We start from the raw sequence: 55,463 nt of genomic DNA on the forward strand, positions 1-55,463 counted from the left end.
CCCGTCCACCATCCTTCGCAAATGCTGCCCTAACTGCTCCAACTCAGGTGCTGTAAGGTCCACGAGCGCATGCGTGGGAGCGGGCTTGCCCCACGTTGATAGGGGTTGTCGAGGACTGAACCGTCTACCATCCTTCGCAAATGCTGCCCGAACTGCTCCAACTCAGGTGCTGTAAGCTCTACGAGCGCTTGCGTGGGAGCGGGCTTGCCCCGCGATAACGGTGGTGGCTACAACGCATTGGTCGATCTGTCCGCACGCTGGTCGACCCACCGCTGAGCTTTCCGATACAATGCGTCACCGTGCCGACCATCGAGTCGGAAAGTTCAGACGAGGTGTTCCATGGATATCATCGAAACAATCAAAGAGCAGATTGCCAACAACACCATTCTGCTTTACATGAAAGGCTCGCCGAACGCCCCGCAGTGCGGCTTCTCGTCCCGTGCCTCGCAGGCCGTCATGCAGTGCGGCGAGAAGTTCGCCTACGTCGACATCCTGCAGAACCCAGAAATTCGCGCCAACCTGCCCAAGTACGCCAACTGGCCAACCTTCCCGCAACTGTGGGTAGCCGGTGAGCTGGTCGGCGGCAGCGACATCGTGCTCGAGATGTTCGAGAAAGGTGAGCTGCAAACGCTGATCAAGGAAGCAGCCGCCAAGGCCAAGGCTTCCGAAGCCTGATACACATTGATGCCGGAGCGGTCACGCCGCTCTGGCAGATACGAAAAAGCCCCGCACTGGCGGGGCTTTTTCGTATCTGGGAGAAGATTATTCTTCGCCCATCTGCGATTGCAGGTAGTTCTCGATGCCGATCTTATCGATCAGGCTCAGCTGGGTTTCCAGCCAATCGATGTGTTCTTCCTCGGATTCGAGGATGTCTTCGAGCATTTCACGCGAGCCGAAGTCGCCGACCGTTTCGCAATGGGCGATGGCGGCTTTGAGGTCGGTCAGGCCTTTTTGCTCGATCTTCAGGTCACACTCAAGCATTTCCTTGGTGTGCTCGCCGATCAGCAATTTGCCCAGGTCTTGAACGTTTGGGATGCCTTCGAGGAAGAGAATACGCTTGATCAATTTGTCAGCGTGCTTCATCTCATCGATCGATTCCTTGTACTCGTGCTTGCCGAGCTTGTTCAGGCCCCAATCTTCGTACATGCGTGCGTGCAGGAAATACTGGTTGATCGCGACCAGCTCGTTTCCGAGGATCTTGTTGAGATGCTGGATGACGCTTACGTCGCCTTTCATGTCCGGGTTCCTGCCCTGTGAGGTATGCCAATACAGAGAAGTTTGAGCCCGACAACTACTGCTGTCAAACCTAAGTTATTGAATAATAAATGAAATTTAATCGGAATAAGAATGTTTGTGAACCGCGTTAGAACGCTAACTTATTGAATTACAGGCATAAAAAAACCGGACACGAGGTCCGGTTCTTCAAATTCGCTGGTATTTCACGCCGCATTAAATTCAACGGGGTAGGGCAGGGCGGCTTGCTGGCTGACCTGAAGGTCGGTCAGGGTCTCGCGGACCACCTGCTTGGCGAGGCAGGCACACTTGCCACATTGGCTGGCCACATTGGTGGCGGCTCGAACTTCCTTGTAGCTGCAGCATCCTTCGTAGATCGCATCGCGGATCTGTCCGTCGGTCACGCCGACACAAAGACACACATACATAGGGCTGACCATCGCGGGTTGAGTCGATGGATTGGAGCTTAATGGTAATGAGAATGCTTGTCAAAGTGCTTTCTGAAAGCACCCAGCTTGAGCGACCGGCGGTTGGATTCGGACTGTCACTCGAACCTGTGTATGATGGGCGGCCTTTGTTGGATGCCTGGCGCTGTCAGCGTGCGGGCAACGATTTTTCACCATCATCAGGAGTTAACGAATGAGCGTACTCGTTGGTAAACAAGCCCCCGACTTCACCGTTCCAGCTGTACTGGGCAACGGCGAAATCGTCGACAGCTTCAACCTGGCCTCGGCCATCAAGGGCAAGTACGGCCTGGTGTTCTTCTACCCGCTGGACTTCACCTTCGTCTGCCCGTCCGAGCTGATCGCTCTGGACAACCGCATCCCAGACTTCGCTGCCCGCGGCGTGGAAGTGATCGGCGTGTCGATCGACTCGCACTTCACTCACAACGCCTGGCGTAACACCCCGGTCAACAACGGCGGCATCGGCCAGGTCAAGTACACCCTGGCAGCTGACATCACCCACGAAATCTGCAAAGCCTACGACGTCGAGTCCGAAGGCGGCGTAGCTTTCCGTGGCGCCTTCCTGATCGACAAGAACGGCGTTGTTCGTTCGCAGATCGTCAACGACCTGCCGCTGGGCCGTAACATGGACGAGCTGCTGCGTCTGGTTGACGCCCTGCAATTCCACGAAGAGCACGGTGAAGTTTGCCCTGCCAACTGGAAAAAAGGCGACAAAGGCATGAACGCTTCGCCAGAAGGCGTTGCTGCCTACCTGAGCGAGAATGCTGGCAAGCTGTAAGCGCCACGCATAAAAAAACCGGCCTAAGTGGCCGGTTTTTTTATGCGTGCTCAAAGCCCTATCGCGCAGCACGGCTACTGCCACTCTCGTAATGAATATGTGGCAGCGGCCTGGCCCCGCGGTGCGGCCTTGGGATCAATCGTTGAAGTCGCGCCAGCCGCCCATCTCTTTCCAGCGGTTGACGATGCCGCAGAACAGCTCGGCGGTCTTCTCGGTGTCGTAACGGGCCGAATGCGCCTCACGACCATCGAAGTCGATGTCCGCGCTCTGGCAGGCCCGCGCCAGTACGGTCTGGCCATAGGCAAGGCCGGCCAGGGTGGCGGTGTCGAAGCTGGAGAACGGATGGAACGGGTTGCGCTTGAGGTCGTTGCGCGCCACTGCGGCGTTGAGAAAACCCAGGTCGAAGCTGCTGTTGTGACCAACCAGGATCGCCCGCTTGCAGCCGTTGGCCTTGAGCGCCTTGCGCACGCCACGGAAGATATCGGTCAGCGCGCTTTCCTCACTCACGGCCATGCGCAGTGGGTGATCGAGCTTGATTCCGGTGAACTCCAGGGCGGCCGCTTCGATGTTGGCGCCTTCGAACGGCTCGACGCGGAAGAAATAGGTGTGCTCCGGGAACAGGAAGCCCTTCTCATCCATGCCGATGGTAACTGCGGCGATCTCCAGCAGCGCGTCGGTGGCGCTGTTGAAGCCGCCAGTCTCGACATCCACCACTACTGGCAGGTAACCCCGGAAGCGCTCGGCCATCGGGTGGCGAGGACCGCCGGTTTGACCTTCCTGGTCGTCTTCGTACAGATCTTCGCTCACGCGTTTTCCTCCAGCAGGCGCCAGCGCAGTTTTTCACCGGCGCGCAGCGGAATCACAGTGTTGTCGCCAAACGGCAGGCTGCTTGGCGCAGTCCACTCTTCGCGGACCAGGGTAATGGTGTCGGTGTTCGCCGGCAGGCCGTAGAAGGCGGGGCCGTGCAGGCTGGCAAAGCCTTCGAGCTTGTCCAGCGCGTTGCGCTGCTCAAACGCCTCGGCGTACATCTCGATTGCCGCATAGGCGGTGTAGCAACCGGCGCAGCCACAGGCGGCTTCCTTGGCATGCTGGGCGTGCGGCGCCGAGTCGGTGCCGAGGAAGAACTTGGGATTGCCACTGGTAGCGGCGTCCAGCAGCGCCACCTGATGGGTGTTGCGCTTGAGGATCGGCAGGCAGTAGAAATGCGGACGAATACCGCCGACCAGCATGTGGTTGCGGTTGTACAACAAGTGCTGGGCGGTAATGGTCGCGCCAACGTTGGCTGGGGCCTCAGTGACGAACTGCGCAGCATCGGCCGTGGTGATGTGCTCGAACACCACCTTGAGCGTCGGGAAGCGCTCGACCAGACGACGCATGTGCTCGTCGATGAAGCGTTTCTCGCGGTCGAACACGTCGATCTCGGCACGGGTCACTTCGCCGTGTACCAGCAATGGCATGCCGGTTTCGGCCAAGGCTTCGATAGCCGGGAAGATGTTATCGATGCTGGTCACGCCGGAATCGGAGTTGGTCGTGGCGCCAGCCGGGTAGAGCTTGGCGGCGTACACGAAGCCACTGGCCTTGGCCGCGCGGATGTCGTCAGGGCTGGTGCGGTCGGTGAGGTACAGCACCATCAGCGGCTCGAAGCGGCTGCCTGCCGGACGAGCGGCAAGGATGCGCTGGCGGTAGGCGTCAGCCTCGGCGGCGTCGCGCACCGGCGGGACCAGGTTGGGCATGATGATGGCACGGGCGAAGGTGCGCGCCACGTCACCAACGGTGTGAGGCAAGACGGCACCATCGCGCAGATGGATGTGCCAGTCGTCGGGACGCAGGAGGGTCAGGCGGTCGGACATTGGGAATTCCAGGCGGGTCGAACTCAAGGGTGAATGCTACCGGAAAACCCTTGGACGAGCACGGCTATCAAGTTTTCCGCCAGCCGACCGATAGCCTGCAGGTAAGCCGTCAGAATTTGTGGAGCCGCCCGTGCGCCAGCGTTACCTAGCCCTGTTCACTCTGTTTGCCAGCCTGCCGGCCGGTGCACTGACCTTCCAGACTCGGATGGAGAACATCGCCTGGACGGTCGAGGGTGACCAGTTCGAGTGCCGATTGGTCCAGCCGATCGAAGGCTTTGGCAGCGGCGAGTTCGTGCGGCGCGCCGGCGAGCAGCCGACCTTCCGGCTGCGTTCCAACAGCAACGTGTTGGGAGCGGGTTCGGCCACTTTGCTCGCTGCAGCGGCGCCTTGGCAGCCTGGGCGTGGCGATATCAACCTGGGCGCCGTGCGTATGGCGCGTACCGGCGTGCTGTTCACCTCGTCCCAGGGCCAGGCCAGTCGTCTGATCAATGGCCTGCTCGATGGGCGCAGCACGGTGGTGCGCAACTACACCGGCGAAGGCGGCCGGGCCATGGAAGTGCGAGTACTGCCGGTAAGCTTCGCCAAGGCCTACAGCGATTATCAGGCGTGTGCCGGTAAGTTGCTGCCAATGAACTACGACCAGATTCGCCAGACCCAAGTCGGTTTCCCGGCCGGGGTCGATCTGGACAGCAATGCTCGGGCGCGACTGGATGTGATCCTCGATTACCTCAAGGCAGACCCGTCGGTAAATCACATCGAGCTCAACGGCCACTCCGACAACAGCGGCAATCGCCTGACCAATCGGGAAAATTCGCGGCGCCGAGCCCTGGCGGTAGCTGACTACCTGAAGGCGCATGGCGTGCCCGAAGAGCAGATCACCGTGCGATTCCATGGCGAGCGGTATCCGCTGGCCAAGAACAACAGCGCCGCCAATCGTGCGCGTAACCGTCGGGTGAACATTGAGCTGGATCGGGTTGCACCGATTGAGAAACCGGTCGAGAAGCCTGTTGAGCAGGCACCTGCTGCGCCGGCTCCGACTTCAGCGCCCGCTGCTGCGCCTGCCGCCAAACAACTCTGATCGACATCCCAAGGGTCGCGACCAGACCATTGCTCAGCTTCAGCGCTGAACCTGAGCGCGCCGCAACGCCTGTAGGAGCGGGCTCGCCCGCGAAAGGGTCGCAAAGCGGCCCCCGCGCCAGTCACCGCTAAAACCGCCACCTGTTCACTAGTCGCGCCGTCGACAGTTCCTGTCGCTTTGTCGTCAGAAGCTGTCGCCCCACTGTAAATTTGTCACTGACGCCGGTAGAATCAATCGCTTTCCGTACAACCCCGTGGAGTGATGGCATGGCGGACGTAAATAAGGTCGTACTGGCGTATTCCGGCGGCCTTGATACTTCGGTGATTCTCAAGTGGCTGCAGGATACCTACAACTGCGAAGTGGTGACCTTCACCGCTGACCTGGGGCAGGGCGAGGAGGTCGAACCGGCCCGCGCCAAGGCTCAGGCGATGGGCGTGAAAGAAATCTACATCGACGACCTGCGCGAAGAATTCGTGCGTGACTTCGTATTCCCGATGTTCCGCGCCAACACCGTCTACGAAGGCGAGTACCTGCTGGGTACTTCCATCGCTCGTCCGCTGATTGCCAAGCGCTTGATCGAAATCGCCAACGAAACCGGCGCCGACGCTATCTCCCACGGCGCTACCGGTAAAGGCAACGACCAGGTGCGCTTCGAGCTGGGTGCCTATGCGCTCAAGCCTGGTGTCAAGGTCATCGCCCCATGGCGTGAGTGGGACTTGCTGTCCCGCGAAAAACTGATGGACTACGCCGAGAAGCACGGCATCCCGATCGAGCGCCACGGCAAGAAAAAATCGCCGTACTCGATGGACGCCAACCTGCTGCACATCTCCTACGAAGGCGGTGTCCTGGAAGATACCTGGACCGAGCACGAAGAAGACATGTGGCGTTGGAGCGTCTCGCCAGAGAACGCACCAGACCAGGCAACCTACATCGAGCTGACCTACCGCAATGGCGACATCGTTGCCATCGACGGCGTCGAGAAGTCCCCGGCTACCGTGTTGGCTGACCTGAACCGCATCGGCGGCGCCAACGGCATCGGTCGCCTGGACATCGTCGAAAACCGTTATGTCGGCATGAAGTCGCGTGGCTGCTACGAGACCCCAGGCGGCACCATCATGCTGCGCGCTCACCGCGCCATCGAGTCGATCACCCTCGACCGTGAAGTCGCTCACCTCAAAGATGAGCTGATGCCAAAATACGCCAGCCTGATCTACACCGGTTACTGGTGGAGCCCAGAGCGGGTCATGCTGCAGCAGATGATCGATGCGTCCCAGGTCAACGTCAATGGCGTGGTTCGCCTGAAGCTGTACAAGGGCAACGTCACTGTTGTTGGTCGCAAGTCGGACGATTCACTGTTCGATGCCAACATTGCGACCTTCGAAGAAGACGGTGGCGCCTACAACCAGGCCGATGCTGCTGGCTTCATCAAGCTTAACGCCCTGCGCATGCGGATTGCCGCTAACAAGGGCCGCTCGCTGCTGTAATAGCGCGCTGTTTTGAAAAACCCGGCCTTGCGCCGGGTTTTTTTGTCTCTGTCAAAAGCCAGACAGTTCCTCGTCATCGGCAACCGGGTGAACCATCAACCTGATGCGCATTCGTGTGTCCAAATTGCACAGAGTCCAACTACGGGACTGCGCGTGATGGTGGCTGAGCGTCCGCAAAATGTGAGTTTCGATGAATTTCTGCGCTTCAGGGCCAGACAAGGCAATAATTTGATTGTATTGGTCTGGTTCGTGTAATGGAGGCTGCGCAGTATTGTTCGCAGTGGGCTCAGAGTGTCTGTCGGCCGTGGATTGTGACGAGGGCTGATATAGAGAGTGGTGATTGAAATTCAGCGTCAGAAAAAACAGCACCGTCAAGAAGAAGGGGAAGCCGACTAAAAACCAGGTGTAGATTGTCTGACTGCTTTCAGAGAGAAACGGCAGCGAAGCCAAGGCCGAGGCTTCAACGATGCCGGCAAAGATGGCAATAAGCGTCAATGGACCCAGGCCCTTTTCAATGTTCATGACTGCAGCCTTACCTTGGATTTTTTTATATGTACCTGTAATGACGTTTAAAAACAAAAGGAAGTCATTCCCATGGGTAGGTGGGCGTGGCGGGTGTCAATTGATTTCTGTCTTCTGCTGCTTCCTTTGAGTGAGTAATACTAGGTGAATGCATCGAGGTGTCTAGCCTAAGTCTCAACGATTAAATAATCACCCGCACCTTGTTTGTAGGACTATTCCTTATTTTATGTAGTCCGCATCTTTGCATGCGTTTATGGACCAATTCATAGGCCCATTGAAGGTTCTCCTCGGTTATTGTTACGCCTGCAAAAAATAACGAATCAATGGATATCGCATGAATAAAGTGCTTATCGTGGATGATCATCCTGTTATCCGCCTGGCCGTGCGCATGCTGATGGAACGGCATGGCTATGAGGTGGTGGCGGAAACTGACAATGGTGTGGATGCCTTGCAACTGACGCGGGAGCATCTGCCCGACATCGTCGTGCTGGATATCGGCATCCCCAAACTGGATGGGCTCGAGGTGATTGCGCGGATGACCTTGGCCAGTCCTGGTAGTAAAGTGCTGGTACTCACCTCGCAGGCACCTGGGCATTTTTCCATGCGTTGCATGCAGGCTGGCGCCGCCGGATATGTGTGCAAACAACAAGAGCTGACTGAACTGCTCAGTGCCATAAAGGCGGTGTTATCCGGTTACAGCTACTTTCCCAATCAGGCGTTGCACAAAACCCGTGGAAGTCTGAATAACGGCAGTGAGGTGGAAATGGTCGAGCGTCTATCGGCCAGGGAAATGATGGTGCTGCAGCAATTGGCGCGGGGTAAAAGCAACAAGGACATTGCCGATAGCATGTTTCTGAGTAACAAGACCGTCAGCACCTACAAAACACGTTTGCTACTCAAGCTCAACGCCCGCTCGTTGGTCGATCTGATCGAACTGGCACAGCGTCATGGCCTGGCCTGACCGAACAAACAAAGCCTAAGGCCAAGGATCCGCTGCGCGGCCCAATCGCAGGCTGCGCCGGCTCCCACAGGGTTGGCCGTATGCCCCGGTTCTTCTGCTCGACCACAGCCTTGTGGGAGCTGGGGCAGCCTGCGATTGGGCTGCAACGCAGCCCCACCTGCAGGCTTGCGTAAAGTAAAAATTCGATGCGCTACAAGTCGTAGTCGTAGTCGGACAGCTGGCGTTGCAGGCGGCGCTCCTCGAGCATGTTATCAATGGTGCGGCGTTTACTCAGGTTGGTCTTTGCGGTTTCCACTTGAGGCTCTGCTTCGTCATCAGCGGAAGCGGTGAAATCATCGTCGATCGACAGCTCGTCTTTATCGGTGCTCATGAGTTACTCCAAGCCAAAGGGCCATTGGGCGTCCTTATAACGAGAAACTCGATCGCGGTAAAAAAGATTTTTTCAATCGTACGACGGTGTTTTCACCTATAGGCTCAATCATCGGAGGTCTTGTGCTTGTACTCGCACAGGTCCTCGATCCGACAGCTACCACAGCGCGGCTTGCGCGCCTGGCAGACATAGCGGCCGTGCAGGATCAGCCAGTGATGGGCATCGAGCAGGTAATCTTTGGGAACGAATTTCATCAGTTTCTTTTCCACTTCCAGCACGGTCTTGCCCGGTGCGATACCCGTTCGATTGCTGACCCGAAAGATATGCGTGTCGACAGCCATCGCCGGTTGGCGGAAAGCGGTATTAAGCACCACATTGGCGGTCTTGCGGCCAACTCCGGGGAGTGCTTCGAGCGCTTCACGAGTTTGCGGCACCTCGCTGCCATGCAGCTCAATCAACAAACGACAGGTCTCGATAACGTTCTTGGCTTTGCTGTTGAACAGGCCGATGGTGCGGATGTACTCGCTCAAGCCTTCGACCCCCAGCGCATAGATCGCCTCAGGTGTATTGGCAACTGGATACAGGCGAGCAGTGGCCTTGTTGACCCCGACATCAGTGGCTTGGGCAGACAGGATCACTGCGATGAGCAGCTCGAAGGGCGTGGTGTAGGCCAGTTCAGTCTTCGGATCAGGATTGTCTTCGTGCAGCCTGCGAAAAATCTCCAGGCGTTTGGCAGCATTCATGGGGTCAACGAATTCCTTGACGACGTGAAGGGGCAGGCCCCGGACGCAGGCGATTGTACAAGGCAAGCAGTAGGCCGAGCAGTATCAATGCACCTGGAGCCAGATTGGCCAGGTACAGATCAGTGCTGCTTGTCAGCCACTGGCGCAGCGCACCGAGCAATAGGCCGGCTGTGACGAAGCCAGCTAGGTGCAGGGCCAATGAGCGCCATCGTGCTTGCTGGGGTAACAGATGATCGGCTGCCAGGCATTGCACGCTGAGCAATAGCGGGTAGTGACCGAGCGCCAAGGCCAGCGGTAGTGCCCAGGCATGCAGGCTCATATGTAGGCAGCTGGTCAGTGCTGCGATCAGCAGTACGCTCGCCAGCAGGTAGGGGTAACCGCTGAGCTGCCGGCTCAAGGGCGTCAACAAGGCTTGATGAGAAACCATCAGCAGAACCGCACAGCCGCAGATTGCCGCCGCCTGGAGCAGTGTGCGGGTCGCGCCTAGCAGGGGCAGCAAACTGACGCTGAAAAACCACAACCTATTCATCAGGATTGCCCTCGATCAGGGAAGCGCGGTGTTCGTCGAAGTAGCGCAGGGCATCTTGCAAGGCATCAATCACCGCGCGAGAAGTAACCGTAGCCCCTGCCAGCTGATCGAAATCCCCCTGATCACGTTTGATCGCCCAGGCATCCGAGTGCGTGCGGCCGATAAATTGATCCAGCCAGCGCAATGCTGGGTCGACCAGGCGATCACCTAGGCCAGGGCTTTCCTGCTGGTGCAAAACCTCAATGCCGAGCAGGCGCCCATTTGCAGCAATGGCAATAGCCAGCTCTATCGGCCCGGCATAGCCTTGAGTGCGGCTGCGTAACACCACTGCTACCGGTTTTGCCGACAGGGTGGCGCGAAAGCCTGCAAGTAGCTGGCTGTGGGCAAGCTGCGTATCTTCCAGGTGCAGTGGGGCCTGCAAAGGATCGTTGTCGTAGCTATCAGCCGGCAATACCGCCAGCCACTGACGGCTCTGCAACTCGCGCTGTGCGTGCTCGATGGGTTCTTCTGTGAGCTGCCACCAGGCCACGGCCACCGCCAGTGACAAACCGCCGACCAGTGTCAGCATCAAGGCCTGGCGTGCCACGCTGTTCATGAAGCGGCCTGCTGCCGGCGCATCGCCAGACGTTCGAGGGACGGCACTGCAAGGTTCATTAGCAAAATGGCGAAGGCGCTGCCGTCAGGGTAGTTGCCCCAAGTCCTGATCAGATAGATCAACAACCCTGCACCTATGCCGAACAATAGCCGCGCCAGCGCAGGCTTGGGGCCGGACACGGGCTCGGTAGCGATAAAGAAGGCGGCCAGCATGGTCGAGCCGCTGAACAGGTGCAGCAGCGGTGAGCCATTGGAGTCGGAGCCCGAACCGTTCCAGCCTAGCAGGCTGAACACCAACAGCCCACCCAGTAGGCCCACTGGCGCGTGCCAGCTGAAGACCTTGCGCTGCAGCAAAAACAACCCACCGAGCAGAAACGCCAGGTTGACCCATTCGCCAGGGCGGGCGCCAATGCTGCCAAACCCAGGATGCCTGGCAAACAGCTCTTCGACGGTCAAGCTGCGGTTGTGGCGCAGGCCATCGAGTGCGGTGGGCTGGGCCCAGGCATCGATGCTGGCGTTGCCAAACACCAGTTGCAGGCTTTCTGGTAATCCCGGTATTGGACCTGGCCAGTGGTTCATCTGCAGCGGGAAGCTCAAGAGCACGAAGGCGTAACCGACCATTGCCGGGTTGAACAGGTTGCGTCCAACTCCGCCAAAGGCTTGCTTGCCAATGCCGATGGCGACACTTGCGCCAAGCACTGGAAGCCACCACGGCGCATAGGGCGGTAAGGCTGCTGCCAGTAGCACTGCCGTGACCAAGGCGCTGCCATCGACTAGCGAAGGCAACAGCTGTTGCCCGCGCAGCTTGAGTAGCAAGGCTTCGCTGGCGCTGGCAGCGCAGGCGCACAAGATCAGATTGAACAGTACGCCCCAACCCTGTAGCCAGAGCAGTGCCAGCAGGCCCGGTACGCAGGCCAGCAGCACCAGCCCCATGGCCGTGCGCAGTCGTGGGTCAGGCGCCTGGGTCATGTTGTGAACAATCCATTGAGGCCAGAAAACGCCATGGCCATGACCCCGGCGGCCAACAGCTCGATGGGCAGGCCGCGCAAGGTGACGGGCACGTCTTCATGCTGGCAGCGCTGGCGCAGGTCGTCGAACAAAGCCAGCGCCAGCCAAAATCCTAGCCCACCGGTCAGCCCCCAGCCTAGGGTCGTCACCCAGTCACTGCGCTCGGCGCTAAGCTGCAAGGCCAAGCCAAGGGGCGTTACATTCACCAGCAATGCCGGGCGCATCTCTGCGATGGGCCATGCGGGCCTTAGGCGGGCAAGCAGGGTTGGCCAGCCCCAGGCAATACTTGCCAGCAGCGGCAGCAGCGCCAACAGTTCCAGGTTCTGTATCTGCAATGGTGTGAAGATGAGGCTTTCGAGCAGCTTCGCGCCGAGCAGCCCAAGTAGTATCAGCACTGCGCTGGAGAGGCCGAACGCATGCACTTGCAGGCGCGAGGCAGCGCCCTTGTGCAGGAACAGGTGATTGATCAGCGCAGCGCTGACCAGAACCAGGACGTAGTCGCTCATGAGAATGCCGAAAAACCGTGGGCTGCACTGAGTATATCCGGCACTAGGGTGGGGAATGAAAAAGCCCCGGCGCAAAGACCGGGGCTGGAGACTTACTTGATGCGTTGACCCGGCTTGGCGCCGCTGTCTGGGCTGAGCAGGTAGATTTCTTCACCGCCAGGGCCGGCAGCCATGACCATCCCTTCGGACATGCCAAAGCGCATTTTACGCGGCTTGAGGTTGGCGACCATCATGGTCAGGCGGCCTTCCAGCTTGGACGGGTCAGGGTAGGCCGACTTGATGCCGGAGAACACGTTACGACGCTCGTCACCGATGTCCAGGGTCAGTTGCAGCAGCTTGTCAGCGCCTGGTACAGCCTCGGCCTTGACGATCAACGCTACGCGCAGGTCGACGGCGGCGAAGGTATCGAACTCGATTTCTGCCGACAGTGGCTCTTTGCTCAGCTCGCCGTTACCGGCAGGTGCGCTGGAAGTCTGCGAGGCGAGCAGGTCTTCCTTGCTGGCGGCGACCATGGCTTCGACCTTGGCTGGCTCGATCCGGCTCATCAGCGGTTTGAAGGCGTTCAACTGATGGTTTTCCAGGCGCGACAGGTGATCGTTCCAGGTCAGCGGTGCGACATTCAGGAACGCCTCGGCGTCGGCTGCCAATACCGGCAGTACTGGCTTGAGGAAGATCACCAGCTGACGGAACAGGTTGACGCCCTGGGCGCAGATCGCCTGCACTTCGTCCTGTTTACCTTCTTGCTTGGCCAGCGACCATGGTGCTTTGTCGGCGATCCAGGCGTTGGCACGGTCGGCCAGGCCCATGATCTCGCGCATGGCGCGGGCAAAATCGCGCGCTTCATAGGCTTCGGCGATCGACGGCGCCGCGGCGAGGAACGCCTCGCTCAGCTCCGGCGCGGCGTCGCCCGCTACCAGTACACCTTCGTTGCCCTTGTGGATGAAGCCTGCGCAGCGGCTGGCGATGTTCACCACTTTGCCGACCAGGTCAGAGTTGACCTTCTGCACGAAGTCTTCCAGGTTCAGGTCCAGGTCATCGACGCCACGGCCCAGCTTGGATGCGTAGTAGTAGCGCAGGTATTCCGGGGCCAGGTGATCGAGGTAGGTGCGCGCCTTGATGAAGGTGCCGCGCGACTTGGACATCTTCGCGCCGTTGACGGTCAGGTATCCGTGCACGTTGATCGCGGTAGGCTTGCGGAAGCCTGCGCCTTCAAGCATGGCTGGCCAGAACAGGGCGTGGAAGTTGACGATGTCCTTGCCGATGAAGTGGTACAGCTCGGCGCTGGAGTCTTCTTTCCAGAACGCATCGAAGTCCAGTTCCGGACGGCGTGCGCAGAGGTTCTTGAAGCTGGCCATGTAGCCGATCGGTGCGTCCAGCCAGACATAGAAGTACTTGCCAGGCTCGCCGGGGATCTCGAAGCCGAAGTACGGCGCATCGCGGGAGATATCCCACTCTTGCAGGCCCGAGTCCAACCATTCGGCGAGTTTGTTGGCGACCGCATCCTGCAAGGTGCCGCTACGGGTCCATTGCTGCAGCATGGCCTGGAAGTCTGGCAGCTTGAAGAAGAAGTGCTGGGAGTCGTTAAGGACCGGAGTGGCACCAGAGATGGCCGACTTGGGGTTCTTCAGCTCGGTTGGCGCGTAGGTGGCGCCGCACTTTTCGCAGTTGTCGCCGTACTGGTCTTCGGCCGCGCATTTAGGGCAGGTGCCCTTGATGAAGCGGTCGGCCAAGAACATGCCCTTCTCAGGGTCGAAATACTGGGTGACCGAGCGATTGGCGATGTGGCCGGCTTCGCGCAGACGGGTGTAGATCAGGCTCGACAGCTCGCGGTTTTCTTCGCTGTGGGTCGAGTGGAAGTTGTCGAAGTCGACCAAGAACTCAGCGAAGTCGCCGCTGTGCTCGGCCTGGACGTTGGCAATCAACTGCTCAGGGGTGATGCCTTCTTTTTCGGCACGCAGCATGATCGCCGAGCCATGGGCATCGTCAGCGCAGACATAGATGCACTGGTTGCCACGTAGCTTCTGGAAGCGAACCCACATATCCGTCTGGATGTACTCCAGCATATGGCCAAGGTGGATAGAACCATTGGCATAGGGCAGGGCGCTGGTGACGAGAATCTGACGTGGCTCGGACATGGTGGCTCGGCTACTTATCTGGCTACGGAAAAAAATGGATGATCGGCCACTATAAAGGGCTGGCGAATATATTTCACCCCAAGCACGCATCTCTAGACGATTGACGGGTTAGCATAAGCGTCTGTTCCACATTCAGTTTGCCAATGGGAGTCTCCATGAGTGCCGTCACACGTGCCGCCGTCGAAGGCGTGCTCCGCCAGTACACCGACCCATACCTGAACCAAGACCCGGTCAGTGCCGGTTGCGTGCGCGCCATCGATATCCAGGGCGGGCAGGTCAAGGTCCAGCTGCAGCTGGGCTATGCCGCAGGCCTGTTCAAGAACGGCTGGGCCCAGGTATTGGAAACGGCCATTGGCAATCTTGACGGGGTGGAGGCTGCGCACGTGGCCATCGACTGCGTGATCGCTGCGCACAAGGCCCAGGCACAAGTCCCAGGCATGGCCAACGTCAAGAACATCATTGCCGTGGCATCGGGCAAGGGAGGGGTGGGTAAATCGACCACCGCCGCCAACCTCGCCTTGGCCCTGGCCCGCGAAGGTGCTCGGGTAGGTATCCTGGACGCCGACATCTATGGCCCGAGCCAAGGGGTGATGTTCGGCATCGCCGAAGGTACCCGTCCGCAGATCCGTGACCAGAAGTGGTTCGTGCCGCTCAAGGCCCATGGTGTTGAAGTGATGTCCATGGCGTTTCTGACCGACGACAACACGCCGATGGTCTGGCGCGGTCCGATGGTGTCCGGGGCGCTGCTGCAACTGGTGACCCAGACCGCCTGGGATGATCTCGATTACCTGGTGATCGACATGCCACCCGGCACCGGGGACATCCAGCTGACCCTGGCGCAGAAAGTGCCGGTGGCAGGTTCGGTGATCGTCACCACCCCGCAAGACCTGGCGCTGCTCGATGCCAGGAAGGGCGTGGAAATGTTCCGCAAGGTCAACATTCCGGTGCTGGGCGTGGTCGAGAACATGGCCGTGCATATCTGCTCGAACTGCGGGCATGCCGAGCATCTGTTCGGTGAAGGCGGTGGCGCCAAGCTGGCCGCCCAATACGGGGTCGAAGTGCTGGCCTCGCTGCCGCTGTCGATGCTGATCCGTGAGCAGGCCGATAGCGGCAAGCCAACTGCGATCGCTGAACCGGAAAGCCAGATCGCCATGGTCTATCAAGAGCTGGCGCGGCACGTCGGTGCGCGGATCGTGCAGCAGGAAGCCGCAGCACCGGCAATGCCCAACATCACCATCAGCGAAGACTGACCGTGGGAGCGGGCTTGCCCCGCGATAGCGTCGCACGTGCTGACGCTGTCGTAGGCCAGCCCGCTCCTACTTGCCCAGCAGCTGGATGTTTTTGCAGGCACAAAAAAACCCGCCAAAAGGCGGGTTTTTCTTGAAGCTAAACTGGATTAGGCCAGTTGAACTTCTTCAGCCTGCATGCCTTTCTGGCCGCGGGTAGCGACGAAAGTAACAGCTTGGCCTTCTTTCAGGGTCTTGAAGCCGTCAGCTTGGATGGCTTTGAAGTGCACGAACAGGTCGTCACCCGACTGAGGGGTGATGAAGCCGTAGCCTTTCTCATCGTTGAACCACTTGACGGTACCGGATTGACGGTTGGACATGTGTCTGTCTCCTTGGACAAAGTAAATTTCGGCACAGGAAACGCCCTGGCCGGACTGAGTGCAAAGAGTAGGAAAATTCAGCGATGGGCCGATGGAAATCGTGCATCAAACTAGAGATTCTCGGTGTCACGTGCAGCACAGTGGCGTCACCTTAACCCACTTTCCGCGACCTGCCAATGGTCAAAAGCCGGTTTGATGAAATTCGGATCGACGGCGGCCGCAAGCCCCGTCCGGCGCGGGATACGGCATGGAACTTTAACCCAGACGCCGGGACCGGTAAGATGCGCATCTTGTTTTTTACCTCGCACTCTCAGGACACCCCCCGCCATGAGCATCAAATCGGATAAGTGGATTCGCCGCATGGCGCAGGAACACGGCATGATCGAACCGTTCGTCGAGCGCCAGATGCGCGGCGAGGCAGACAGCCGGGTGATCTCCTTCGGCGTCTCCAGCTATGGCTACGACGTACGCTGCGCTGACGAATTCAAAGTCTTCACCAACATCAATTCGGCCACCGTCGATCCGAAGAACTTCGATGCCGGCAGCTTTGTCGACGTCAAGAGCGACGTCTGCATCATCCCGCCGAACTCCTTTGCCTTGGCCCGCACCGTCGAATACTTCCGCATTCCACGCAATGTGCTGACCATCTGCCTGGGCAAGAGCACCTATGCCCGCTGCGGCATCATCGTCAACGTCACCCCGCTCGAGCCCGAGTGGGAAGGCCATGTAACCCTCGAGTTCTCCAACACCACCACGCTGCCGGCGAAGATCTACGCCAATGAAGGCGTGGCGCAGATGCTGTTCCTGGAGTCCGACGAAGAGTGTGAAGTGTCCTACAAGGACCGCGGTGGCAAGTACCAGGGCCAGCGTGGCGTCACCCTGCCGCGCACCTGAGCCGACGAGCGCGGGGAATTCCTGCCCCGCCTGGCACTCCAACGAGTGAACAGTTCCAGCGCGCATGACGTGCGCTGGCTCTCGTCAGGAGCTGTCTATGAAACTCAATCCCGCAATCAGTGCGAAGCTGGCCGTCCTGCAGCCCAATCAGATCGGGTTGCTTGCATGGTCACTGCTGGCCCATCCGCCGCTGCAAGCCGGTGGCGTGCCGCACCAGCCTGATCCCGACACCCCGCAGCCGCCCGAACCTGGTGAGCATCCACCGATGGAACCGGGCGAGCCAACCCTGCCCGATGAGCCGCCTCCAGCCCCTGTAGCCTGATCAGCGCTGCAGCGCCCAGACCTGCTCAGCCCCCGCGAGAAACACGCGGGTGGCGGCATGCGGCTCGACCGTCCAGCCGCCGGTGAATTCACCAAAGGCGGGCAATAAGCTGACCTGTTCGTCAATCAGAAAACACGGCAGGCGCAAGCGCTGACGGGCTTTGCCGCGCAGAATGAAGACCGGATGGATGTGCCCCGCCAACACGGGGTGGGTCGGGTTCGCGGTCGGTTCGTGCTGCAAGGCAAAGGGCGGCAGAAGCCAGGGTTCATCCTTGATCGCGATGCCCAGCTCTGCTGGTGGATCCCCAGCGTGGCGGTCGTGATTGCCGCGTACCAACACCATGCGCAGGTGGCGATGACGCTGGCGCCAAGCCGTGAGCTTGGCGACGATGGTCGGTGCGCGCGCCGGGCGCGCATGGAGAAAGTCGCCCAGCACGATCAACTGCTCGCAATCGTAGGTATTGAGCAATACATCCAGTCGGGCAAGCGTGGCGTCGGTGGTGCCGCGAGGCACCGGTTGATGCAGCGCGCGAAAGCTTGCGGCTTTGCCGATGTGCACGTCGGCCACCAGCAAGGCGCGTCGGGCAGGCCAATACAGGGCCTTGTCCGGTAGCAGCCAGAGGGTTTCGCCACAGTGTTCGATTACCAGGTGCTGGCCCATGACACTCCTTCAGGATCGTTGACGATGTCCAACGCTTGGTAGCTCATCGATGTGGCGCCTCCTCAGCCTCTATCTGCCATTTTTTCCAAATCAGCGACCATCCGCGCAATGCGATCGGCCAGTTTCTCGGTGCTCAACGTCTCGCGCATGCCTTCGACCAATAGTGCAAACGCCAGCGGCCCGGGCCGGCGCAGCGCGCGTAAATCCAAGCGCAACCTGCTCATCTTCAGCAGTTGCCGGTGCAGCCGTTCGATCTCCAACTCCTCGCGCAACACTTCATCGCGCGCCTGACCCAGCAGTAGATTGCCCGCGTCATGCTTGCGAAACACTTCATAGAATAGGCCACTGGATGCCTGAATCTGCCGAGTACTTTTTTGCGCGGCCGGATAGCCGCCAAACACCAAACCGGCGATCTGGGCGATTTCGCGAAAGCGCCGCAAGGCCATCTCGCCGGCGTTCAGACTGGCCAACACATCCTCCAGCAGGTTATCGGTGGACAGCGCCGGTGGCAGGTAGCTGGCCCAATCGACAGCGCTCGGGCTAAGCAGCTCAAAGCCATAGTCGCTAACGGCGATCGACACTGACAGTGGCTGCGCCCGGCTGACCCGCCAGGCCAGCAGATTGGCCAGGCCCAGGTTGGCCATGCGTCCGGCGAAGGGGTAGAGGAACAGGTGCGATCCCTGGCGCGAGGTAAGCGTCTCGGCCAACAGTGTCTGCTCGGTGGGCAGCGCTGACCACGTGTGTTGCAAGGCTAGCAAGGGACGTACGGCGCGCATCTCCGGGCCGTTGAAGTGGCCGTGGGCGGCGGCGTCCAGCTGGGCGACCAGGGCATCGGCCAGTTCGCTGGAAAGCGGCATGCGCCCGCCATTCCAGCGCGCTACCGCTGCCTTGCGCGAGGTGCTGCGACGCACGTAGGCGGTCATGTTCTCGACGCGCACCAGCTCCAGCACGCGGCCGGCGAACACCAGGGTGTCGCCGGGGCGCAGGCGGGCGATGAAGGCCTCTTCGACACTGCCCAGGCTTTTGCCACCGCCCCCCTTGCTCCAGTACTTGAGGTTGATACTGGCCTCGCTGACGATGGTGCCGATGCCCATACGGTGGCGGCGGGCCAAGCGCTCGCTGGCCACTCGCCAGACACCATCGGGGTGGGCGACTACGCGCTGGTAGTCAGGGTACGCGCTGAGTGAGTCGCCACCGTGGCGGACAAAGTCCAGCGCCCATTGCCACTGGTTATCGCGCAAATCGCGAAACGCCCAGGTGCTGCGCACTTCCTGGAGCAATTGCTCCGGTCGAAAGCCACTGCCCAAAGCCATGCTGACTACATGCTGGACCAGCACATCCATGCTTAAGCGCGGCGACTGGCGAGCCTCGATCTGGCCGGCTGCCAGGGCGTGGCGGGCAGCTGCGGCTTCCACCAGTTCCAGGCTGTGGGTAGGTACCAGGGTGATCCGCGAGGCGCGCCCCGGCGCATGCCCGGAACGCCCTGCGCGCTGCAGTAGCCGGGCGATGCCCTTGGCCGAGCCAATCTGCAGCACACGCTCCACCGGTAGGAAGTCAACGCCCAGATCGAGGCTGGAGGTGCAGATGACCGCCTTGAGCGTGCCTTGCTTGAGGCTGCGCTCGACCCAGTCGCGGGTCTGCCGTGCCAGCGAGGCGTGGTGTAGGGCAATCAATCCAGCCCAGTCGGGGCGCTGCTCGAGCAGGGCCTGATACCAGAGTTCGGCTTGCGCGCGGGTATTGGTGAACACCAGGCAACTGGCGCTGGCGTCGATTTGCGCGCTGACCTGGGCGAGCATTTTCAGGCCCATATGGCCCGCCCAGGGGAAGCGTTCGATGGCCTCCGGCAGCAGGGTGTCGACCTCAAAACGCTTGTCTTGCCTGCCCTTTATCAGTACGCCGGCGCCAGGCAGCAAGACTTCGCGGGCGTGCTCCAGATTGCCGAGGGTGGCCGACAGCCCCCAGACCACCAGCTCAGGCCGCCAGCGGCGCAAGCGCGCCAAGGCCAGTTGCAACTGCACGCCACGCTTGTTGCCGAGCAGTTCGTGCCATTCGTCCACGACTACCATGCGCAGCGTAGAAAAGTCCTCAACTGCATGTTCGCGGGTCAGCAGCAGGGTAAGGCTTTCGGGTGTGGTGATCAGCGTGCTGGGCAAGCGTCGAGCTTGGCGCGCTCGCTCCGAAGCGCTGGTATCGCCACTGCGCACGCCCACGCTCCAGTTCAGCTCCAGCTCGTCCAATGGCGTCTGCAAGGCGCGCGCGGTGTCGGCTGCCAGGGCGCGCATAGGGGTGACCCACAGCACCTGTAGCGGCGCTGGGTGGCGTGCAGTGCCTGCTTGGGCAAAAGCGCGCAGTGCCGCCAGCCACACGGCATAGGTCTTGCCAGCGCCTGTGCTGGCATGCACCAGGCCTGACTCACCTCGCTCGACCGCCGCCCATACCTGGCGCTGGAAAGCGAACGGTTTCCAGCCGCGGGCGGTAAACCAGGCGTTGGCAAGGTCGGTCGAGGCGCTCATGCGGCGGATCCGTCGAAGGCTGTGCTTCTACAGACCGTTGAGCGCGGCGATTGGTTTTACTCGATCAATTACCCAGCAGGTAGCCGCTACGGCAGATCTCTTGGCCGGCAACATGAGCGATGACCATTCCGCTGGTAGCCATGCGCCGCACGCTACGTGCGTACAACAACCCTGCCTGGCTGTTGCGTAAAGCGCTCACGCGATCGCTGAGCGGATCAATCACCTCGGCGATCAGTTGCCCGGCTTCCAGGTATTGGCCAGGTTTGGCGTGGAACACCAGCAAACCGCCCAGCGGCGCGGTGACCGGCTCCACCGCAGCCAGCGGCGAGGCTGGGTAGGGCAGGGCAGGCAGCGGCGCGGGCTGGCCATCGATGACGCCGGCATGGGTCAGGAAGTCGATGATTGCCTGGCTGTCCTTGCTCGCCAGTTCATGGCTGACATCGGCCTGGCCGCGCAGCTCGACAGTCACCGAGAAGCTGCCCTGCGGGATCGGGAAGCGTTTACCGAAACGTTGCTGCAACTGCCACCAGACCAGGCTGAAGCATTCATCGAACGACTGGCCACCAGAGTCGGTGGCCAGCAGGCTGGCCTGGGCGCCGAGGTAGCGCGCCAGCGGCTCGACCTTGGGCCAGGCCTCTGGGGTGGTGTAGAGGTGCTCGACCGCTTCGAAATCGCAGTGCAAGTCGAGCACCATGTCGGCATCGCAGGCCAGCCGTTGCAGGCACAGGCGCTGCGACTGCAACGGGGTGCGCGCCGGGTGGGCATCCAGGCCTCGGCGCAGGTACTCGCGGATCAAGGCCAGGTTGTGCGCTGGGTCATCGGTCAAGTGGCCTTCGATCTGGTCACCGATGCTGTCTGACAGATCAACGAAATTGCGGTTGAAATTCTCCCCGCTCTGGAGCTCGAAGCGCCCCAGCGGGGCGTCCAGCAGCACCTGCTCCAGCCCCACCGGATTGGCCACCGGGACCAAGGCAATCTCCTGGCGCAGTCGGCCTTGCTGCTCAAGCTCCAGCAGGCGCTGCTTCAAATGCCAGGCGACCAGCATGCCGGGCAGCTCGTCGGCGTGCAGCGAGGCCTGGATGTAGACCTTGCCACCCCCGCGTGGGCCGAAGTGGAAACTGTGCAACTGGCGGGTGATACCCGGAACGGGAGACAGCAGGTCGTGGGTCGAGTGGTGCATGGTGGTCCTGGTATGCGTTGGGTTGAACGGTCTGCGATTGAAGATAGAAGCATAAACTTGGCGATTGCGCATGTTGCCAGTGGCTTTGCGCTGTCAATCAGGCCAGCAATGCTTGCAGGGTGCCCAGGTCATCCGCCTCATCCACTGGCTTATCCAATCGCCAGCGCAGCATTCGCGGAAAGCGCACGGCAATGCCGCTCTTGTGCCGCTTGGACAGGGCGATGCCTTCGAAGCCCAGTTCGAACACCAGGGTAGGGGTCACACTGCGCACCGGACCGAAGGTTTCCACCGTGGTCTTGCGAATGATCGCGTCAACCTTGCGCATCTCTTCGTCACTGAGCCCCGAATAGGCCTTGGCGAAGGGCACCAAGCTGCGCTGGGCAGTGCCAGCAGGCGCATCCCAGACGGCAAAGGTGTAGTCGCTGTAGAGGCTGGCGCGCCGGCCATGGCCGCGTTGGGCGTAGATCAGTACCGCATCGACGCTGAACGGCTCGATCTTCCACTTCCACCACACGCCCATGTCCTTGGTTCGCCCGACCCCGTAGAGCGCCTCGCGCTGCTTGAGCATCAAGCCTTCCACCCCAAGGCTGCGTGACTGCTCACGCTGGCGGGCGAGATCCGCCCAGTCATCACCTTGCAGCAAGGGCGAGAGCAGGACAGGTGCCAGCGGGTATTGCTCCACCAGCCGTTCCAGTTGCGCGCGCCGCTCGTGCTGGGGCCGGTTGCGCCAGTCCTGGTCCTGCCATTCGAGCAGGTCGTACGCCTGCAGTACCACCGGCGCATCGGCCAGCAGCTTCTTGCCCAGGGTTTTGCGGCCAAGGCGCTGCTGCAGCAAAGCGAACGGTTGCACTGCCACTTCTGCGGCCGTGGCGCCAGGTTTCCAGACCAGGATCTCGCCGTCGAGCACGCAGCCATCGGGCAAGGTCGAGGCCAGGCTGTGCAGTTCGGGGAAGCGCTCGGTCACCAATTCCTCGCCCCGCGACCAGATCCACAACTGACCATCACGCTTGACCACCTGGGCGCGGATGCCATCCCATTTCCACTCCACTTGCCAGTCGCTGGGCGGGCCGAGCAGGCCGTCGAACTGCTCGGTAGGTGCCTGCAATGCGTGGGCGAGAAAGAACGGGTAGGGCTGCCCGCCACGCTGGCTGTGTTCATCGGCAGACTCGGCGGCGATCAGTTTCAGGTAACTGTCGGCGCTGGGTTTATGGCTTAGGTCGGTGTAGCCGACCATGCGCTGCGCTACGCGCTTGGCATCGAGCTCGGCCAGATGGGCCAGGGCGCGGGTGACCAGCAGCTTGGAGACGCCAACCCGAAAGCTGCCGGTGATCAGCTTAAGACACAGCATCAGGCTCTGCCGGTCGAGCTGCGCCCACAGCTGCGGCAGACGCTCGCGCACCGCCTCCGGGGGCTGCCCACGCAGCGGCAGCAAGTGCTGCTCGACCCATTCAGCCAGGCCTTGCTCGCTGCCGTGGGGGTTGTCCGGCAGCAGCAGGGAAATGGTCTCGGCCAGATCGCCCACCGCTTGGTAGCTTTCTTCGAATAGCCAGTCCGGCAGGCGCGACAGCTCAATGGCAAGTTCACGCAGCAGCCGCGTCGGCACCAACTGCCGGGGGCGGCCGCCGGCGAGAAAATACACCGCCCACGCCGCATCCTTGGCCGGAGCCTGGCTGAAGTAGTCGCGCAGGGCTTGCAGCTTGGCATTGCTGGAAGTGGTCGCATCCAGGCGCAGGTAGAGCTCGGCGAAGGCCTTCATGGCGAAGCCTGCTCGGCGCTGGCATCGTCTTCATCGCCGTATTCGGTGACGAATCCACGGGCATCGAGCCCGCGTTCACTCAGGTAGCGCACCAGCACATTGACCGAGCCATGGGTCACCATCACCCGCTCGGCCCCGGTTTGCTCGATGGCCCAGAGCAATCCAGGCCAGTCGGCGTGGTCAGACAAGACGAAACCACGATCCACCCCGCGTCGCCGACGGGTGCCGCGCAAGCGCATCCAGCCGCTAGCGAAGGCGTCGCTGTAGTCGCCAAACCGTTTCATCCAGCTGCTGCCGCCAGCAGACGGTGGCGCCAGTACGATGGCTTGGCGCAGCAGCGGATCGCTACGGATAAAGTCACCGGCATAGTGGGTTTCAGGCAGGGCCACCCCGGCGTCGCGGTAGACCCGGTTCAGCGGCTCGACCGCGCCATGCACAAGAATCGGCCCGATGCCCGCATCCAGCCCATGCAGGATGCGCTGCGCTTTGCCGAAGGCATAGCAGAACAGCACGCTGGCCTTGCCCTGATCGCGATTGGCCCGCCACCAGCTGTTGATCTGCTCGAATATCACCGCCTGTGGCGGCCAGCGGTAGATCGGCAGGCCGAAGGTCGATTCGGTGATGAAGGTGTGGCAACGGACCGGCTCGAAGGGCGCGCAGGTGGCGTCGGGCTCGACCTTGTAGTCGCCGGAGGCCACCCACACCTCGCCCTGGTATTCCAGGCGCACCTGGGCCGAGCCGAGCACGTGCCCGGCAGGATGCAAGCTCAAGGTAACGCCGTGGTGATCGAGGCGCTCGCCGTAGGCCAGGGTCTGCAGGTTGATGTCCGCGCCCAGGCGGCTGCGCAGAACCCCCGCGCCGGGTTCGGCAGTCAGGTAGCGCGCATTGCCGGTGCGCGCGTGGTCGCCATGACCATGGGTGATCACCGCGCGCTCGACCGGACGCCACGGGTCGATGTAGAAATCACCGGGCGGGCAGTACAGGCCTTCGGGGCGGGCGATCACAAGATCCATGGCAGGCGCGCTGGCTAGGGGTTACCAAGTAGGAGCGTGTGCTGACAGGGGAAGTTCGCTTGGGTTGGCAGATTTTGGGGCGCAAAGCGGCCCCAAAGCAGGCGACAAGGGCCTTAAGTGAACAGCATTACGCCCATTTCGTTGTCTGCTTACTTGCCCGGTACCAAGGTCAGGCGCTGGCTGCCATAGGCCCGAGCAAAGTTCTGCGGCTGGGTGGGCAGGCTCATGAACCGCCCCTTGAACCAGGCATCCAGGCCATCAGCGTAATGCCGGCTGGCCGGATTACCGGACTGGCCACTGCTGGTCAGCAGCTGCAAGGGCTCTGCCTGGCCGAAGTCGACGATCATCCGCGCCGAGGCCGGCAGTTGCGTGTCGAAGTTGCGCCCCCAGGCATACGGCGTCATCGCCAATGTGCTGAAATCACCACCGGCGGCGATTGGCGCACGGCTGATGGCATCGCCCAGGCCATGGTAGTTGGCCGCTGGCCAGCGGTACTGGTGCAACTTGCCCCATTGCCAGGCGCGACGGTCAGCGCCCAGTTGCGCAGTGCCGGCATCCACTGCGCCGGCCAGGCTGCGAGCGAGGATGGTGGGTTTGTCTTCTTTCCCTGACGTGCTGCGGTCATCCCAGAACGGGCTGTCTTCACGGCCCAGCAGATGGTCGGCCTGGGCCGAATAGGACAACTGGGCATTGCTGACGAATGCCTGCCAAGCGGGGCTGGACTCAGGGCCAAGCTCGTCGAGGAAGGTTTGCCGGGCTACTTCCTGCAAGAACAGCGCATACAGCGCGGCATCCGCCGACACCGGGCTCAGGCGGCCATCGAAGGCCTTGAGCCGGGCCAGGGCGTCGCGCGCCTTGTCGCGTTGTGCTCCGGGCAGGGCATCAATGGCCTGCTTGAGCGGTTGGGCCATGCCTGGAGCGTCGAACATCTGCTTGAGTTTGTCCGCCAACAAGGTGACCTGGTCGTTCTGCAGCGCCATCAGGCTACGGCTGTCGTGACGGCCGTTACCTGCCAACTGCGCCAGGCGCTCGGCGCGCTCCGGGTAGTACCAGGTGTTGGACAGCTGCATGCCGTAGCCCTTGGGCAGGCTGCGCTGGTTGGCATGGCCAATCCAGCCTGCTGGTGGGTCCTGATCGTAGGGGTGCAGCATCGGGTCGGCGTAGCCGTCCCAGTCATACCGCCCGTCCCAGCCTGGCGAGGGCAGCAGGCCCTGGCCTTCACGGCGATTGGGGTAGCGGCCGCTGACCTGCCAGCCAATGTGCTGGGGCTCGGCGAAGACAAAGTTCAGGGCGGCTGCACCGACCTCGCGGGTGCTGTCGAAGGCGCGCTCGACGTTGGCCGCACGGGTCAGGTCGAACAGCGCATCGAGGCTGCGATCACCCTTGAGCTGCGGCAGGCTCAGGGCCAGGCCCAGGCCGTTAGTGCCCGGTTGGCCGAGCAGGGTGCCGTGGCGGGTGTCGTACATGACTTCGCGCAGTGGGCGCTGGCCGCGGGCGAAGAAGGTTTCGCTGCGGGCGCGGGCTTGCAGCCATTTGCCATCGGCCAGGTAGGTCAGTTGAGTGCCCTGGCGGCGTACCTGTTCCAGGTACAGGTCCTGATTATCGGCCATGACCGCACTGCTGCTCCAGGCCAGCTTGCCGTTGTAGCCGCCGAGCAGAATCGGCAAGCCCGGCAGCGACAGGCCGGCGACCTGGTACTTGCCGGTATGGATCTGGACCGGGCTCAGTGCCCAGGCGGCGCGGCTATCACTGGCCAACAGGCTCTTGCCACTGCGGCTGCGCTGCGGGCCCAGGGCGAGGTTGGCCGAGCCTGGGCTGCCGAGCAGGCCAAGGTCGGCGAGCTTTTGGCTGGCGCTGGTCAGGGCCGCCAGGCCTGGCAATTGGCTGGCCAGGTTGAGCCCCTTGAGCTTGTCGACTTCGGATTCGGCCAGCGGCTCGTCCGGCGCACCAGGCAGTAGCCAAGCCAGCTTGTCGCTGCCAACTTTTTGCGCAAGGGTCAGGGCCGCCAGCTCTTCCTGCACATTCACCGATTGGCTGAAGGCATACAGGCTGAACACCAGTGCCGAATCCTCAGGCTTCCAGTATTCCGGGCGATAGCCACTGCGGGCGAGCTCGGCCGGCAGTTTGTCGCGGTAGCGGAACAGGTAGGCGTTGACCCCGCGCGCATAGACTTCGAAGAAGCGCTTGAGCCGCGGCGACGCATCGGCGTACAGCTGGGCTGCGTTCTGCTTGAGATTGGCGGCGCGCATCAAGCGGTCGATATCCAGCGCCTCGGGGCCTGCGAGTTCGGCCAAACGGCCCTGGGCCAGCAAGCGCATGCTGATCATCTGCTCGATGCGATCACCGGCATGCACGTAGCCCAGGCTGAACAGCGCATCGTGGAAGTTGCTGCTCTCGATCAGCGGCGCGCCCATGGCGTTGCGGCGTACCGAAACGTTCTGCGCCAGGCCTTTGAGTGGCTGCACGCCAGTGGTCGGTGGCACGCTGTCCTGATAGCCGCCCATCTGGCAGCCGGCGAGACCGAACAGGCTGAGCAGCGCCATGGCGGCGAAGCGGGGACGGATGGGAGGAAAGGCGGGCGCGGCCATGACAAGGCTCCTGCAAGGCGTGGCGGAGTTCGAAAGGCGCTAAGGTAGTGAGCGAGGGGGCGCCATGCAAGGTGCTGCAAAGCTTTATTTTCGTGGGGCTGCCCAGTGGTCGCCGGGCGGGAGATCGAGCTGCGCTCGTTCGCGGGTAAACCCGCGAAGAGGCCAGTACCGGGCGTGGATCAGGCGCCGTGGCACTTCTTGAATTTTTTCTCGCTACCGCACGGGCATGGGTCGTTGCGGCCAACGTCCTTCAGGGCGTTGCGCACCGGCTCCTGGTGGCCGTGGTTGCAGTGCGGGCCGTGCACATGGCCATGGTCGTGATCGTGGTGGTGATCATGATCGTGGTTGCAGTCAGGGCCATGGACATGGGGTTGTTGAGTCATTGCGGGTCACTCCGGGTTGAAATCGCCGGGCATTATCTCACCACTGCGCGACAAGTGCAGGCTTCGCCAGATGATCAGCCCGGTATTGAGCTCAGCCTGCAGTTGATAGCGCAGCGGCTGGCGGCTCTTGAGGAGCTTGGCCAGGGGCTTGAGGTGCTGCCAGAGGTTGGTTCGGGCGGTGATCTTGAAGGTCCGCCGGGCGTGCCCGCCGACACTGCGCCAGACGCTGGTTTCATCCTCCACCAGCGTCAGTTGATTGAGCCGCAGCGAATACCCCAGGTTGCGAATGAACAGGCGACTGTCGTTAGGGTTGTCGACCCGCAGGTGCAGCACGAACTCTTGCTGGTGCAAACGCGCCTTGACGGTCTCGACCTTGACCAGATGCACCTCAGGTTCGCGCCAGTCGTCGCCCCCCCAGCTGGCACAACCGGCTACCAGCAGCACCAGGCTGAGCAGCAGCAGGCGGGCCAGGGCGCTCATGCTCAGCTACCGACGTAACTGGAACAGCATTTCTTGAATTTCTGCCCACTGGCGCAGGGGCAGGGGTCGTTGCGCGTGGCCTTCAGGCCTACGGTCGGGTCGATGAAGTACCAGCGCCCATCCCGTTGGACGAAGGCCGAGCGTTCGCGATGGGCATGCTCGCCTTGTGCATCGTGCCAGCGCGCGGTGAAGGTGACGAAGGCATGCTCGGGTTGGCCGCCGAGCACCTCGGCGCTCTCCACTTCCAGGCCCAGCCAGGTACTTTGCGCGCTCCACGCCGCGATTGCGTTGCGATCCAGGCCCGCTTGCTGGGCAGGCAGGGTGGTCGCCACCAGGTAGTCGATCAGGCCCAGCACGTAGGCGCTGTAGCGCGAACGCATCAAGGCCTGCGCGTCCGGGGCCGGGGTACCGGAATGATAAGGCCCGCAGCAGGCGTCGAGCAGGTTGCCGCTGCCACAGGGGCAGACCGAGACACTCATCAAATCACCACCAATACTTGCCAAAATTTTCAGGGTTGGCCCAGAACCTGGCGTTGAGCCAGTCCGGGACTTGCTTGTAGTCATGTAGATCATAGGTGAACAGGCTCAATACCTGCTGGTCACGGCGGAATTTCTCGCTGGCTGACATTGCCAGGGAGAAGAAATCGGTGTCGTGCCAGCCACAGGCGGCCAGGTCGGCCAATACCGCGACCCGGCTGGCATTGAGGTTGCGGATGCCGCCGAGCAGTTGCAAGCCGTTGCGCTTGGGCAGGTGCTCCAGGCAATCGACCAGCACGGCCAGATCGTAACGTTGCGCCGCTACGGGTGCCGGCAATGCGCCGGGTTCGGCCACTTCTATCGTGACCTCGGGGTGGGCCTGGGCGAACGCGTCCAGGGCGGGAAAGCGCGTGCCCACCAGCAACAGCCGCTGCGGCGTGAAGCGCTCTAGCAGGGCTGCCAGTGCCTGTTGCGGGGTGCGTTGGGAAAAACCGTCGGTCATTGCCAATCCTCGTTGGGGGTGTTCAAGACTAGCCGTCCCCGGCGCGCGGGCAAAGCGCATCGTGGCTTATCGCTGGCAGAGAGGAAATGTGCGGTCTTTACTCCCAGGGATCGGCCATCTGCCGATTCCCCCTAGGAGACGCAACAAAATGAGCATAGTACGCACAGCGATACCCCTGGTACTGCTCACCAGTGTGTTGACTGGTTGTGCAGGTTTGCAAAAAACCGACTGGCCGAAGTGTGCTGCCGTCGGGGGTGTGGGCGGCGCAGCGCTTGGCGCCATCGAGAGTTCCAGCTGGGCGGGTTGGGGCGCGCTACTGGGCGGTGGCCTGGCGGCGGGTTACTGCTGGGCCCACGGCGATGGTGACGAAGATGGCGATGGCGTGCCTGACAGCCGCGACAAGTGCCCTGGTACCCCGCGTGGGGTGCAGGTCGACGCCAATGGCTGCCCGCCTGAGCCGGTTGCCGTGGTCGAGGAAGTGGTGGTCGAGAAGGAAGAAGTCATTGTCATTCGCGACGTTCACTTCGAGTTCGACTCCGCCCGCCTGACCGCCGCCGACAAGGAGCGCTTGAACACCATCGCGACACGATTGAAGCAAGAGGCGGCCAGCGCTCGCTTGAGCGTTACCGGGCATACCGATAGCGTCGGCTCCGACAGCTACAACCAGAAACTGTCCGAGCGTCGGGCCCATTCGGTCACCGATTACCTGGTTGAAAGTGGCGTGCCGCGCAGCAGCTTCGTCTCGGTGGTTGGCGCTGGCGAAACCCAGCCTGTTGCCGACAACGCTAGCGCTGATGGGCGGGCCATGAACCGGCGTACGGAAATCAAGATCCAGCGTTGATGGCAGGTGCCCGCGCCTTGAGAAGTGGCGCGGGCGCGTCTTTACTCCTGTCAGACCGGTAGCGGCCGGTGACACAGGAGCATTCACCATGAGTGTTATGTCGAAGGCGGCTCTGCCGTTGCTGTTGGCGTCAAGTCTGCTCACAGGCTGCGCAACCCACAGTGACGGCAGTGCGCCCCTCAATCAAAGGACCTGGCCACTGTGCAGCCTGCTTGGCGGGCTGGCCGGCGGTGGCCTGGGCGCTATCGAGAGTTCCAGTTGGGCGGCCGGGCTTGGCGCGGCCGGAGCGATCGCGGGCGGTCTGATCTGCTACGCCCAGGATGGCGACGAGGATGGCGACGGCGTCTTCGACCGCCGCGACCGCTGCCCGGATACGCCGGCGGGCACCCAGGTCGATCATATGGGCTGTCCGTTCGTGGGTTATCCACCTGCCAGCGGAACGCCGCAAGAGCCTGAAGCCACTTCCCAGGTGATCACCTTGGACGACCAAGGCCAGGTGCTGTTCGCGTTCAACTCGGCCACCCTCACGCCTGCCGCCCAGCAGCGGGTGCATGATGTACTGCCCAAGCTCAATGACCCCAGCGTGACGAGCATCAAGGTCATTGGCCATACCGATGCCGTAGGCTCCGACAGCTATAACCAAACCTTGTCCGAACGCCGTGCCAGCAGTGTCGCCGAGTACCTGATCAGCCAGGGAGTGGCGGCCAGCAAGGTGACCAGCCAAGGCCGCGGCAAGAGCGAGGCGGTGGCCGACAACGACACCGAGGAAGGCCGCGCGCTCAACCGACGGGTGGAACTGCACCTGAACTGAACCCCTCTGGCGCGCTTTCTGCCATGCGGTTACTGTTGCCGAATCGGCCCGCTCGAACGGGCCGCTTCGTCATAACAACAACTCAGGGGGCGGGGTATGAAGTTCATCCTGGGCCTGGGCAAGGCCCTGACCGTGGTGTTCTGGTGGGTGGTGCTGGTGAACTGGCTTATGCCCCAGCCGCTGCCGTTCAATCTACTGATCAATGCTGCGGGTATCTTACTGCTGGGCCTGCATGTGCTCGAAGTGCTGTTCTTCAACGCCAGCCTGCGCCAACGCAGCCACCGCTGGTTCGACCGTCTGCAGATCCTGCTGACGGGTATTTTCCATGTAATGTCCATTCCCAAGCCGCAGGAGGCGCCGCGCCGTGCGTAAATTGATGTTGCTGGTTGCATTGACCAGCCCGCTGGCTCACGCCGAAAGCCTGGAAGTCGCCGCCCATTCGGTGCTGCGTTTGGCCAATAAAGCCAGCAGCGTGCACCTTGAGCACCTACGCGTTGCGGATTCTGCGACGTTGTTGCTACCGGCGTCGCTGACCTCGCTGAAAGTCGATCAGCTGGAGCTTGGCCGTGATGCGCGAATTGCCGTGGCGCCCGCTGAAACGGCCTTGAGTATCGAAGCGGGCAATGCCCGTTTTGCCGAGGGCAGTGAGATCAGTGCGCCAGGCGCGCCGGGCAGCTATGAGCGGGCTGCTCGACCGGGGCGCAATCTGGATGTGCAGTTGCATGCCCTGGACGCGGATCGGCTGGCGATCGATGCTCGCGGTGGGGCAGGGGCGCCTGGGTATGTCGGCCTCGATGGTGCCAATGGCAAGGCCGGTGGTTGCACCTGGGGCCAGGCTAGTCGTGGGGCTAATGGCGACAATGGCGGCAATGGCCATGACGGCGCGGCCGGTGGGCGGATCCGTCTTGCCTTGCCTGAGGGCTATCCGCAGGAACGTGTACAGGTTCGTCTGGAGGGCGGTGCGCCGGGTAAGCCGGGTGCTGCCGGCAAGGCTGGGGCAGGAGGCTCTAGCAAAGGCTGTCTGGTGTATCGCACCGATGCTGGGGCCAATGGGCGTGCGGGTGAGCCGGGGCAACCTGGGTTGGCGGGGGCTGCGGGAGAGTTGATTTTGCAGCGGCTGTAATTTAATTGGCATGGGCCTCATCGCGGGGCAAGCCTGCGATGAGGTGAAAACCTAAAACTGATAAGCCCGCATAAACAAGCCCACCACTTCGCGCACATGCACCTCTGCCTCATCCACCGACAACGCCGGCGCACAGCCCAGCAGCAAGCGATAATCCGGCGCGCCCTTGATCAAGCAGAAAAAATGCTCGGCCGCTCGCAAGGGGTTATCGATCTGCAACAACCCGCGCTCAGCCACCGAGCGTAGCAGCGCCTCCATCTCGCTCAGTACCCGCTTGGGCCCTGCTTCGTAGAAGAACTGGCCAAAGCCTGGGTCCTGGCTGCCCAGGGCAATGATCAAACGGCTCAATTTCACCGACTCGTCACTGCTGATCAGCGCCTGGAAGCCGCGGGCGATGTTCAACAGCACCTGATCCAACGGCACGCCGTCGGGCAATTCGAAGATCAGCTCAGGCAATTGCGTCTGACAGGTCGCCATCACCGCAGAGCCAAACAAGGTCTGCTTGTCGGTGAAGTGGCTGTAGACCGTGAGTTTTGAAACACCTGCCGCCGCAGCGACCGCATCCATGCTGGTGTTGGCATAGCCAAGGCTGAGGAACAGCGCCTTGGCCGCTTCGAGGATGGCCTCTCGTTTGGCCAGGTCCTTCGGCCGGCCAGGGCCGATGGGTGCGTCGTTGGACATTGGAATCCGCATCTAGGTGAACAGTCGCCCATCTTACCGGGTCAGGCGCGCTCCGGCTGCAATCAGCGACCAATCGTTAATGTTGATTATCTGTGCGACGCCAGCTTCCCGGCTTCGGTTCCCTGATTTAATATACTCGACAGTATAAATATTCGAAGTGCTCTTCGCGAAAGGTCATTCATCATGTTGCGTCATGCCTTGTCCATCGCTTTGCCTGCCGCCGCGGCCTTGCTGCTGGCCGCCTGTGGTCAGCAGACCGCAGCACCGGCCGCACCCCGCCCGGCCTTGGTGGTTCAGCCCCAACCAGCCGCTGCGGCTGCCGACAGCTACCCAGGTGAGGTGCGAGCGCGGTTCGAGCCGGAGCTGGCGTTCCGCATCGCCGGCAAGGTCAGCAAGCGCTTGGTCGAGGAGGGCCAGCGGGTCAAGGCCGAGCAGCCGTTGGCTGAACTCGACCCGCAAGACGTCCGCTTGCAGCTGGAAGCTAACCGCGCTCAACTGGCCGCCGCCCAAGCCAATCTGGCCCTGGTGCAGGCCGAGCGTGACCGCTACCAGAAGCTGCTCGATCGACAAATGGTCAGCCGCTCGCTCTACGACAACGCCGAGAACCTCTATCGCGCCGGGCTTGCCCGTCTGAAACAGGCCAAGGCCGAGTTCGATGTCGCCGGCAACCAGGCCGACTACGCCGTGCTGCGTGCGCCGCAGGCGGGGGTGATCGCCAAGCGTCAGGTCGAGGTGGGTCAGGTCGTGGCCGCCGGGCAAACGGTGTTTACCCTGGCCGCCGATGGCGAACGCGAAGTGGTCATTGGCCTGCCAGAGCAGCAGTTCGCCCGCTTCGCGGTGGGGCAGAAGGTCAGCGTCGAATTGTGGTCGCACCCCAACCAGCGTTTCGAGGCCCATATCCGCGAGCTGTCGCCAGCAGCCGACCCACGCTCGCGCACCTTTGCCGCGCGAATTGCCTTCAATTCGACCAAGACGCCGGCCGAACTGGGCCAGAGCGCGCGGGTGTTCATTGCCCACGACGGCCAGGTGCCGCTGTCGGTGCCGCTGTCGGCGGTAACTGCCGAGCAAGGCCAGGCCTATGTCTGGCGTGTCGGCCAGGACAAACGCTTGCACCGCGCCGCAGTGCGCCTGGGCGCTTATGGCGCGGACAGCGTGCCCGTGCTCGAAGGCCTCGAAGCCGGCGACTGGGTGGTTGCCGCAGGCGGCCATGTGTTGCGCGAAGGCCAGCAAGTGCGACCGGTGGATCGCACCAACCGTGAAGTAGACCTGGCGGCCAAGGAGTAAGTCCCGATGGGTTTCAACCTTTCCGCCTGGGCGCTGCGCAATCGCCAGATCGTACTGTTCCTGATGATCCTGCTCGCGGCCATTGGCGCGATGTCCTACACCAAACTGGGGCAGAGCGAGGATCCGCCGTTCACCTTCAAGGCCATGGTCATCCGCACCATCTGGCCCGGGGCGACGGCCGAGGAGGTCTCGCGCCAGGTGACCGAGCGCATCGAAAAGAAGCTGATGGAGACGGGCGAGTACGAGAAGATCGTCTCGTTCTCCCGCCCGGGCGAGTCGCAGGTGACCTTCATGGCCCGCGATTCACTGCATTCCAAGGATATTCCGGAGCTGTGGTACCAGATTCGCAAAAAGGTCGCAGACATTCGCCACACCCTGCCACCGGAAATCCAGGGGCCATTCTTCAATGACGAATTCGGCACCACCTTCGGCAATATCTATGCGCTGACCGGCGACGGCTTTGACTACGCCGTGCTCAAGGACTACGCCGACCGCATCCAGATCCAGCTGCAAAGGGTCAAGGATGTGGGCAAGGTCGAGCTGATCGGCCTGCAGGACGAGAAGATCTGGATCGAGCTGTCCAACCTCAAGCTGGCTACCCTCGGTGTGCCGCTGGCGGCGGTTCAGCAAGCGCTGCAGGAGCAGAATGCGGTGAGTACCGCAGGCTTCTTCGAAACCGCCAGCGAGCGTCTGCAATTGCGCGTCAGTGGACGTTTCGACAGTGTCGAGCAGATCCGCCAGTTCCCGATCAGAGTCGGCGACCGCACCTTCCGGATTGGCGATGTGGCCGAGGTGCACCGCGGTTTCAACGACCCACCCGCGCCGCGCATGCGCTTCATGGGCGAGGATGCCATTGGTCTGGCGGTGTCGATGAAGGATGGCGGCGACATCCTGGTGCTGGGCAAGGCTCTTGAAGGCGAGTTCGAGCGGCTGGCGCACAACCTGCCGGCGGGGATGGAGCTGCGCAAGGTGTCCGACCAGCCGGCAGCGGTGAAGGCCGGTGTTGGCGAGTTCGTCCAGGTGCTGGTCGAGGCGTTGGTCATCGTCTTGTTGGTGAGCTTCTTCTCGCTCGGGCTGCGCACCGGCCTGGTCGTGGCCCTGGCGATTCCGCTGGTGCTGGCCATGACCTTCGCTGCCATGCATTACTTCGGTATCGGCCTGCACAAGATTTCGCTTGGGGCGCTGGTACTGGCCTTGGGCCTATTGGTGGATGACGCGATCATTGCCGTGGAAATGATGGCGATCAAGATGGAACAGGGGTTCGACCGCTTCAAGGCGGCGAGTTACGCCTGGACCAGCACCGCCTTCCCGATGCTCACCGGCACCCTGATCACGGCGGCGGGCTTCCTGCCGATCGCCACGGCGGCGTCGAGCACCGGCGAGTACACCCGGTCGATCTTCCAGGTGGTGACCATCGCCTTGCTCACCTCGTGGGTCGCGGCGGTGTTGTTCGTGCCTTATCTGGGTGAGCGACTGCTGCCGGATCTGGCCAAGCTGCATGCGGCGCGCCACGGCAGCGATGGGCATGCGCCAGACCCGTACGCCACACCGTTCTATCAACGCGTACGGCGCGTGGTGGAGTGGTGTGTGCGGCGGCGCAAGACAGTCATCCTGCTGACCATTGCCGCCTTTGTCGGTAGCATCCTGTTGTTCCGCTTCGTGCCCCAGCAGTTTTTCCCGGCCTCGGGCCGGCCTGAGTTGATGATTGACCTGAAACTGGCCGAAGGCGCCTCGCTGAGCAACTCCGCCGAACAGGTCAAGCGACTCGAAGGGCTGCTCAAGGCCCAGGATGGCATCGACAACTACGTGGCCTATATCGGCACCGGCTCTCCGCGTTTCTACCTGCCGCTGGACCAGCAACTGCCGGCGGCGAGCTTCGCCCAGTTCGTGGTCCTGGCCAAATCCCTGGAAGATCGCGAAGCGCTGCGTAGCTGGCTGATCGCCACGCTCGATGAGCAGTTCCCAGAGCTGCGCTCGCGCGTCACGCGCCTGGAAAACGGCCCACCCGTGGGCTACCCGGTGCAGTTCCGTGTGACCGGCGAGCACATCGAGAAGGTCCGCGCACTGGCCCGTAAAGTCGCCGACAAGGTGCGGGAAAACCCGCACGTGGTGAACGTGCACCTGGATTGGGAAGAGCCGAGCAAGGCGGTGTTCCTGGAGATCGACCAGGACCGCGCGCGTGCCTTGGGTGTGAGCACCGCGCACCTGGCGAGCTTCCTGCAGAGTTCGTTGACCGGTAGCACGGTGAGCCAGTACCGCGAAGACAACGAGCTGATCGAGATCCTCCTGCGCGGCACTCAACAAGAGCGCAGTGACCTGGCCAATCTCGGTAGCCTGGCATTGCCCACCGAGAATGGCCAAAGCGTTGCCCTGTCGCAGGTGGCGACGCTGGAGTACGGCTTTGAAGAGGGCATCATCTGGCACCGCAATCGCCTGCCGACGGTCACCGTACGTGCCGATATCTATGACAAGGAGCAGCCGGCGACCTTGGTCAAGCAGATCTCGCCGACCTTGCAGGAGGTACGCGCCAGCTTGCCAGACGGTTATCTGCTGGAGGTGGGCGGCACCGTTGAAGACTCCGAGCGAGGGCAGAAGTCGGTGAATGCCGGCATGCCGCTGTTCATCGTGGTGGTACTGAGCCTGCTGATGATCCAGCTGCGCAGCTTCTCGCGGACGGTGATGGTGTTTCTGACCGCCCCGCTAGGGCTGATTGGCGTGACCCTGTTCCTGCTGGTGTTCCGCCAGCCGTTTGGCTTTGTCGCCATGCTTGGCACCATCGCCCTGGCGGGGATGATCATGCGTAACTCGGTGATCCTGATCGACCAGATCGAGCAGGATATCGCCTCTGGCATGCAACGTTGGCAGGCGATCATCGAGGCCACGGTGCGGCGCTTCCGGCCGATCGTGCTGACTGCGTTGGCGGCGGTGCTGGCGATGATTCCGCTGTCGCGCAGCGTGTTCTATGGGCCGATGGCGGTGGCGATCATGGGGGGCTTGATCGTCGCCACGGTGTTGACCCTGTTGTTCTTGCCGGCTTTGTATGCGGCGTGGTTCAGGGTCAGGAAAGACTGAAGATAATTGGGGCCGCAACGCGGCCCCAACAATTCAACAGTTACATCAGAGGGCGCCGAAGACTTTCTTGGCCAGGCTGGTCGCCGCCTGGGCCGGGTTCTGGCGAATGCTCTGCTCTTGCTTGGCGATCATCTCGAACAGACCGTCAAGGGCCTTCTCGGTCACGTAGCTCTCGACGTTGGCGCTCTTGGCATCGCCCAGGCCCAGTGCCGAAGCCTGGCCGGCGAAGCTGTTGTACTGCTGAACCACGCCAACCTTGTCGGTGGCCGCCTTGACGATCGGCAGGAACTTGGCGCGGATCTGCTCGCGGCTGCTCTTGTTCAAGTACTGGGTTGCCGAGTCATCTGCACCGCTGAGAATGCCCTTGGCATCGGTCACGGTCATCTTCTTCACGGCATCGACCAGAATCGCCTGCGCCTGTGGCACCGCAGCTTCGGCAGCTTTGTTCATGCTGTCTTCCAGGGCTGTGACCTGGTCGCCCTTGCCGAACATCTTCATTGCCTTGGCGGCCTTGCCCAGGTTGCCCGGCAGCTCGATACGCACGTCCGGATTGTTGCTGAAACCGCCTGGGGTGCTTAGTTGCTTGACGGCAACTTGTGCGCCTTGGGTCAGGGCGTCCTTCAGGCCGCCAGCCGCATCGTTCTGGGTCAGGTCGCCAAGCGACACCGCCAGGGCGCTGGCGGACAGCAGCAGGCCGGCGCACAGGGTGGTGAGGCGCAGGGAGGAGCGAATCATGGGTACTTCCTTATGCAAATGAATAAACCGGGATCAGCGAACCGGATCGACCTTGATCCGCACCGGCTGCACATCGCTACCGTCGAGCTGGACGCCGTGGTGTTCGGTATTGATGAACAGCAGTTTGCCGTCCAGTTCGATGCGCGCGCTGACCGCATAGCGATGGCCGGGTTTGACTTGGGCTGGGTCGTAGGTCAGGTGGAACGGCAGCGGTACGTTACCCTTGACCGGGCCGGCCTGGCTGGCCAGGGTCACGGCAGGGGCGTCCATCAGCGATACGTCTTGCAGGCTCACGCTCAAGGTAGCGGCCGGTGGCAAGGCAATGCGCTGCAGGTAGAAGACTTCGCCATCCAGGCTGGCCTGGTTCGACGGGGTGGTGCTGGAACAGGCTGCGAGCAGGGATGCGCAACACAGCATAACGAGCTTTTTCATGGAATCTCCGTAGTCCTGGGGCTGGCTTGTGGCCAACCCCAGGGACTTTAGCGGATTTTCTCCGCCGATAGTGAGCCCTGCAGTGCCGTTGTTGGTTTTCAGGACTCACTTCGGGAGTGCCTTATCCCCTCGGCCGTCCCAGCGTCACCTGCTGGGCTTCAGTGAGTTTAGCCAGGTCGATATTTCTCAGGTTTCGACCGGCTACAAACTTACCTGAAGGCGCGCGCAGGATAATAAGAAGGTCATAGCTGCGCCCGCTGGTCAATACGTTGTTATCGTATCGAAGAGAGAAGGGGGCCTTAAGTGCGCGAACCTGATAACTGGTTTCGCTGATCCTATTGAAGAAAGGCTGCATGTCATCATTCATCCCTACTTCATGTAAGCTAATGATGAGCTGGTGACCTGCCAGGTCGTCAATCTGAGGAATTGAAATATCGCCATGAATCTCAGTGAACACTGTTGAAGCGGGTTGTTGGGTGGCTGATGTGCTCGAACCTGAGACGGTAAGATTCTGCTCCACGCGCGCTGTAGCATGATTGAGCATCAGTGGAATTTTTACCCGTTCCTTATTGCTATCAGGGCCGAAGCCCGCCTGAATTATCGCCTCCAGCTCGAGCGCCTCGCCCGCTTCAAAAGCGGCCGTGTCCACGGTCAATTGGAAGGGGATGCTGGTGCCACTATATTGCTGAATGCAGTAAGACCTGGCGTCGCGTAGTTCAGTGACAGTGGGTGGGGTCAAGGCTATGATGACTTGATGCGGATTTGCATCATAGCGGGGTATATTGACTAAACTTAATGAACCAAACAACTCGATAAAGTTTACTTTGCTCATAACATGGCTCCTGCCACGAAGAATAGTAAGTGCGCGGTTATCGCGCACTGACGAGTCTGTGTGTTGGCAGGAGTGTGAGTAAGTTGGAAAGTTATCCCTATACATCATTCCGATGCAGCGCTACCTGGCGGATCGAAAGACGCAGCTCAGCCGATAGCACACGCTTGGCCACCCCTTCGGCCAGCTCGCCGAGCTTGTCGTGATGACCAAGCTTGCCGTTGCTGTCCGGGCGCAGCACGCCTTGTTGCATCAGCGTCTGGATGAAATGACGGAACAGGGTCTTGTCGAAGAACTCCGGAGCATTGAGGCCATGCAGGATCGACAGGCGCTGGGCCATCATCACGCACAGGTCTTCCAGCTCCTCGGCGCTCAGGGTCTGCTGGCCGCTGTTGAGCAGCAGCGAGGTGGCCATGTAGTAGCGTTGCAGGGCCTGGGTGATGGTGCGGGCCAGCAAGGTCAACAGCACGAACTGTCGCGAGCTCGGTGCCGGGCGCAGGTAAACCTGGTTTTCGAAGCGCAGCAGGCCTTGCTCGACAAAAGCTGCCAGCCACTGATCGATGACCTCGTCCAGTTGCTCGGGCGTCCAGCGCAGGAACAGCTCCGCCTGCAGGTACGGGTACAGCGCCTTGACGTACTGGCCGATCAGCTCGCGGCTCATCCGCGAACTGCTCTCGAAGAAGCTCGCCAGTAGCGCTGGAAGGGCGAAGATATGCATGACGTTGTTGCGGTAGTAGGTCATCAAAACCGCGTTGGCTTCATCCAGATACAGGATGCGGCCCATCGCATCGTTCTGCTCGGCCAGCAGGTCCATGCCCCGCACGTGCTTGATCAAGGCCAGGCCATTGCCCTCGGGCAAGGTGGTGTGCGACGAGTAGGGCACTTGGCGTAGCAGCGCCAGGTACAGGTCGAGAATGCGCACCAGCGCGCGTTCGTCGAGGGCGTGGCGACTGGTCGAGAGCAGCGCCAGTGCCACCAGGTTGACCGGGTTGATCGCCGCCGCCTCGTTGAGGTGACGGGCCACGGTTTCGCCCAGGCGGGTGGTGGTTTCATTCAGCCAGGCCGGGCGGAACTGCGGACCGAGCGCCTGCTCGCGCCAGCCAGGTTGCTGCTGGTCGAGAAAGCCGGCCAGGCGGATCGGTTCACCGAAGTTGACGTAGACCTGGCCGAAGCGCTGCTTCAGCGCGCCGATGACCTTGAAGATGTCGAAGATCGACTCCTTCTTCTTGCTTGCGCCGCGCAGCTCGCCCAGGTAGGTGCGGCCTTCCAGCACGCGCTCGTAGCCGATGTACACCGGCACGAAGACAATCGGCGTACGCGAGGATCGCAGGAAACTGCGCAGGGTGATCGCCAGCATGCCGGTGCGCGGTTGCAGCATGCGCCCGGTACGCGAACGCCCGCCCTCGACGAAGTACTCCACCGGAAAACCCTTGGTGAACAGGGTGTGCAGGTACTCGTTGAAAACGGCCGTGTACAACGGGTTGCCCTTGAAGGTGCGGCGCATGAAGAACGCCCCGCCGCGCCGCAGCAGCCCGCCGATCACCGGCATATTGAGGTTGATGCCGGCAGCGATGTGCGGCGGGGTCAGGCCATTGCGAAACAGCAGGTACGACAGCAGCAGGTAGTCGATATGGCTGCGGTGACACGGCACGTAGATCACTTCGTGGCCGGGGGCGATGCCCTGCACCTGCTCGATGTGATTGACCTTGATGCCGTCGTAGATCTTGTTCCAGAACCAGCTGAGCACAACCTCCAGGAAGCGGATCGCGGTGTAGGTATAGTCCGAGGCGATCTCGTTGCCGTAGCGCAAGGCCTGGGCCTCGGCCTTGGCCAGTGGGATTTTCTCGCGCTCGGCTTCATCGGCGATGGCCTGGCGCACCAGTGGGTCGTGGATCAGGCCCTTGACCAGGTTGCGCCGGTGGGAAATGTCCGGGCCGATCACTGCCGTCTTGAGGTTACGGAAATGCACTCGCATCAGCCGTTGGGCCATGCGCACCGTGCGTTCGTGGCCCTTGTTGTGCTCGACCAGCTCGCGCAGGTGGATGGGCGCGGAGAACTGCACGCGGGTCTTGCGCCCAAGAATCAAGATGGTCAGCAAGCGCCGCAGGCGCCCGGTGACGGCCCAGCTATCGGCGAACAACAGCTTCCATGGGCTCGATTCGCTGGCGGGGGTCTGCCCCCAGAACACGCTCACCGGAATGATCTGCGCGTCTTCTTCCGCGTGCTGGCTGATCGCTGAGACCAGGCGCTCGAGCGTGGGCGGTGCACCGCGTTTATCCTGGCGGCCGAGCCAGTCGGGGTCTGGCGTCAGGTAGAAGAAAGCGGCGGGTTCCTGCAAGGGGCCGACGGCAACGGGCAGTACCGGGCGCGGCAGCCCCGCCTTGGTGCACTCCCGATCGATTACCGCCAGGTCGGTCAGTGATGGCGAGGGCAGGGCGTAGAACACCGGGCGGCTGCGATCGAGCTTGAGGGACAGGGACGATTGGTTGATGGTCTCGGAGCGCACCCATAGGTACAGCACGCGGCGCAGGGCGCCGAAGATCAGGCGACGCAAGGGAGAACGGGTCATGGAATGTGTGTGCCCTGATGAGAGGATCGGGTCTATTTACAGTCAGTTAGTCTGCCGTATCGGCGTAAGTTCAGCAAAAATCTGCAATTCACGGGGCGGTCATGAATTTTCTTTGTTCTCTGTCATATACTCGGTCCGCACCTTGCAGGATATTTCGGCAAGCTGTGTCGGCACAGGGTGGAGAACCTGTGTCAGCAAGGCGATCTTCACAATAAAAAACCGGAGTAGTTCAGATGTCGTCTCGTGAGACTGGGAATGTAAAGTGGTTCAACGATGCCAAGGGTTATGGCTTCATTCAGCGCGAAGGTGGTGCGGATGTATTCGTCCACTATCGGGCAATCCGCGGTGAGGGTCATCGTAGCCTGGTCGAAGGGCAGCAGGTCGAGTACAACTTGACCCAGGGCCAGAAAGGCCTGCAGGCCGAGGATGTAGTCGGTCTTTAAGCCTCAAGCTTCAAGCTGCAAGTTGACCGTGGAACTTGCAGCCTGATGCCAAGCGCAACGAGCTTCAGCTCGTACGCCAGGTGATTTCCTCTTCACCGTCGGCACTGATGCGGATCCAGCGATCGGCATCTTCTTCCCCTTGTTCTTCCGCCCAGCTACCCGGTGCGCAACGTATTTCCACGTTGAGCGCGGCAAAGGCTGCGCGTGCGCAGGCGATGTCGTCGTCCCATGGGGTCTGGTCGCTTTCCAGGTACAGGCTGTTCCATTTCCCTACAGCCTTGGGTAACCAGGTGACCGGAATGTTACCGGCCTGGCATTTCCAGGTCTGGCCTTTTTGCTTCCATTCGCTGCAAGGGCCCAGCGCTTGGGCGAGCCAGGCAGAAATCTGCTTGTGGTCGACGTCGCTGTCCTTGAGGTAGATCTCGATATCGGGTTGGCGCATAAAAAGGCTCCGGGTGTGCTCAGTCTTGGCGCACGAAATAGTCATAACGCATGGAAACCGTGACCTCGAACGGCTCGGGCTGGTCGATCACCCGTGCGCGTTTCTCGGCGCTGGCGCGCCAGCCGTGTGGGGTCATGGCCAGCAGGTCGGCACGGGCCTTGGGCTCGGCCAGGCTCAAGCGGAACTCGAGGATCTCGCTATGAGCATGGGCCATGCCTTGCGGGACCAATGCCAGGTGTTTGTCGTCGGCGTAGGGGCGTACTTCATCGTAGAGCACCTCGCGCAATTGCATCAGGTGGCCGCTGGTCGGTCCGACCCGCATCAGGCCACCGCCTGGGCTGAGCAGGCGCAGAGCCTCCTGCCAGTCCAACGGGCTGAACACGCTGGCAATGAACTGGCAGCTGGCATCGGCCAGCGGCACGCGGGCCATGCTGGCGACCATCCAGGTCACCTCTGGCGCGCGGCGACAGGCGCGCTTGACCGCCTCGCGGGAGATGTCCAGGGCATAGCCTTGCGCCGCCGGCAGGGTCTGGGCAATTTGCCCGGTGTAGTAGCCTTCGCCACAGCCGATATCCAGCCAGACGCCGGGCTGGCGCTCGGCAGCCAGTTCGGCCAGGCGCCGCGCCACCGGCGCGTAATGGCCGCCGTCGAGGAAGTCGCGGCGGGCCTCGACCATGGCCTGGTTGTCACCTGGGTCGCGGCTATTCTTGTGCTGCACCGGCAGCAAGTTCAGGTAGCCCTGGCGCGCGCGGTCGAAACGATGGCCGGCAGGGCACACTACGCCATTGTCCAGGGGTGCCAGGGCTGCCTGGCAGAGCGGGCAGGCGAGCATCAGGCGAGCAACCGCACCAGGGTCTGGTAGTAGATCTCGGTCAGCAGGTCGAGATCACTAGCCAAGATGCGTTCATCGACCTGGTGAATGGTGGCGTTGACCGGGCCGAGTTCGACCACTTGGGTACCCATGGTGGCGATGAAGCGGCCGTCGGAGGTGCCGCCGCTGGTCGACGGTTGGGTATCACGGTCAGTCACCGCCTTGATGCTGGCCGATACCGCATCGAGCAGATCACCTGGCTCGGTGAGGAACGGCAGGCCCGACAGTGCCCAGTCGATCGACCAGTCCAGCTGGTGCTTGTCGAGGATGGCGGCGACGCGCGCCTGCAGGCCCTCGACGGTCGACTCGGTGGAGAAGCGGAAGTTGAACAGCGCCGTCAGGTCGCCCGGAACCACGTTGGTCGCGCCCGTGCCCGAGTTGAGGTTGGAGATCTGGAAGCTGGTCGGCGGGAAGAATGCGTTGCCTTCGTCCCAGTGCTCGGCAGCCAGTTCCGCCAGTGCTGGCGCGGCCAGGTGGATCGGGTTGCGCGCCAGGTGCGGGTAGGCCACATGGCCCTGCTTGCCACGTACAGTCAGCTTGGCGCCGAGCGAGCCGCGACGGCCGTTCTTCACCACATCGCCGAGCAGGTTGGTGCTCGACGGCTCACCGACGATGCACCAGTCCAGGCGCTCTTTACGCGCGACCAGGCGCTCGACCACGGCTTTGGTGCCATGGTGGGCCGGGCCTTCTTCGTCGCTGGTGATCAGGAAGGCGACCTTGCCACGGTGATTGGGGTAGTCGTGGACGAAGCGCTCGCTGGCCACCACCATCGAGGCCAGGCTGCCTTTCATATCGGCCGCGCCACGTCCACAGAGCATGCCGTCGGCATCGATCAGCGCCTCGAACGGCTCGTGCTGCCATTGCTGCACCGGGCCAGTGGGGACCACGTCGGTATGGCCGGCGAAGCACAGTACCGGGCCTTCCTGGGTGCCGTGGGTGGCCCAGAAATTATCGACGTCCTCGATACGCATCGGTTCGAGCTGGAAGCCGACGGCACCCAGGCGGTTCATCATCTGGGTCTGGCAGTCGGCGTCGACCGGGGTCACCGAGGGGCGGCGGATCAGGTCGCAGGCCAGTTGAAGGGTAGGCGAGAGCTCGGCTGGGGCCGTCATGGGGGACTCCGGGGGCAAGGCAAGGCGGGAAATCAGGGGCGTTATCTTATATCAAATGATGTCGCCGGGCACGCCCAGGGCAGGTGGCAAGAGGCCAATGACCTTGAGGGAAGGGCGTGTGGGCGGGCTTGCCCCGCGATAGCGATGTTTATTCCACACTCGCTATCACGGAATAAGCCCGTTCACATGCCCCTTAGCCTTGGGCAGCAGTCGAGGGCTCAACAGACTTTGCGACAGGCTTGGGCAGCGACGACAGGAAGGCCATGATCAATGCCGCCAGGTACGGCAACGACTGCACCAGCAACATCGCCACCCAGAAACGCATGTCCGAGCTCGGCAGGCCCTGGACCAGATAGATCCCGGCCGCAGCGCCCCACAGCAAGAGCATGATGAACAGCTCTTCGCGCGCTTCGGAAATCGCCACCAGCAAGCCATGGCTGTCGGCATTTTTCGGTGTACGGAAGAACGGCATGCTGCTGGTGAAGAAACCGTACAGCACCGCCTTGGCTATGGTGTGCGATAGCGCCAACCCCGCCAGCGCTGCGGCGAAGGCATCTTTTAGGTCGACGCCGACCGCGCGACGATACAGGAACAGGATCTTGCCGACCTTGAAGAAGAACAACGCCAGCGGCGGAATGGCGAAGATCATCAGCGGCGGATCGACCCGATGCGGCACGATGATCATCGCTGCCGACCACAGCAGTGCGCCGACGGTGAAGAAGATGTTCATGCCATCGGCGACCCACGGCAGCCAGCCGGCCAGGAAGTGATAGCGCTGGCCACGGGTCAGTTCGCTGCCTTTGCCGCGCAGCAGGGCGCGGGCGTGGTGCTTGATGATCTGGATCGCGCCGTAGGCCCAGCGGAAACGCTGCTTCTTGAAGTCGATGAAGGTATCGGGCATCAGGCCCTTGCCATAGCTGTTGTGCGCATAGGCGGCGGACAGGCCTTTCTCGAATATCCGCAGGCCCAGTTCGGCATCCTCGCAGATGCACCACTCGGCCCAACCCAGCTCTTGCAGGACGCTGCGCCGGGTCATGGTCATGGTGCCGTGCTGGATGATCGCGTCACGGTCGTTGCGGGTCACCATGCCGATGTGGAAGAAGCCTTTGTATTCGCTGTAGCACAGCTTCTTGAAGGCACTTTCATGCTGGTCGCGGTAATCCTGTGGCGATTGCACCACCGCGATCTTCGGATCGGCGAAGTGCGGCACCATGTGCTTGAGCCAGTTGCGGTCGACGCAGTAGTCCGAGTCGATCACTGCGATCACTTCGGCGTCCTTGGCAGTGTGTGGCAGCAGATAGTTCAGCGCACCGCCCTTGAAACCGGCCAGCGGCGCGACGTGGAAGAACTTGAAGCGCTCGCCGAGCAGTTCACAGTGGGCCTTGAGCGGCTCCCAGACCGCCGGGTCCTTGGTGTTGTTGTCGATCACCAGCACTTCGTAGTCCGGATAATCCAGCGCGGCCAGGGCATCGAGGGTCTGCTTGACCATTTCTGGTGGTTCGTTGTAGCAGGGCACATGCACCGAGACCTTCGGCCGGTAGGCAGAATCGCCCTGCACGGGGAGAAACTCCCGGCGCCGCTTGGCGGTCCACACCGTCTCGGCCAGTTCGTGCGCCTCGGTCATCAGCACGATGAACACGCCAATTGCACCCAGCGCGAGCAGGAAGCCCACGATCAGGCTGAACCAGGTGCTGTACTGCTGGCTGTAGTCGTAGGCGATCCACACCAGCACCGAACCACACAGGAAGGTGATGAAGGTCAGGAAGGTCCGCCCGCGCTGGCGCAGGGCCGAGCCGTCGATCAACAGGATGGTCAGGGCGAGCATCGCCAGCACCACCGACGCGACCGCCAGTGCCCGCCATTGCGGGATCGCCACCACCGGCCCTTCGAAGTTGAATTTCTGCTGGCGTTCGGCGTTGAACACGCCCCAGTAGGCGCCCACCGAGCCTTCGTCACTGGCCTTCCACGGCTGGTCGTAGGCTTCGATGACGAAGTAGTTGTAGCCGCGGCGGTTGAGGGTGTTGACCAGGGTGCGCAAGTAGATCGCCTGGTCGGCCTGGGTCGCATCGGCGCCACCGCGCATGCGGCCGTTGCTTGGCCAGCCAACTTCCGAGAGCAGCAGCGGTTTGCGGGGGAACTGCAGCTTGAGCTCGCGGGCACGGTCGAGAACGAACTCCACCGAGTCCTGCATGGGCACGAACTCCCAGTATGGCAGGATGTGCGCGGCGATCAGGTCGACGTGCTTGGCCAGCTCTGGGTGTTCTTTCCAGATATGCCATTGTTCGCTGGTAGTCACCGGTACTTTCACCGCCGCGCGGACCCTATCCAGGTACTGGATCAATGCCTCAGGCGTGATCTCTTCGCGGAACAGCGCCTCGTTGCCCACTACCACCCGGACCACGCTGCGCGAGGTGTTGGCCAGCTCGATGGCCTTGCTGATCTCACGCTCGTTGCGCTCTTGATCGGGGCTGATCCAGATGCCCAGGGTGACGCGCAGGCCCAGTTCCTCGGCCAGGCGGGGGATCTCGGCCTGGGTGCCCTCGACGGTATAGATGCGAATGCTGTCGGTCAGCTTGCTCATCTGCTCCAGGTCCTGGCGCATCTCATCGTCACTTGGGTACTGGCCTTTCTGCGGACTTTCGCCCAAGCGGAACGGCGAGTAGGAGAAACCGGAGATCTGTTCCGGCCAGGCAGGGGCCGACACTGGGCGATTGATCAGCGCCCAGAACCCGGTGAACAGCGCGGCGATGGCCAGCACCACCACCAGGTTGAGGCCGAATTTGCGTGATGACATAAGCGTTTCAAGGTTCCGATGAAGGGAGCGGGGCGGGCGCCACAGGGGCGTGAGTCCTACGCTTACCTGGGAAGGTAGTTGATTGGATTTTCCGCAGAGGATGAAGTTCTGATCCCGCTCTATTGTCGTCCATATCTGGTTGCGTGGTAGGACATTAAAGCAGGGATGGTAGGGAAGGTGCCAATTGGCGGCGCTGGGCCGCGACCCTGGGAGCGCTCGATTGGCGTATAATGCGCGCCGGTTTTTTCGGGGTATTGGCCATGAGCACAGAAGATCCACGCTTTGCCGGCGTCGCCCGGTTGTACGGCGACCAGGGGCTGCAACGCCTGCGCGACGCCCACGTGGCGATTGTCGGCATTGGTGGCGTGGGCTCGTGGGCCGCAGAAGCGCTGGCCCGTAGCGGGGTGGGTGAAATCAGCCTGTTCGATCTGGACGACGTTTGCGTGAGCAACACCAACCGCCAGGCGCACGCGCTGGAGGGCCAAGTTGGGCGCGCCAAGGTCGAGGTCATGGCTGAGCGCCTGCGGGCGATCAACCCGGCATGTCGAGTGCATGCCGTGGCTGACTTCGTCACCCGCGAAACCATGGCCGAGTACATCACCGAGCAGATGGATTGTGTGATCGACTGCATCGACAGCGTGATGGCCAAGGCGGCGCTGATTGCCTGGTGTCGTCGACGCAAGATCGGCATCGTTACCACTGGCGGCGCCGGCGGGCAGATCGACCCCACCCAGATCCAGATCGGCGACCTCAACAAGACCTTCAACGACCCGCTGGCCTCGCGGGTGCGTTCGACCCTGCGCCGCGATTACAACTTCTCGCGCAATACCTCGCGCAACTACGGGGTACCTTGCGTGTTTTCCAGCGAGCAGCTGCGTTACCCCAAGGGCGATGGCAGTGTCTGCCTGCAGAAAAGCTTCGTCGGCGAAGGCGTGCGCCTGGACTGCTCCGGCGGCTTCGGCGCGGTGATGATGGTAACGGCGACCTTTGGCATGGTGGCGGCGAGCAAAGCGGTGGAGAAGCTCGTAGCCGGCGCCCGGCGCCCTTCTGAGCGCGTGGTTGCGAAGTAGCGCAAGCGTTCCTTCAGGCCTCATCCGGGAAAAGTCAAAGCGATGAGGCCAGGCCAAACCCCACAAATCAAAAATACAAACTTGGCTTTGGCTTTGGCTTTGGCTTTAGCGAGAGCGCAGCGATTCGCCTGCTCTTGATCTTCATGCGCGCAGGTTCAGGCGCCGCAGATTCGCGACTTCAGGAGGCTGAGCAGAGGTGCCTGTAGGGCCAGGTGCGCCAGCACCCTTCGGCGTAGCCGAAGGCGCGAGATGTAGATTTGCGCAGCAAATCGTAGGCCGCGCGGGCCCGGAAGGCGCCGGCGCGAAGGGACCCCGGAGCGTAGCGCAGGGGCCGTATGCAGGAGCGAGCGGCTTTGCCTACTTTGGCCAAGACCAAAGTAGGCCGCCGTAAGGGCGGAAGGGGCCAGCAGCGCCGCCACATCAAACGGATAAGCTCAAGTCTCTAAAAGCCCAACTCAAACCAAAACCCGCGAACTAGCGACCCCAACCACCGCCAACCCCACCAGCAAATTAACCCCCACCATCCGCCGAATCCGCGCCAAAACCCCAGCCCCAGCCGCCCAATCCTCAGCCTGCACCGCCGCCCGCAGCTCCGGCAGCATCAACGCCTGCACCCGCATGAACAGCGCAAACATCACAATCGCACCCCCAATCATCACCTGCACATACCGAGGCGCCGTTTCAAACCCGGAAAAACGCAAATGCAACATCCCGATACCACTGATCGCCAAAACCGCTACCGCCGCCCAGACCCAACCAAAGAAACGTCGGAAAACTTCCACCCACAAGCGCAGCCGCGCAGGCCCCTCCAAGGCTGCAACCGTGGCCGGGCGCAGTACCAGCCAGGCGAAGAACATGCCGCCAACCCAGACCAGGGCAGCCAAAACATGCAGTGTGTAGGGCAGGGCAAAGGCAAGCATCAGGATCTCCATGCGGCACAAAGGGCGATAGCGGGGTATGATAGCCGCCCCATGCGAAACACTGAAAATATATCCAGCCCTTCGGGCGCCTGCAGACCATGATCAGCAACGAACTCAAAGCCACCATCCAGGGCGCCTACTCGCGTTTTCTCGAAGCCAAGAGCCTCAAGCCTCGCTATGGCCAGCGCCTGATGATCGCCGAAGTGGCGAAAGTGCTCGGCGATATCGCCTGCGACGACGAAGGTCGCCGCTCGGGCGAGCCGGCCGTGGTCGCGGTCGAGGCCGGCACCGGTACCGGCAAGACCGTCGCCTACAGCCTGGCGGCGATTCCCGCCGCCAAGGCTGCCGGCAAACGCCTGGTGATCGCCACCGCGACCGTGGCCTTGCAGGAGCAGATCGTGTTCAAGGATCTGCCCGACCTGATGCGCAACAGCGGGCTCAATTTCAGCTTCGCCCTGGCCAAGGGGCGTGGGCGCTACCTGTGTCTGTCCAAGCTCGACGTGCTGCTGCAGGAAGGCCACGCCCAGTCGGCGACCGCCCAGCTGTTCGAGGAAGAAGGCTTTCACATCGAAGTCGACGAGCGCAGCCAGAAGCTGTTCAACAGCATGATCGAGAAGCTTGCCGGCAATCGCTGGGACGGTGATCGCGACAGCTGGTCGGAAACCCTCGAAGACCAGGACTGGGCGCGCCTGACCACCGACCATAGCCAGTGCACCGGTCGCCACTGCCCGAACTTCCAGCAATGCGTCTTCTATAAGGCGCGCGAGGGCATGGGTAAGGTCGATGTAATCGTCACCAACCATGACATGGTCCTGGCCGACCTGGCCTTGGGCGGCGGTGCGGTACTGCCCGACCCGCGTGACACCATGTACGTATTCGACGAAGGCCATCACCTGCCAGACAAGGCGATCGGCCACTTCGCTCATTATTCGCGCCTGCGCTCCACTGCCGACTGGTTGGAGCAGACGGCCAAGAACCTGACCAAGCTGCTCGCCCAGCATCCGCTGCCGGGTGACCTGGGCAAGTACATCGAACAGGTGCCGGAGCTGGCTCGCGAAATCCGCACCCAGCAGCAGTTCATGTTCACCTTGTGCGAGCAGGTCGCGGATTTCCGCCCCGGCGAAGACACCGAAGGCCGTGAGCGCCCACGCTACCGCTTCGAAGGTGGAGTGGTACCGGAGCAGATTCGCGAAGTCGGCATAGAGCTGAAAAAGGGTTTCTCGCGTCTCAACGACCTGTTCACCCGCCTGGCCGACCTGCTCAAGGAAGGCATGGACGGGGAAAACAACATCGGTATTGCCAGCCACCAGGCCGAAGAGTGGTATCCACTGTTCGGCAGCCTGGTGACCCGCGCCCAGGGCAACTGGGAGCTATGGACCGCGTTCACCGCCGAAGATCCGCAAGACAGCCCGCCAATGGCGCGCTGGCTGACGTTGGCCGAAACCGGTGCGCTGTTCGACATCGAGGTCAATGCCAGCCCGATCCTTGCCGCCGAAATGCTGCGCCGCAGCCTGTGGAGCGTCGCCCACGGCGCTCTGGTGACTTCGGCCACACTCACCGCGCTGGGCAAGTTCGACCGCTTCCGCATGCGTTCGGGCCTGCCTCGCGACGCGGTGACGTGCGTGGTGCCAAGCCCGTTCGTGCACGGCGATGCTGGTCTGCTGCGAGTGCCTGACCTGGGCGCTGATCCGCGCGACGCTGCTGGGCACACGGCAGCGATCATCCGTGAACTGCCGGCAATGCTCGAAGAGGCCCGCGGCGCGCTGGTGTTGTTCTCCTCGCGCAAACAGATGCAAGACGTGTTCGATGGCCTGGACCGTGACTGGCGCAAACTGGTGTTGATCCAGGGCAACCTGTCCAAACAGGAAACCCTCAACAAGCACAAGGCGCGGGTCGACGATGGCCAGCACAGTGTGCTGTTCGGCCTGGCCAGCTTCGCCGAGGGGGTCGACTTGCCGGGCGCCTATTGCGAGCACGTGGTGATCGCCAAGATCCCATTCTCGGTGCCGGACGATCCGGTCGAGGCAGCCTTGGCCGAGTGGATCGAAGCCCGCGGTGGCAATCCGTTCATGGAAATTGCCGTACCCGACGCCTCGCTCAAGTTGATCCAGGCCTGCGGTCGCTTACTGCGTACCGAGCAGGATCGCGGCGTCATCACCTTGCTTGATCGGCGCCTGGTCACCCAGCGCTACGGCAAGGCTATTCTCAATGCGCTGCCGCCATTTAGGCGGGAGATTTCCTGACGGCCGGAGCAAGACGCCCCGGCCCGTTGTCCATCACTCAGTCAAGGGCCCATGAGGGCTCTGAAGGAGAGCCCCAGCCCTATGCTCCATCGCACCTTGCCCGCTGTACTTACGCTGTTGTTCAGCTCGCCGTTGCTGGCCGCGCAGCAGACGTTGTTCAGCTTTGTGCGGCCGGCTTCAGTGGTCAATGTGATCACCGCTGATGCCGGCATGCCGCAGTACAACGCGGAGCAGACGGCCGAGGGCGAGGTGCTGCGGCGGGTGGTGTTCAATCCGGTGGAGCGGCCGACACTGGGCCTCAGCCCGCAGAGTGGCGTGTGGGACTGGTCTGCCGGGCAGGCGCTGACTTTGCGTCTGCAAAGCGCCATGGACTGGGCCTTGAGTGTGGATGTCACGGTGCAGAGCAGTGATGGCCGCACGCTCACCAGCCGTATCGACCTGCCCGCCGGGCCTGCGCAGACGGTGATGGTTCCGCTCAAGGCCAGCTCGCCATTGAGCCAGGGCATGCGCGCGGGGCCGCCCATGCCGTGGACGTATCAAGGGCAACGGGTGCTGCTGACCAGCAGCGTCGGTGAAGTCGATCTCACCCAGATCAGTTCGGTTACCCTGAGCATTCCAAGGCCCAAGGTGGCCCAGAGCCTGCTGATCGAGAAAGTTGGTATCCAGGATGACGATCTGGCGTTCAAGGCCGCCTACGACGGTTTGATCGATGCTTATGGCCAGTCCACCCGCGGACGCTGGCCGGAAAAGATCGTCAACGATGATCAGCTCAAGGCCGCTGATACCCGCGAACAAGCTCAGCTCAAAGGCTGGTTGGCAGAGCGCGGCAAACAGCAATTGGACAGCTACGGTGGGCTGATCGCCGGCCCGGCCTTCGAAGCCAAAGGGTTTTTCCGTACTGAAAAGCGTAATGGCCGCTGGTTCCTGGTGACCCCTGAGGGGCACCCGTTCTATTCGCTCGGCATCAATGCCGTGGCGGCCGACGGCGGCCGTACCTATATAAGCGGACGCGAAAGCATGTTCACCGCCTTGCCGGGCGAAGGCGAGCGTCTCGCCGCGTTCTATGGCCAAGGCAACAACGATGATGGCAATGCCTCGTCGCAAGGGCGCAATTTCAATAAAGGTCGCTGGTTCGACTTCTATGCTGCCAACCTGCAGCGTGGTTATGGCCAGCCTTGTCCGGCGCCAGTAGAAGGGCAGCCACCTGTTGCCTGCCCACCTGCGGCCCTCGATGCCGCCCGCTGGCAGAGCCACACCCTCGATCGCATGCAGGCCTGGGGTTTCAATACCCTGGGCAACTGGAGCGATCCGGCCCTTGGCCTGGCCAAGCGAGTGCCCTACACGCTACCGCTGTCGATCGTTGGCGACTACGCCAGCATCAGTACCGGTATGGACTGGTGGGGGCGCATGCCCGATCCGTTCGATCCACGCTTTGCCATGGCGACCGAGCGCGCCGTGGCCATCGCCGCCCGTGATCACCGCGATGATCCCTGGCTGATTGGCTACTTCGCCGACAATGAGCTGGCCTGGGCGGCGCCGGGTGATGATCCCAAGGCCCGCTATGGGCTGGCCTTCGGCACCCTGAGGCTGACCACCGACGTACCGGCCAAGCGCGCGTTTCTCAAGCAGCTGCGCGACAAGTACCGCAACCAGGAAGGCCTGTCCAAGGCCTGGGGTATCGACCTGCAAGCCTGGGAACTGATGGAAGACCCAGGCTTCGAAGCGCCGCTGCCCAATGCGCAGCATCCGGAAATCGAGCGCGATTATCAGCATTTCCAGCAGGTATTCGCCAATACCTACTTCAAGACCATCTCCGACTCGCTCAAATGGCATGCCCCCAACCACTTGCTGCTGGGCGGGCGCTATGCGGCCAGCACTCCAGAAGCAGTGAAAGCCTGCGCCGAGTTCTGCGACGTGCTGAGTTTCAACTTCTATACCCTCAAGCCTGAAGATGGCTACGACTTCGCTCGGCTTGCCGAGTTGGACAAGCCGTTGCTGGTGTCCGAATTCCAGTTCGGTTCCCGCGACCGTGGGCCATTCTGGCCCGGGCCGCTGGAGCTGGTACGCGAGGAAGATCGCGGCCCGGCCTACGCCAACTTCCTCAAGGCTGCGCTGGCTCAACCGATGATTGTCGGTGCGCACTGGTTCCAGTACCTCGACCAACCGGCCAGTGGGCGCTTGCTCGATGGCGAGAATGGGCACTTGGGGCTGGTGGCGATTACCGATGTGCCTTATCCAGGTTTTGTCGAAGCGGTGCGCAGGAGCAATCAGCAGGTAATGGATGAATTGCGCAAGGCGCTGAACAAGCCTGCTCTGTAGGTCATACAGCGGCATTTCGGTGCCGTTTGTCGACTTTTCCCTACGACCATCCGGCCACATTCAGTTTGCAAAACCGCCAACTACTGAAACAATGCACGACTTTGTGAAGACGAGTCGTACGGAGAGTAGGCGGGTGCAGATCCAGGGTCACTATGAGCTGAAGTTCGAGGCAGTGCGTGAAGCATTTGCCGCATTGTTCGAGGATCCTCAGGAGCGCGGCGCTGCGCTGTGCATCCAGGTCGGCGGCGAGACCGTGATCGACCTGTGGGCCGGTAGCGCCGATAAGGACGGCCGCGAAGCTTGGCACAGCGATACCATTGCCAATCTGTTCTCCTGCACCAAGACCTTCACCGCCGTCACCGCCTTGCAACTGGTCGGCGAGGGCAAACTGGCCTTGGACACGCCCGTGGCACGCTACTGGCCAGAGTTCGCCCAGGCCGGTAAAGAGCAGGTGACCCTGCGTCAGTTGCTCAGCCACCGCGCTGGCCTGCCGGCGATCCGGGAACTGCTGCCGGCCGAAGCACTCTATGACTGGCAGACCATGACCGCTGCCCTGGCGGCTGAGACCCCTTGGTGGACGCCGGGGACCGAGCATGGTTACGCCGCTATTACCTATGGCTGGTTGATCGGTGAGCTGATTCGCCGCGCTGACGGCCGTGGCCCGGGCGACTCGATCGTCGCGCGTACCGTCAAACCCCTGGGCCTGGATTTTCATGTCGGCCTGGCGGATGAACAATTCCACCGTGTCGCGCACATTGCTCGCGGCAAAGGCAACCCTGGCGACGCCGCTGCACAGCGTTTGCTGCAGGTAACCCTGCGCGAACCTCAAGCGCTGTCGACGCGAGCCTTTACCAACCCGCCTGCCATTCTCACCAGCACCAACAAGCCGGAGTGGCGCCGGATGCAGCAGCCGGCGGCCAATGGCCATGGCAATGCCCGCAGCCTGGCCGGTTTCTATGCCGGTCTGCTCGATGGCAGCCTGCTGGAGTCGGAACTGCTCGATGAGCTGACGCGCGAACACAGCCTTGGCCAGGATCGTACCCTGTTGACCCAGACCCGCTTCGGCCTGGGCTGCATGCTGGATCAGCCCACGGTCGCCAACGCCACTTTCGGCTTGGGCGCCCGCGCCTTCGGCCATCCAGGGGCGGGAGGCTCGGTCGGCTTCGCCGATCCCGAGCACGATGTCGCCTTTGGTTTCGTCACCAACACCCTCGGCCCCTATGTGCTGATGGACCCGCGGGCGCAACAGCTGGTGCGTGTACTTGGCACTTGCCTTTGATCGGGTAACGCGGGTATTGGCCCGACCCTTTGACTATCCTCAATGCCAACGCCTCATGTGTGTGGGCAAAATTTCTTTCTAATTCATGGTGTATCGCTGATGTCTTCACATAAAACCTTAGCACTCGCCCTGTGCCTGGCCATGACCGGCTGCGCCAGCCACTCGCAAGGTACCGCCAAAGACGGCGGCCTCAGCTGGTGGCCTTTCGGCTCCGACAAAGTCGCTGAACAGGAAGTGAAAGAGGCGGTGACCGAGAAGGTCGCCAAGGCTGACGCCAAATCCGATAGCGCCAGCCGTTGGTGGTGGCCATTTGGTGGGGACGACAAGCAGGCTAAAGGCCCAGTCGTACCGAAGATCGATCACAAGGCCACCCAGGCCTGGCTGGACGAGTACGAGCCCAAGCTGCGTGAAGCGGTCAAGGGCAGCAAGTTCGAAGTCGAGCGGCGTGAAGATGTCATGGCGGTGATCATTCCGGTGGAGGGTTCGTACAACCCTGATCGCCCGAACATGCTGCTGCCAGCGACCTTGGGGCCGATTACGCGCGTGGCTAAGGCGGTGGAGGTCGATCCCAAGACCGCTGTGCTGGTGCTCGGCCATGCAGACAGCAGTGGTGTGGCTGCTGCCAACCAGAAGCTCAGCCTGGAGCGCGCTGCTTCGGTATCGGCGATCTTCCGCCTCAGCGGCCTGCAGCGTGACCGCCTGACCCTCAAGGGCATGGGTTCGGTGATGCCGCGTGCGGCCAATGACAGCCTTGAAGGCCGGGCCTTGAACCGCCGTGTGGAAATGTTGCTGACCCCGCAGAACACCATGGTCGCGCTGCTGGCCAAGTATCAGCAGGCCGCACCAGCACCAACCCCAGCCGCCATGGTTGCAGTGCAAGACGCCAAGGCTCCGGCAGCTAAGGCTGCGAGTAAGCCAGCAGCGAAAGCCACCGCCGCCAAACCGGCCGCCAAGAAAGCACCGGC

General features: G+C 62.0%; 53 protein-coding genes (1 of these 53 running past the window's edge). 20 read left to right on the plus strand and 33 right to left on the minus strand.

Going from position 1 to position 55,463, the window contains the following annotated elements:
• The first annotated feature begins 339 nt into the window (after positions 1–339).
• Positions 340–675, plus strand: coding sequence for a Grx4 family monothiol glutaredoxin (gene grxD, locus AAZU54_RS21730; RefSeq protein WP_054899444.1), 336 nt, complete (start codon positions 340–342; stop codon positions 673–675).
• 87 nt (positions 676–762) lie between these two features.
• Here grxD and bfr read toward each other — a convergent pair whose 3' ends face one another.
• Positions 763–1,236, minus strand: coding sequence for a bacterioferritin (bfr, locus tag AAZU54_RS21735; RefSeq protein WP_186556206.1), 474 nt, complete (start codon positions 1,234–1,236; stop codon positions 763–765).
• 203 nt (positions 1,237–1,439) lie between these two features.
• On the minus strand, positions 1,440–1,661 hold the full coding sequence (locus tag AAZU54_RS21740) for a bacterioferritin-associated ferredoxin (RefSeq protein ID WP_186556207.1): 222 nt from the start codon (positions 1,659–1,661) through the stop codon (positions 1,440–1,442).
• A 211-nt stretch (positions 1,662–1,872) separates the two neighbouring features.
• Here AAZU54_RS21740 and AAZU54_RS21745 point away from each other — a divergent pair, with 211 nt between their 5' ends.
• On the plus strand, positions 1,873–2,475 hold the full coding sequence (locus AAZU54_RS21745) for a peroxiredoxin (RefSeq protein ID WP_112897608.1): 603 nt from the start codon (positions 1,873–1,875) through the stop codon (positions 2,473–2,475).
• 135 nt (positions 2,476–2,610) lie between these two features.
• Here the strand turns inward: AAZU54_RS21745 and rnt are convergent, their stop codons facing one another.
• The gene (gene rnt, locus AAZU54_RS21750) at positions 2,611–3,222 is read right to left on the minus strand and encodes a ribonuclease T (protein WP_189661901.1); all 612 of its coding nucleotides are present in this window, start codon (positions 3,220–3,222) and stop codon (positions 2,611–2,613) included.
• A gap of 56 nt (positions 3,223–3,278) precedes the next feature.
• Entirely contained in the window at positions 3,279–4,325 is a 1,047-nt protein-coding gene (pyrC, locus tag AAZU54_RS21755) for a dihydroorotase (protein ID WP_186556209.1), read from the minus strand.
• Between the two features lie 130 nt (positions 4,326–4,455).
• Between pyrC and AAZU54_RS21760 the strand changes: the two genes are divergently transcribed.
• Both AAZU54_RS21760 and AAZU54_RS21765 read left to right on the plus strand, forming a co-directional pair.
• Positions 4,456–5,403 carry a flagellar protein MotY gene (locus AAZU54_RS21760; protein ID WP_186556210.1) on the plus strand — a complete coding sequence of 316 codons (948 nt, stop codon included), beginning with the start codon at positions 4,456–4,458 and terminating at the stop codon, positions 5,401–5,403.
• Between the two features lie 266 nt (positions 5,404–5,669).
• Positions 5,670–6,887, plus strand: a complete 1,218-nt coding sequence (locus tag AAZU54_RS21765; RefSeq protein WP_027594196.1) for an argininosuccinate synthase — start codon at positions 5,670–5,672, stop codon at positions 6,885–6,887.
• A gap of 51 nt (positions 6,888–6,938) precedes the next feature.
• Here the strand turns inward: AAZU54_RS21765 and AAZU54_RS21770 are convergent, their stop codons facing one another.
• The gene (locus tag AAZU54_RS21770; protein WP_434727664.1) at positions 6,939–7,409 is read right to left on the minus strand and encodes a hypothetical protein; all 471 of its coding nucleotides are present in this window, start codon (positions 7,407–7,409) and stop codon (positions 6,939–6,941) included.
• Positions 7,410–7,743: 334 nt separating this feature from the next.
• Between AAZU54_RS21770 and AAZU54_RS21775 the strand changes: the two genes are divergently transcribed.
• Positions 7,744–8,370 carry a response regulator transcription factor gene (locus AAZU54_RS21775; RefSeq protein WP_186556212.1) on the plus strand — a complete coding sequence of 209 codons (627 nt, stop codon included), beginning with the start codon at positions 7,744–7,746 and terminating at the stop codon, positions 8,368–8,370.
• 190 nt (positions 8,371–8,560) lie between these two features.
• Here AAZU54_RS21775 and AAZU54_RS21780 read toward each other — a convergent pair whose 3' ends face one another.
• The 7 genes from AAZU54_RS21780 to metG form a co-directional block, all read right to left on the minus strand.
• Entirely contained in the window at positions 8,561–8,740 is a 180-nt protein-coding gene (locus AAZU54_RS21780; protein WP_186556213.1) for a PA3496 family putative envelope integrity protein, read from the minus strand.
• Positions 8,741–8,844: 104 nt separating this feature from the next.
• The gene (gene nth / locus AAZU54_RS21785; RefSeq protein ID WP_186556214.1) at positions 8,845–9,483 is read right to left on the minus strand and encodes an endonuclease III; all 639 of its coding nucleotides are present in this window, start codon (positions 9,481–9,483) and stop codon (positions 8,845–8,847) included.
• 4 nt (positions 9,484–9,487) lie between these two features.
• The gene (locus AAZU54_RS21790) at positions 9,488–10,012 is read right to left on the minus strand and encodes an Rnf-Nqr domain containing protein (protein ID WP_186556215.1); all 525 of its coding nucleotides are present in this window, start codon (positions 10,010–10,012) and stop codon (positions 9,488–9,490) included.
• Positions 10,005–10,607 (minus strand): RnfABCDGE type electron transport complex subunit G, encoded by a 603-nt coding sequence (locus AAZU54_RS21795; RefSeq protein ID WP_405129586.1) that lies wholly within the window; start codon positions 10,605–10,607, stop codon positions 10,005–10,007. The genes AAZU54_RS21790 and AAZU54_RS21795 overlap by 8 nt, the downstream gene beginning before the upstream one ends.
• On the minus strand, positions 10,604–11,575 hold the full coding sequence (locus AAZU54_RS21800; RefSeq protein WP_186556217.1) for an RnfABCDGE type electron transport complex subunit D: 972 nt from the start codon (positions 11,573–11,575) through the stop codon (positions 10,604–10,606). The genes AAZU54_RS21795 and AAZU54_RS21800 overlap by 4 nt, the downstream gene beginning before the upstream one ends.
• Positions 11,572–12,120, minus strand: coding sequence for an Rnf-Nqr domain containing protein (locus AAZU54_RS21805; RefSeq protein WP_186556218.1), 549 nt, complete (start codon positions 12,118–12,120; stop codon positions 11,572–11,574). Before AAZU54_RS21805 ends, AAZU54_RS21800 begins: the two co-directional genes overlap by 4 nt.
• A gap of 92 nt (positions 12,121–12,212) precedes the next feature.
• Positions 12,213–14,255: a methionine--tRNA ligase gene (metG, locus tag AAZU54_RS21810; protein ID WP_434727665.1), complete on the minus strand. Its 2,043-nt coding sequence runs from the start codon at positions 14,253–14,255 to the stop codon at positions 12,213–12,215.
• Positions 14,256–14,410: 155 nt separating this feature from the next.
• On the opposite strand from metG, the gene apbC reads away from it, so the two are divergent.
• Entirely contained in the window at positions 14,411–15,505 is a 1,095-nt protein-coding gene (gene apbC, locus AAZU54_RS21815; protein WP_186556220.1) for an iron-sulfur cluster carrier protein ApbC, read from the plus strand.
• A gap of 146 nt (positions 15,506–15,651) precedes the next feature.
• Here the strand turns inward: apbC and AAZU54_RS21820 are convergent, their stop codons facing one another.
• Positions 15,652–15,861: a cold-shock protein gene (locus AAZU54_RS21820; protein ID WP_043197576.1), complete on the minus strand. Its 210-nt coding sequence runs from the start codon at positions 15,859–15,861 to the stop codon at positions 15,652–15,654.
• Between the two features lie 327 nt (positions 15,862–16,188).
• Here AAZU54_RS21820 and dcd point away from each other — a divergent pair, with 327 nt between their 5' ends.
• The gene (dcd, locus tag AAZU54_RS21825; protein ID WP_186556221.1) at positions 16,189–16,755 is read left to right on the plus strand and encodes a dCTP deaminase; all 567 of its coding nucleotides are present in this window, start codon (positions 16,189–16,191) and stop codon (positions 16,753–16,755) included.
• 97 nt (positions 16,756–16,852) lie between these two features.
• Positions 16,853–17,077, plus strand: coding sequence for a hypothetical protein (locus AAZU54_RS21830; protein ID WP_186556222.1), 225 nt, complete (start codon positions 16,853–16,855; stop codon positions 17,075–17,077).
• On the opposite strand, the gene pdeM is transcribed toward AAZU54_RS21830, so the two are convergent.
• The 10 genes from pdeM to AAZU54_RS21880 form a co-directional block, all read right to left on the minus strand.
• On the minus strand, positions 17,078–17,737 hold the full coding sequence (gene pdeM, locus AAZU54_RS21835) for a ligase-associated DNA damage response endonuclease PdeM (protein ID WP_186556223.1): 660 nt from the start codon (positions 17,735–17,737) through the stop codon (positions 17,078–17,080).
• A 62-nt stretch (positions 17,738–17,799) separates the two neighbouring features.
• Complete coding sequence (locus tag AAZU54_RS21840; protein WP_186556224.1) at positions 17,800–20,250, minus strand: ligase-associated DNA damage response DEXH box helicase; 2,451 nt, start codon at positions 20,248–20,250, stop codon at positions 17,800–17,802.
• 64 nt (positions 20,251–20,314) lie between these two features.
• Entirely contained in the window at positions 20,315–21,430 is a 1,116-nt protein-coding gene (locus AAZU54_RS21845) for a succinylglutamate desuccinylase/aspartoacylase family protein (protein ID WP_405129582.1), read from the minus strand.
• A 97-nt stretch (positions 21,431–21,527) separates the two neighbouring features.
• Positions 21,528–23,186, minus strand: coding sequence for an ATP-dependent DNA ligase (locus AAZU54_RS21850; protein WP_186556226.1), 1,659 nt, complete (start codon positions 23,184–23,186; stop codon positions 21,528–21,530).
• Positions 23,183–24,199 (minus strand): ligase-associated DNA damage response exonuclease, encoded by a 1,017-nt coding sequence (locus tag AAZU54_RS21855; protein ID WP_186556227.1) that lies wholly within the window; start codon positions 24,197–24,199, stop codon positions 23,183–23,185. Before AAZU54_RS21855 ends, AAZU54_RS21850 begins: the two co-directional genes overlap by 4 nt.
• A 149-nt stretch (positions 24,200–24,348) precedes the next feature.
• On the minus strand, positions 24,349–26,787 hold the full coding sequence (locus AAZU54_RS21860; RefSeq protein WP_434727666.1) for a penicillin acylase family protein: 2,439 nt from the start codon (positions 26,785–26,787) through the stop codon (positions 24,349–24,351).
• A gap of 179 nt (positions 26,788–26,966) precedes the next feature.
• Positions 26,967–27,170: an SEC-C metal-binding domain-containing protein gene (locus AAZU54_RS21865; RefSeq protein ID WP_033694179.1), complete on the minus strand. Its 204-nt coding sequence runs from the start codon at positions 27,168–27,170 to the stop codon at positions 26,967–26,969.
• 6 nt (positions 27,171–27,176) lie between these two features.
• Positions 27,177–27,650 (minus strand): LEA type 2 family protein, encoded by a 474-nt coding sequence (locus AAZU54_RS21870; protein ID WP_186556229.1) that lies wholly within the window; start codon positions 27,648–27,650, stop codon positions 27,177–27,179.
• Between the two features lie 2 nt (positions 27,651–27,652).
• Complete coding sequence (locus tag AAZU54_RS21875; protein WP_434727667.1) at positions 27,653–28,129, minus strand: YchJ family protein; 477 nt, start codon at positions 28,127–28,129, stop codon at positions 27,653–27,655.
• A 4-nt stretch (positions 28,130–28,133) separates the two neighbouring features.
• Positions 28,134–28,628: a DUF6231 family protein gene (locus AAZU54_RS21880; RefSeq protein ID WP_186556231.1), complete on the minus strand. Its 495-nt coding sequence runs from the start codon at positions 28,626–28,628 to the stop codon at positions 28,134–28,136.
• Positions 28,629–28,776: 148 nt separating this feature from the next.
• Between AAZU54_RS21880 and AAZU54_RS21885 the strand changes: the two genes are divergently transcribed.
• From AAZU54_RS21885 to AAZU54_RS21900, 4 genes are all read left to right on the plus strand, one after another.
• Entirely contained in the window at positions 28,777–29,469 is a 693-nt protein-coding gene (locus tag AAZU54_RS21885; RefSeq protein ID WP_312151676.1) for an OmpA family protein, read from the plus strand.
• An 88-nt stretch (positions 29,470–29,557) separates the two neighbouring features.
• Positions 29,558–30,280, plus strand: a complete 723-nt coding sequence (locus tag AAZU54_RS21890) for an OmpA family protein (protein ID WP_434727668.1) — start codon at positions 29,558–29,560, stop codon at positions 30,278–30,280.
• A gap of 96 nt (positions 30,281–30,376) precedes the next feature.
• Positions 30,377–30,652, plus strand: coding sequence for a DUF1145 domain-containing protein (locus AAZU54_RS21895; protein WP_186556234.1), 276 nt, complete (start codon positions 30,377–30,379; stop codon positions 30,650–30,652).
• Complete coding sequence (locus AAZU54_RS21900; protein WP_186556235.1) at positions 30,645–31,403, plus strand: collagen-like protein; 759 nt, start codon at positions 30,645–30,647, stop codon at positions 31,401–31,403. The genes AAZU54_RS21895 and AAZU54_RS21900 overlap by 8 nt, the downstream gene beginning before the upstream one ends.
• Positions 31,404–31,454: 51 nt before the next feature.
• On the opposite strand, the gene AAZU54_RS21905 is transcribed toward AAZU54_RS21900, so the two are convergent.
• On the minus strand, positions 31,455–32,096 hold the full coding sequence (locus AAZU54_RS21905) for a TetR/AcrR family transcriptional regulator (RefSeq protein ID WP_434727669.1): 642 nt from the start codon (positions 32,094–32,096) through the stop codon (positions 31,455–31,457).
• A 171-nt stretch (positions 32,097–32,267) separates the two neighbouring features.
• Between AAZU54_RS21905 and AAZU54_RS21910 the strand changes: the two genes are divergently transcribed.
• Both AAZU54_RS21910 and AAZU54_RS21915 read left to right on the plus strand, forming a co-directional pair.
• Positions 32,268–33,368, plus strand: coding sequence for an efflux RND transporter periplasmic adaptor subunit (locus tag AAZU54_RS21910; protein ID WP_186556237.1), 1,101 nt, complete (start codon positions 32,268–32,270; stop codon positions 33,366–33,368).
• A 6-nt stretch (positions 33,369–33,374) separates the two neighbouring features.
• The gene (locus AAZU54_RS21915) at positions 33,375–36,440 is read left to right on the plus strand and encodes an efflux RND transporter permease subunit (RefSeq protein ID WP_186556238.1); all 3,066 of its coding nucleotides are present in this window, start codon (positions 33,375–33,377) and stop codon (positions 36,438–36,440) included.
• Between the two features lie 45 nt (positions 36,441–36,485).
• On the opposite strand, the gene AAZU54_RS21920 is transcribed toward AAZU54_RS21915, so the two are convergent.
• The 4 genes from AAZU54_RS21920 to plsB all read right to left on the minus strand — a co-directional run bounded on the left by AAZU54_RS21920 (position 36,486) and on the right by plsB (position 41,005).
• On the minus strand, positions 36,486–37,175 hold the full coding sequence (locus AAZU54_RS21920) for a DUF4197 domain-containing protein (RefSeq protein WP_186556239.1): 690 nt from the start codon (positions 37,173–37,175) through the stop codon (positions 36,486–36,488).
• 33 nt (positions 37,176–37,208) lie between these two features.
• Positions 37,209–37,607, minus strand: a complete 399-nt coding sequence (locus AAZU54_RS21925) for a YbaY family lipoprotein (RefSeq protein WP_186556240.1) — start codon at positions 37,605–37,607, stop codon at positions 37,209–37,211.
• Between the two features lie 121 nt (positions 37,608–37,728).
• A complete protein-coding gene (locus tag AAZU54_RS21930; RefSeq protein WP_312151671.1) occupies positions 37,729–38,439 on the minus strand; it encodes a hypothetical protein in 711 nt (236 codons plus the stop codon).
• A 97-nt stretch (positions 38,440–38,536) separates the two neighbouring features.
• Positions 38,537–41,005 carry a glycerol-3-phosphate 1-O-acyltransferase PlsB gene (gene plsB, locus AAZU54_RS21935; protein WP_434727670.1) on the minus strand — a complete coding sequence of 823 codons (2,469 nt, stop codon included), beginning with the start codon at positions 41,003–41,005 and terminating at the stop codon, positions 38,537–38,539.
• 233 nt (positions 41,006–41,238) lie between these two features.
• Here plsB and AAZU54_RS21940 point away from each other — a divergent pair, with 233 nt between their 5' ends.
• Positions 41,239–41,448 (plus strand): cold-shock protein, encoded by a 210-nt coding sequence (locus tag AAZU54_RS21940; RefSeq protein ID WP_186556243.1) that lies wholly within the window; start codon positions 41,239–41,241, stop codon positions 41,446–41,448.
• A gap of 64 nt (positions 41,449–41,512) precedes the next feature.
• Here AAZU54_RS21940 and AAZU54_RS21945 read toward each other — a convergent pair whose 3' ends face one another.
• The 4 genes from AAZU54_RS21945 to AAZU54_RS21960 form a co-directional block, all read right to left on the minus strand.
• Positions 41,513–41,890: a hypothetical protein gene (locus AAZU54_RS21945; protein ID WP_186556244.1), complete on the minus strand. Its 378-nt coding sequence runs from the start codon at positions 41,888–41,890 to the stop codon at positions 41,513–41,515.
• 19 nt (positions 41,891–41,909) lie between these two features.
• Positions 41,910–42,722 carry a putative RNA methyltransferase gene (locus tag AAZU54_RS21950; protein ID WP_434727671.1) on the minus strand — a complete coding sequence of 271 codons (813 nt, stop codon included), beginning with the start codon at positions 42,720–42,722 and terminating at the stop codon, positions 41,910–41,912.
• On the minus strand, positions 42,722–43,873 hold the full coding sequence (gene dapE, locus AAZU54_RS21955) for a succinyl-diaminopimelate desuccinylase (protein WP_186556246.1): 1,152 nt from the start codon (positions 43,871–43,873) through the stop codon (positions 42,722–42,724). The genes AAZU54_RS21950 and dapE overlap by 1 nt, the downstream gene beginning before the upstream one ends.
• Before the next feature lie 193 nt (positions 43,874–44,066).
• Positions 44,067–46,667, minus strand: coding sequence for a glycosyltransferase (locus tag AAZU54_RS21960; protein ID WP_434727672.1), 2,601 nt, complete (start codon positions 46,665–46,667; stop codon positions 44,067–44,069).
• A 260-nt stretch (positions 46,668–46,927) separates the two neighbouring features.
• Here AAZU54_RS21960 and tcdA point away from each other — a divergent pair, with 260 nt between their 5' ends.
• Positions 46,928–47,737 (plus strand): tRNA cyclic N6-threonylcarbamoyladenosine(37) synthase TcdA, encoded by an 810-nt coding sequence (tcdA, locus tag AAZU54_RS21965; RefSeq protein ID WP_186556248.1) that lies wholly within the window; start codon positions 46,928–46,930, stop codon positions 47,735–47,737.
• 455 nt (positions 47,738–48,192) lie between these two features.
• Here the strand turns inward: tcdA and AAZU54_RS21970 are convergent, their stop codons facing one another.
• On the minus strand, positions 48,193–48,657 hold the full coding sequence (locus tag AAZU54_RS21970; RefSeq protein ID WP_186557574.1) for a CopD family protein: 465 nt from the start codon (positions 48,655–48,657) through the stop codon (positions 48,193–48,195).
• 98 nt (positions 48,658–48,755) lie between these two features.
• Between AAZU54_RS21970 and dinG the strand changes: the two genes are divergently transcribed.
• From dinG to AAZU54_RS21990, 4 genes are all read left to right on the plus strand, one after another.
• Positions 48,756–50,900, plus strand: coding sequence for an ATP-dependent DNA helicase DinG (gene dinG / locus AAZU54_RS21975; RefSeq protein WP_186557575.1), 2,145 nt, complete (start codon positions 48,756–48,758; stop codon positions 50,898–50,900).
• 81 nt (positions 50,901–50,981) lie between these two features.
• Positions 50,982–53,219 (plus strand): beta-galactosidase, encoded by a 2,238-nt coding sequence (locus tag AAZU54_RS21980; RefSeq protein WP_434727673.1) that lies wholly within the window; start codon positions 50,982–50,984, stop codon positions 53,217–53,219.
• A gap of 133 nt (positions 53,220–53,352) precedes the next feature.
• Positions 53,353–54,498: a serine hydrolase domain-containing protein gene (locus tag AAZU54_RS21985; protein WP_186557577.1), complete on the plus strand. Its 1,146-nt coding sequence runs from the start codon at positions 53,353–53,355 to the stop codon at positions 54,496–54,498.
• Positions 54,499–54,597: 99 nt separating this feature from the next.
• Positions 54,598–55,463: the 5' portion of an OmpA family protein gene (locus AAZU54_RS21990; RefSeq protein WP_312153255.1), read on the plus strand. It continues 124 nt past the right edge of the window; the window shows 866 of its 990 coding nt (coding positions 1–866); its start codon is at positions 54,598–54,600; the stop codon falls past the right edge of the window.

This window comes from Pseudomonas sp. Je.1.5.c (assembly GCF_051129895.1).
In the GTDB taxonomy this organism is placed as follows: Bacteria; Pseudomonadota; Gammaproteobacteria; order Pseudomonadales; family Pseudomonadaceae; genus Aquipseudomonas; species Aquipseudomonas urmiensis.

What these genes read in the sequence shown, in the direction of transcription:
- AAZU54_RS21890 (WP_434727668.1), top strand. Translation starts at nt 29,558, where the DNA reads ATGAGTGTTATGTCGAAGGCGGCTCTGCCGTTGCTGTTGGCGTCAAGT.
- plsB (WP_434727670.1), bottom strand. Translation starts at nt 41,005, where the DNA reads ATGACCCGTTCTCCCTTGCGTCGCCTGATCTTCGGCGCCCTGCGCCGC.
- AAZU54_RS21790 (WP_186556215.1), bottom strand. Translation starts at nt 10,012, where the DNA reads ATGAATAGGTTGTGGTTTTTCAGCGTCAGTTTGCTGCCCCTGCTAGGC.
- AAZU54_RS21860 (WP_434727666.1), bottom strand. Translation starts at nt 26,787, where the DNA reads ATGGCCGCGCCCGCCTTTCCTCCCATCCGTCCCCGCTTCGCCGCCATG.
- AAZU54_RS21945 (WP_186556244.1), bottom strand. Translation starts at nt 41,890, where the DNA reads ATGCGCCAACCCGATATCGAGATCTACCTCAAGGACAGCGACGTCGAC.
- AAZU54_RS21830 (WP_186556222.1), top strand. Translation starts at nt 16,853, where the DNA reads ATGAAACTCAATCCCGCAATCAGTGCGAAGCTGGCCGTCCTGCAGCCC.
- AAZU54_RS21845 (WP_405129582.1), bottom strand. Translation starts at nt 21,430, where the DNA reads ATGCACCACTCGACCCACGACCTGCTGTCTCCCGTTCCGGGTATCACC.
- AAZU54_RS21855 (WP_186556227.1), bottom strand. Translation starts at nt 24,199, where the DNA reads ATGGATCTTGTGATCGCCCGCCCCGAAGGCCTGTACTGCCCGCCCGGT.
- AAZU54_RS21920 (WP_186556239.1), bottom strand. Translation starts at nt 37,175, where the DNA reads ATGATTCGCTCCTCCCTGCGCCTCACCACCCTGTGCGCCGGCCTGCTG.
- AAZU54_RS21970 (WP_186557574.1), bottom strand. Translation starts at nt 48,657, where the DNA reads ATGCTTGCCTTTGCCCTGCCCTACACACTGCATGTTTTGGCTGCCCTG.
- AAZU54_RS21880 (WP_186556231.1), bottom strand. Translation starts at nt 28,628, where the DNA reads ATGACCGACGGTTTTTCCCAACGCACCCCGCAACAGGCACTGGCAGCC.
- dinG (WP_186557575.1), top strand. Translation starts at nt 48,756, where the DNA reads ATGATCAGCAACGAACTCAAAGCCACCATCCAGGGCGCCTACTCGCGT.
- AAZU54_RS21885 (WP_312151676.1), top strand. Translation starts at nt 28,777, where the DNA reads ATGAGCATAGTACGCACAGCGATACCCCTGGTACTGCTCACCAGTGTG.
- AAZU54_RS21795 (WP_405129586.1), bottom strand. Translation starts at nt 10,607, where the DNA reads ATGAACAGCGTGGCACGCCAGGCCTTGATGCTGACACTGGTCGGCGGT.
- AAZU54_RS21740 (WP_186556207.1), bottom strand. Translation starts at nt 1,661, where the DNA reads ATGTATGTGTGTCTTTGTGTCGGCGTGACCGACGGACAGATCCGCGAT.
- tcdA (WP_186556248.1), top strand. Translation starts at nt 46,928, where the DNA reads ATGAGCACAGAAGATCCACGCTTTGCCGGCGTCGCCCGGTTGTACGGC.
- metG (WP_434727665.1), bottom strand. Translation starts at nt 14,255, where the DNA reads ATGTCCGAGCCACGTCAGATTCTCGTCACCAGCGCCCTGCCCTATGCC.
- AAZU54_RS21910 (WP_186556237.1), top strand. Translation starts at nt 32,268, where the DNA reads ATGTTGCGTCATGCCTTGTCCATCGCTTTGCCTGCCGCCGCGGCCTTG.
- AAZU54_RS21840 (WP_186556224.1), bottom strand. Translation starts at nt 20,250, where the DNA reads ATGAGCGCCTCGACCGACCTTGCCAACGCCTGGTTTACCGCCCGCGGC.
- dapE (WP_186556246.1), bottom strand. Translation starts at nt 43,873, where the DNA reads ATGACGGCCCCAGCCGAGCTCTCGCCTACCCTTCAACTGGCCTGCGAC.
- AAZU54_RS21820 (WP_043197576.1), bottom strand. Translation starts at nt 15,861, where the DNA reads ATGTCCAACCGTCAATCCGGTACCGTCAAGTGGTTCAACGATGAGAAA.
- pdeM (WP_186556223.1), bottom strand. Translation starts at nt 17,737, where the DNA reads ATGGGCCAGCACCTGGTAATCGAACACTGTGGCGAAACCCTCTGGCTG.
- AAZU54_RS21980 (WP_434727673.1), top strand. Translation starts at nt 50,982, where the DNA reads ATGCTCCATCGCACCTTGCCCGCTGTACTTACGCTGTTGTTCAGCTCG.
- AAZU54_RS21865 (WP_033694179.1), bottom strand. Translation starts at nt 27,170, where the DNA reads ATGACTCAACAACCCCATGTCCATGGCCCTGACTGCAACCACGATCAT.
- AAZU54_RS21875 (WP_434727667.1), bottom strand. Translation starts at nt 28,129, where the DNA reads ATGAGTGTCTCGGTCTGCCCCTGTGGCAGCGGCAACCTGCTCGACGCC.
- AAZU54_RS21870 (WP_186556229.1), bottom strand. Translation starts at nt 27,650, where the DNA reads ATGAGCGCCCTGGCCCGCCTGCTGCTGCTCAGCCTGGTGCTGCTGGTA.
- AAZU54_RS21805 (WP_186556218.1), bottom strand. Translation starts at nt 12,120, where the DNA reads ATGAGCGACTACGTCCTGGTTCTGGTCAGCGCTGCGCTGATCAATCAC.
- AAZU54_RS21850 (WP_186556226.1), bottom strand. Translation starts at nt 23,186, where the DNA reads ATGAAGGCCTTCGCCGAGCTCTACCTGCGCCTGGATGCGACCACTTCC.
- AAZU54_RS21770 (WP_434727664.1), bottom strand. Translation starts at nt 7,409, where the DNA reads ATGAACATTGAAAAGGGCCTGGGTCCATTGACGCTTATTGCCATCTTT.
- AAZU54_RS21765 (WP_027594196.1), top strand. Translation starts at nt 5,670, where the DNA reads ATGGCGGACGTAAATAAGGTCGTACTGGCGTATTCCGGCGGCCTTGAT.
- AAZU54_RS21775 (WP_186556212.1), top strand. Translation starts at nt 7,744, where the DNA reads ATGAATAAAGTGCTTATCGTGGATGATCATCCTGTTATCCGCCTGGCC.
- AAZU54_RS21960 (WP_434727672.1), bottom strand. Translation starts at nt 46,667, where the DNA reads ATGTCATCACGCAAATTCGGCCTCAACCTGGTGGTGGTGCTGGCCATC.
- AAZU54_RS21950 (WP_434727671.1), bottom strand. Translation starts at nt 42,722, where the DNA reads ATGCTCGCCTGCCCGCTCTGCCAGGCAGCCCTGGCACCCCTGGACAAT.
- AAZU54_RS21930 (WP_312151671.1), bottom strand. Translation starts at nt 38,439, where the DNA reads ATGAGCAAAGTAAACTTTATCGAGTTGTTTGGTTCATTAAGTTTAGTC.
- grxD (WP_054899444.1), top strand. Translation starts at nt 340, where the DNA reads ATGGATATCATCGAAACAATCAAAGAGCAGATTGCCAACAACACCATT.
- dcd (WP_186556221.1), top strand. Translation starts at nt 16,189, where the DNA reads ATGAGCATCAAATCGGATAAGTGGATTCGCCGCATGGCGCAGGAACAC.
- AAZU54_RS21940 (WP_186556243.1), top strand. Translation starts at nt 41,239, where the DNA reads ATGTCGTCTCGTGAGACTGGGAATGTAAAGTGGTTCAACGATGCCAAG.
- AAZU54_RS21895 (WP_186556234.1), top strand. Translation starts at nt 30,377, where the DNA reads ATGAAGTTCATCCTGGGCCTGGGCAAGGCCCTGACCGTGGTGTTCTGG.
- rnt (WP_189661901.1), bottom strand. Translation starts at nt 3,222, where the DNA reads ATGGCCGAGCGCTTCCGGGGTTACCTGCCAGTAGTGGTGGATGTCGAG.
- AAZU54_RS21905 (WP_434727669.1), bottom strand. Translation starts at nt 32,096, where the DNA reads ATGCGGATTCCAATGTCCAACGACGCACCCATCGGCCCTGGCCGGCCG.
- bfr (WP_186556206.1), bottom strand. Translation starts at nt 1,236, where the DNA reads ATGAAAGGCGACGTAAGCGTCATCCAGCATCTCAACAAGATCCTCGGA.
- AAZU54_RS21800 (WP_186556217.1), bottom strand. Translation starts at nt 11,575, where the DNA reads ATGACCCAGGCGCCTGACCCACGACTGCGCACGGCCATGGGGCTGGTG.
- nth (WP_186556214.1), bottom strand. Translation starts at nt 9,483, where the DNA reads ATGAATGCTGCCAAACGCCTGGAGATTTTTCGCAGGCTGCACGAAGAC.
- pyrC (WP_186556209.1), bottom strand. Translation starts at nt 4,325, where the DNA reads ATGTCCGACCGCCTGACCCTCCTGCGTCCCGACGACTGGCACATCCAT.
- AAZU54_RS21915 (WP_186556238.1), top strand. Translation starts at nt 33,375, where the DNA reads ATGGGTTTCAACCTTTCCGCCTGGGCGCTGCGCAATCGCCAGATCGTA.
- AAZU54_RS21745 (WP_112897608.1), top strand. Translation starts at nt 1,873, where the DNA reads ATGAGCGTACTCGTTGGTAAACAAGCCCCCGACTTCACCGTTCCAGCT.
- AAZU54_RS21925 (WP_186556240.1), bottom strand. Translation starts at nt 37,607, where the DNA reads ATGAAAAAGCTCGTTATGCTGTGTTGCGCATCCCTGCTCGCAGCCTGT.
- AAZU54_RS21780 (WP_186556213.1), bottom strand. Translation starts at nt 8,740, where the DNA reads ATGAGCACCGATAAAGACGAGCTGTCGATCGACGATGATTTCACCGCT.
- apbC (WP_186556220.1), top strand. Translation starts at nt 14,411, where the DNA reads ATGAGTGCCGTCACACGTGCCGCCGTCGAAGGCGTGCTCCGCCAGTAC.